The following is a 44,912-nucleotide window of genomic DNA, read 5'->3' as shown; positions in this document are numbered from 1 at the left end:
CTTCTCTTCTCCGGGCGGCACGGAACCTCCCCACCCCCCCCCCCCCCCCCCCTCCCCCCCCCCCCCCCACCCCCCCCCCCTCCCCCCCCACCCCCCCCCCCCCCCCCCCCCCCCCCCCACCGGCGTCCTTTCCGGGGTGCCCGGCACGGCCCCCGTCAGCAGGTAGCTCTCCAGGTACCCGTTGACGCAGGCGTTCGCCCCGCCCCCGATGCCGTGCGTACCGGCGTCCCGCTCGGTCACCAGGGCCGAACCCGACAGCCTGCGCTGCAGCTCGAGCGCCCCCTCGTACGGTGTGGCCGCGTCCCGCTCGGCGGCCAGGATCAGCACCGGCGGCAGCACCCCGGGACCCGTCCGCACGTCCAGCGGCTTCTGCCGCGGCTCCTTCCAGTACGCGCAGGGCAGGTTGGCCCACACGTTGTCCCAGGTCTCGAACGGGGCGATCTTCGCGAGCCGGGTGTTGTCCCGGTCCCAGACGGCGAAGTCCTCCGGCCACGGCGCGTCGTTGCACTCCACCGCCGTATAGACCGCCGCCGCGTTGCCATCGCCGGCCGGGCCTCCGGCCTGCTCGACCAGCGGCTTCGGATCGCCCTTCAGATACCGGGAGAGCGCGCCGGCCCGCAGCGGCCAGAAACCGTCGTGGTACCCGGTCTGGAGCATCGCCCCGTGCAGCTGTCCCGGGCCGACCCGCCCGCCGGCCGGCCGCGCCGCGAGTTCGGCGCGGACCTTCTCGTAACTCTGCTGGACCTCTTGGGCCGTGGTGCCGAGGCCGTACACCTTGTGGTGCCTGGCGACCCAGGTGCGGAAGTCGGTCCAGCGGCGCTCGAACGCGCGGGACTGGTCGAGGTTGTTGAGGTACCAGATCTGCCGCGGCGCGGGGTGGACGGGCGCGTCGAAGACCATCCGGCGCACCCGGTGCGGGAAGAGCGTCGCGTACAGCGCGCCGAAGTAGGTGCCGTACGAGGCGCCCATGTACGTCAGTCTCGGCTCGCCGAGCGCCGCGCGCAGCACCTCCAGGTCGCGGGCGTTGTTGAGCGAGTGGTAGTGCCGCAGCGCCTTGCCCGTGCGGGTCGCGCAGCCCTGGGCGTACGTCTTCGCGCGGGCGATGCGCTCCTGCTTGAAGACCTCGTCGGGCTGGGTCGGGGCGGGGGTCGGGCCGCTGGCGCGGTCGGCGGGGTCCTGGCAGGAGACCGGGGCGGAACGGCCCACGCCGCGCGGGGCGTAGCCGACCAGGTCGTACGCGGCGGCGATCCGCTTCCAGGCCGGGAGCTCGGCGACCAGGGGGAAGTACGTCGAGGAGGCGCCGGGACCGCCGGGGTTGTACACGAGGGCGCCCTGACGGCCGGAGGCCGGTCCGGAGGCCTTGATCCGGCTGACGGTGAGCGGGATCCGGGTGCCGTCGGGGTCCGCGTAGTCGAGGGGGACCAGGACGGTGCCGCACTGGACGGTCGGCGGCAGCTTCTCGGCCGCGGGGCAGCCGCCGAAGCGGATGCCTTCGGCGGCTGCGCGGCGTGCTGCGAGGAGGGTGCCGGCCGTCTCGGCGGGCGGGGCGTCGAGACCGGGCGCGGCGGTCATCGAGGACAGCAGCAGCGACCCGACGGCGCCGGTCAGTGCGAGGGCTTTCACGGAACGATGCTTGTCAGAGCGGCCCACTTTGTACAGGATCTTCGGGGCGTGTCGGGGGTGATGGCCCGGTCAGCCGCTGGAACTGGAGCTTCCGCAGCTCGAACCGCTGCTGCTGGAACAGGAGCTGCCGCCGCCGCTCGAACTGGAGCCGGAGCAGCTCGATCCGCCACTGGAGCCGCCGGAGCAGGCGCTCGCGGAACAGCCTCCGCCTCCGCCGCCGTTGCCGCTGTCCGGCCACCCGCCGCCGCTGCCGCCGCTGCCTCCGCTACCGCCGCCGCAGCCGCCGGAGTTGCCGGGGGTGCCGGCGCACCAGTGCAGGGTCGTGAGCAGGGCCGCGTCCGAGGCGGAGGTGCTGGAGGAGGTGTGCGCTGGGGCCGGCCTGGGCATGCGGGCCGCCGCGATGAGCTGCGTCCGCAGCTCGGTTCCCGGGACGGCGCGCAGTCCGCGCAGCGCGACCTGGTGCCCGGCGTCCTGGTCGTAGACGTGGTCACGCTGGTACTCGGCGGAGGCGCGATGGCCGGCGCGGGTGGTGCGGTTGGCGTTGTACGCGCCGCAGGCGAGGGAGACGAAGACGCCTGCGAAGAGGACGGGGATCACCTTGAAGAGGAACGGCACCTCGAACGGGGCGCGTTCGACGCCCACCGTCACGGCGAGGGAGACGACGAACAGCGCGAGCGATCCGAAGCCCAGGGCGAGGCACCCCCGCTTGCCGTCGCGGCGGACCTCGGGGGCGACCATCAGGCCGCGCGCCGCGAGACCGTCGCCGATCTCCTGGACGGCGGGGCTCCGCATCACCGCGAGGCGCAGGAGGTGCAGGGCGCCGTTGGGGGCGGCGGCGAGCTCCTGGAGCACGGCCCGTTCGACGTGGTCGCGCGCGGTGGCGCCGGGCCGCGCGACGACGATGCCGGGGCCGCCGACACCGATCCGGCCGTCGGCGTGCAGGGCGGCGAGCGCCGCGTCGACGACCCGGGGCGGGCCCCCGATGAGGAACGCGGCCTCGGAAAGGTCGTGGACGGAGCCCCCGCGGTCCGCGCGGGCGGCGCGGAGACGGACGATCAGCAGGGCGGAGCCGGTGATCACGGCGGCCCAGACGAGCAGGGCGAACAGGTTCATGGTGGCGTCACCTCCTTACGAGTGCGGCGCGGGCGGCACGGATGAGTCGGGTCGCAGGACCGGGCGGGCGGGTACCGGCGCGCTCCTGCCACCAGCGGGTGAGGCGGCGGCGGGCGTCGGGGTCCTCGGGGCGTCCGGCGACGAGCAGGTGCTCGACGAAGTCGAGGGCGTCGCGGCGGTATCCGCCGGACATGGGGCGGGTCCTGGCGTATGCGCGGAAGGCGGGGCGGTAGCCGTCGCCGAGGATCTCGGGGAGCTCGGGCGCGATCTTGGCGATCACGTCGGACCGCTTCCCGACGAGGGCGCGGCTCTGCACCCCGAGCCGCCGCGAGTCGAACCCCTCGGGCACGGGCGTCCCCGCGACGAGCGCGGACAACAACGCAACCTGCGCCACAGCAACCCGCTCCCGCGCGCCCGCGCTACCGGGGGTGCGGGGCGCCGAGACGGTCGTACCGTCGGGGGAGTGCGTACGCCCGCCGGGCGGCTCTACGACAGGGACGGTCCGCGCCCCGGGGACGGACGCGTCGCCCGCCTCAGCCCCGCGGTCCGCTGCGCGGGGTCTTCCCCCGAAACCGGGGGCGGGCCCCCGGACCCCCTCCGGCGCGTGCGTGTCGGCATCGGGGGCAGGCCCCCGGGGGTCCTGCGCCTCGGCCGTCCGCGGTGGCTGCGGCATCGGGCCGCCCGAGACGCGGGCGCCCGCGCCGATGAGCAGCGGCTGGTCGGCGGCCCGTGCGCCGCCCCCGGCGGCTCCCGCCCCGACCGGCCCCGCCCCCGTCAGCCGACCCCTGATCGTCGCCAGCTCCGAGGCCAGTTCCTCCGCCGGGGGGAAGTTGTCGTCTCGTTCCAGCAGGACTCCCGGGGGCGAGATCCGGGAGGCGAGGTCCGACAGGATGTCCAGGACCGGTTCCGGGACCGGGTGGGCGTGGGTGTCGTGCCAGATGCCGTCGCGGGTGAGGCCGCCCGCCACGTGGACGTACGCGATCGCCTCGAGCGGGAGTTCAGCGAGGGCCTTCGACGGGGTCTCGCCCCGGTTGACGTGGTTCGTGTGGAGGTTGGCGACGTCGATCAGGAGCCGTACCCCCGTACGCTCCACCAGCTCCGCCAGGAACTGGCCCTCCGTCAGCTCCTCGCCCGGCCAGGAGATCAGCGCCGCGATGTTCTCCAGCGCCAGCGGCACGGGCAGCGCGTCCTGGGCGATCCGGACGTTCTCGCAGAGCACGTCCAGCGCGTCCCACGTGCGCGGCACGGGCAGCAGGTGGCCCGCCTCCAGGACCGGCGTCGCCGTCAGCGCGCCCCCGGCCCGGACGAACGCGATGTGCTCCGTCACCAGCGGCGCCCCGAGCGCCGTCGCCGTCGCCGCCAGGTTCGCGAGCCGCCCGGCGTCCGGGCGGTCCGCGCCGCCGAGGCCCAGCGAGACCCCGTGCGGCACGACCGTGACCCCGCGCGAGCGCAGCCGCGTCAGCGAGTCGGGCAGGTGGCCCGCGCACACGTTCTCCGCTACGACCTCCACCCAGTCGACGCCGGGCAGCGCCTCGACCGCGTCCGCGATCTCCGGCCGCCACCCGATGCCGATCCCGAGCTTCACCCCGAGTTCCGTCATGTCCCCCTCCTTCGGTCCCTCACCTGATGGCCCGGCCGGACGCGTTCGAATCCAGTCGGGGGGACGTTCAGAGGTTGATTTGAGGTTCCGGCCCACGTCGTTACGAGTGCGGCGTCACGATCCCCGCCTCCGGCGCCGGGCGCGACGTGAACGACTGGTCCGTCCCCGACGGCAGGACCGGCGAGGGCACCGCCGGTGACGGCACAACCGGCGGCCCGGTCGGCGGCGCCGTCTTCCGCCCCGCCGCCTCGTTCGCCAGCGCGTCGTAGTCGACCATCCCCGTCGCCTCCAGCATCGTGATGTGGTCGAGCACCGTCTGGTTCGCGTCGCTCGCCAGCTGCCGTATCAGCGCGTTGCGCGTCGTGTGCCGGACCTCCGCGATCAGCGCGAACACCTTGCCGTGCGCGTTGCGCAGCAGGTTCGCGAACTTCCGCTCGTACTCCTCCCCGCGCGCCGCCGTCAGCTCCCGCAGCCACCCCTGCTGCTGCTCGGTCGGCTGGTTCGGCAGCTCCACGCCCAGCTTCGCCGCCACGGTCCGGGCCCGCCGGTCCAGGTCCGTGTGGCCGACCACGAGATGGTCGCCGCACTCCACGATCGCCCGGCTGGGGGCGCGTTCGATGGCCTGCTGGCCGGCCGGGAGCTCCCAAAGACCGGCCAGCCGCACCTTGACCAGCAGGTCCCGGTCCGTGGCCGAGAGCGGACCCCACTGCGTGGCCACGCTCGACGCGTTCAGGTTCGCCTGACCCGTTCCGGAGCGGTCGGCGTAGGACCAGACGGGGAAGGCGAGCGCGCCGACCGTGGCGACGAGGGCCGCGATGATGAGTGCCGTGCCATTGACGCGTAGCGACAAGGTGGTGTCTCCCGTACGTTCGAAATACCGGTCACCGCAGACTGAACCGCCAACGCGGCCGGTGTTCAACCCACTTGGCGGTATCGGGAGATACGTACGGCAGGACGGACGTGTTCAGTCGCCGAGCGCACCGAGTACGGGGAATTCGGACACGACCGTGCACGAACCAGGCGCGATCTCCGTGAACCCGGCGTCCCGCACCACCGGCAGCCCGCTCGTCGTCAGCTCCGCCCAGCGCGCCGGATCGGCCGTCCGTACGGCCAGCGGGAAGCCGGCCTCACGCCACGCCTTGCGGTCCGCCTCCCGCATCTCCCACCACAACAGCTGCGCCCCGTGCCCGGCCTGGGCCATCGTCTTGCCCGCGGACATGTCCAGGTCCGGGTTGAGCCAGAGCAGCGCAGCCCCGGGCCGCGGAGCGCCGGGGGCCACCGGGTCCTCGAGGTCCGTGCCGGAGACCTGGAGCTTCGCCAGCTCTTTGGGCCAGCCGTCCAGCGGGACCGGCGGGAACACCCGTACCTCGGCGGCCTCACCCGTCACCGTGATCCCCGGGAGCGCCTCCGCGCGCCGCCACTCCGCACCGCGCGCCCGGCGCACGACCTTGCGGATCCGGGTGTCCTGCCAGTCGGTCATGGCCCGCGCCCATTCGCCGTCACCGGTCGAGCGTTCGTCGGCGAGGATCTCCAGGACGGCGCGGGCGGCCGTCTCCAGCGCGTCGGTACGCGCCGGGGGCTCGGCCCGCTCGATCCGCACGACGAGGGGGAGGACGAACTGGGGCTTGGTGTCACGGGTGTCGGTCTCGTTGCTGCTCACCCGGCAAGTCTGCCACCCGTCGCACAGGTGTTTCTTGTGGGAATGAACGCTTCCGGGACAGGATGCACCTCATGAACATCGTCCGGCCGAGCGAGCTCACCCCGCAGAAGGCCTCGTCCAACTGAACCTGGAACGGGTGGGGCGCCGTTACGGCCTGCGCGGACCGTGGGTGCTGCGCGAGGCGGACCTCGGCCTGCCCGCCGGCGCCCTCGTCCGCATCACGGGCACCAACGGCACTGGCAAGTCGACGCTGCTGCGGATCGTCGCGGGCATCGACGCGCCGACGGAGGGCCGGATCACCGGCCGGCCCCGGCGCACGGCGTACGTACCGGAGCGCTTCCCGGCCGCCCTGCCCTTCACCGCGACCGGCTATCTGACCCACCTCGGACGCGTCCAGGGGCTGGGCCGGGCCGAAGCGGCCACGAGGGCGGGGGAGTGGCTGGAGCGGTTCGGCGCGGGCGCCTTCGCGGACACCCCACTCCCCGAACTCTCCAAGGGCAGCAGCCAGAAGGTCGCCGTCGCCCAGGCCCTGCTGGCCGGTCCGGCCCTCCTGGTCCTCGACGAGGCGTGGACCGGCCTGGACACGGGCGCGCGGCACGAGCTGGACCGCGCAGTCCGCGAGCGGGTCGCGGCGGGCGGCACGGTCGTCTTCGTCGACCACGACCCTGGCCGGCTCGCGGGGGAGGCCGACGCCGTGTACGCGGTGGAGGCGGGGCGGGTACGGCCCGGGAGTCCCCGGCTCGACGGGGGCGTGCGGCCCCGCGTGCGGATCGTGGTCTCCTGCGGCAGCCCGCTCCCCGAGGGGCTGCCGGGCGCACCCTCGTACGAGCCCGGATCCGACGGCACGACGGTGTACGCGGTCGACGCGGCGCACTCCGACGGACTGCTCCGGGCGCTGCTCGAAGCCTCCTGGCACATCCACGAACTGAGCACCGCGGGCATCAGGGCGGGACAGGCAGGACGGGCAGGACGGGTATGACCGCACTGCTGCGCTATCAGACCGACCTGCTGCTGCGTTCCCAGCGCTGGCTCGCACCGCTGCTGCTGTACGCGGTGTTCCTCGGCGTCGGCGTGCGCGCCGGGGAGCCCGTGCTCGGCGCCCTCGGCTACACGGCCGCCGCGCTGCTTCCCGTCACCGCGTGGGTCGTACGGATCTGCCTCGGCCAGGAACCGCCCGCCGCGCGCGGTGTGGTGGCCGCCGCGGCCGGACGGGAACGGGCGCACCTGGCGGCGGTCCTGGCCGCCGTGGCCTGCGCGGCGCTCCTCGGCGCCGTCGCCGTCCTGGGGGTCACGGCGATGAGCGACCTCCGCCGGGTCGACCCCGTCGAGGCCGGGACCGCGGGGCTCCTCGCCGCCGCGGTCTGCGTCCTGACGGGCGCCGCCGTGGGCGCCCTCACCACCCGGCCGCTCGTCCGGTCCCGTGGCTGGTCGCTCGCGGCGCTCGTCCTCGGCTCGCTCCTCGCGCTGGTGACGACCGGCTCACCGGCGCGGTACGCGGTGACGGCCCTGGTCACCGGCTCCCGCACCGCGGCCGTCGCGATGCCCTGGCCCGCCCTCGCGGGAGCCCTGGCGCTCGCCGCCGCCGCGGTGGCCGTGAGCACCAGGGCCACGGCGCGGCTGGAGTGAGTACGCGGACTGCTAGGCGGGTCGCTCCGCCATCAGCTCCGAGACCTTCACGAACCGGTAGCCCCTGGCGCGCAGTTCGGGGACGATCTTCCGGATCGCCTGCTCGGTGACGGGCGCGGCGCTGCGGGTGCAGTGCATGACCACGAGCGAGCCGGGCTTCACGCCGTCGAGGACCTGCTGCGCCACCGCGTCGCCGTCCTTGGCGAAGGCGTCGCCGCTGACCACGTCCCACTGCACCGCCGTCACCTTCGCGGATGCGAGCGCGCGCAGCGCCTCGTCGTCGTAGCAGCCGCCGGGGAACCGGAAGTACGGCACGACATTGCGCGCCCCGGCCTTCTTGAACGCCTCGAAGGCCCGGCGTACGTCGGCCGCCATGTTCTGCTTCGCCACCGTCGGCAGGCCGTAGCAGGGCGCGGCGAAGGCGTAGTGGCTGTACGAGTGGTTGGCGATCTCGAAGCGGGGGTCGGTGCCGATGGACCGTGCCTGGTCCGGGTACTCCTCGGCCCAGCGGCCGGTCATGAAGACCGTCGAGTCGACCTTGAGCCGCCGCAGGGTCTCGATCAGCGCCGGGTTGTCGAAGCGCTCACCGCTCGCGGCCCGCGGCCCCTGGTCGGCCGTCATGTCGGCGTCGAAGGTGAGCGCGACGACCTTGTCCCCGCCCTTGCGGGCCCGTTCGAACACCGGTGTGAGCCCACCGGGTCCCGGCGCCATGGTCGGCGCCTTGCGGACGACGGCGGGACCGGGCGCGGCACCGGCGCTGGAGCTGGAGCTGGGAGTTGCGCTCGGGCTCGCGCTGGAGGTGGTGGGGCGAGGTGGGGGCGGGTCGGCCGTGCCCCCGCCACAGCCGACGAGTACGGCACCCAGCAGAGCAAGCGCCGACAACTTTCGTACAGAAATGGTCACGCACGGAAACTAGCCGATCAGGAGGCGAGTAGCCGTCTCCGGCACTCGGCGACGTCGAAGTCGCCCGGCGGGTACTGCGGGTCGAGCGCGGACAGGTGCTCCAGGAGCAGTCGGCTGATGGCCCAGTTGCGGTACCACTTGCGGTCGGCCGGGACCAGGTACCAGGGCGCCCCCTCCGTCGAGCAGCGCTCCAGGGCGATCTCGTACGCCCGCTGGTACGCCGGCCACAGCGCGCGCTCCTCGATGTCGCCCGGGTTGAACTTCCAGTGCTTCTCGGGGTTGTCCAGGCGCTCCAGGAGGCGCTCGCGCTGTTCCTCGTACGAGAGGTGCAGGAAGACCTTGACGATCGTGACGCCGTCGTCGACGAGGGACTCCTCCCAGCGGTTGATCTGGCCGTAGCGGCGGCCGACGTCGCGCCGGGGGACCAGTTCGCGGACACGGGCGATGAGGACGTCCTCGTAGTGCGAGCGGTCGAAGATGCCGATCTCGCCCGGCACCGGCAAGGCCCTGTTGATCCGCCAGAGGAAGGGGTGCCTGCGCTCCTCCGCCGTGGGCTCCTTGAAGGCCCGGATCCGGCACCCGGCCGGGTTGAAGTAGCCGATCACATGCTTGACCGTGCCGCCCTTGCCGCTGGTGTCCATGCCCTGGAGGACGAGCAGCAGCCGGCGACGGTCGCCGGCCGTGCTCGCCGCGTACAGCCGCTCCTGGAGGTCGGCGAGGTGCGGGGCGAGCTGCGCGGTGGCCTCGATCCCCGCGGACTTGTCGGCCGGGCCCGCGGGGATCTCCGAGGCGGAGTGGGAGGAGAGGTCGACCGGCGCCCCGACGGGCAGGCGCAGCAGGTCACGCAGGACCGGCTCCTTCGCCGCCGCGTCGGCCTTCGACCGGTCGCCCTTCGCCCCGTCCTTCCGCTTCTTGTCCTTCTTCGCCACCTCACGCCCCTTCCCGTCCGCCCGGCACCTTCCCCGATCCTGCGCCGGAAGAGACGGCCTCGCGACCGGGGCGTCACCGGGCCCGCGTCACCCGGTCCGCGTCACCGGGCCTACGTCAGCACCACGGCCCCGTCACCGCGAACGTCGTGCCGGGCGTGTAGCAGTTGACGTACATGGTCCGGCCGTCCGGGGAGAACGTGACGCCCGCGAACTCGCCCCACTCCGGGGCGTCCGGCGTCCCGATGTTCTGGGCGTTGCGCGCCACCGCGTGCACCTCGCCCTTCCGGGTCAGGCCGTACACATGCTGCGCGCCGTCGCCGTCCTCGCAGACCATCAGGCCGCCGCTCGGGGCGAGGCAGATGTTGTCCGGGGATTCGCCGGGCAGTTGGATGTCCGTGCTCGGGCCGAAGACGACGACGAGCGTGAGGCGGCGCGCCTGCGGGTCGAACTTCCACACCTGGCCGAAGTGGGTCGCGCCGGAGCCGTCCGAGGTGCGGGCGAAGGACGAGACGAAGTAGACGCACTTCCCGCCCCAGTAGCAGCCCTCCAGCTTCTGCGCGTGCGTGATGCCCTTCGGCCCGAAGTCCTGGAGCCTGATGGGGGTCTGGGCCGCCAGCGGGTCCGGTACGGGCACCCACTCGATGCCGTCGAACGTCGCCCCGGTCTCCTGGATCACGGAGAGGTCGGGCACGCCCGGCACCCGCATGGCCTCCAGGGCCCCGCCCGCGCGCAGCGAACCGTGGCCGCCGAGCGGCTTCTCCGGGAGGAAGCGGTAGAAGAGGCCGAAGGGCTTCAGGAAGGCGTCCTCCGTCTCGTACACGATGCCGTTGTGCGGGTCGACGGCGATCGCCTCGTGCTGGAAGCGGCCCATGGCAGTGAGCGGTACGGCTCCGGTGCGGTGCGGGTCGGCGCCGTCGACCTCGAAGATGAAGCCGTGGTCCTTGGTGTAGCCGTTGGTGCCGGCCTTGTCCTCGGTCTCCTCGCAGGTGAGCCAGGTGCCCCAAGGGGTCGGTCCGCCCGCGCAGTTGACGGCGGTGCCGGCGATCGCGACGCGCTCGTCGAGGACGTTGCCGCGGTCGTCGAGCGTGAGCGCCGTACAACCGCCCTTGGCGGCCGGGTCGTACGTCAGGCCGCCGACGGTCGGGACGCCGATCTTGCCGGTGACCCGGTTCTCGTGGTTGCGGACGAGGTGGACGCGGCCCCGGCGGCCGGCGAAGGCGCCCATGCCGTCGTGGTTGCTCGGGACGGGGCCTTCGCCGGAGCGGAGGGGGTCGCCCTGACGGGAGAGGACCTTGTAGTGGAAGCCCTCGGGGAGGTCGAGGAGCCCGGCGGGGTCGGGGATCAGCGGGCCGTAGCCGGCGTGACCCCGAGCTGCTGCCGTACCGGCGAACAGCTCACCGAGCGCGCCCGAGAAGGCGATGCCGGCGACGGACGCGCCGGTGCGGGACAGGATCTGACGTCGTGTTGCGGACATGAGGCAACCCACTTCCTGCTGGCGGACAGGCGTAGATGTGACGTGTGACCCGCACGTGTGTACCACGCACTGTGGTGACACGTGAAGCCATGCGGGTCGACACGGCCTCATGGGACGCGAGGGATCAGGCGATCAGACGAGTTCGGCGGTGAGCGTGATCGTCGTTCCCGCCAGGGCCTGGCTCACCGGGCAGTTCTTCTTGGCGTCCTCGGCCAGCTCCAGGAACTTGTCCTTGTCCACGCCAGGCACCTCGCCGCGGACGGTGAGGTGGCTGCCCGTGATGCCCTGGCCCGGCACGAAGGTGACGTCGGCCTTGGTCTCCAGGCGGGTCGGCGCGTTCCCGGCCTTGGCCAGGATGTTGGAGAACGCCATGTTGAAGCAGGAGGAGTGCGCGGCGGCGATCAGCTCCTCGGGGCTGGTCCTGCCGTTCGCCGCCTCGTCGGTGCGGGCAGGCCAGGAGACGTCGTACGAACCGAGGCCGGACGAGTCGAGCGAGACGGTGCCCTTGCCCTTGAGGAGGTCGCCCTCCCAGACGGCGTGGGCGGAACGGGTTGCGGCCATGGTGAATCCCTTTCGATCGGGTATGGCCCCCAACCTACTGCTGGACCAGCCCCTTCGCGTCCCGTGCCAGCGCCGTGAGCCGGGAGATCGCCCGGAAGTACTTCTTGCGGTACCCGCCCTTCAGCATCTCTTCACTGAACAGCCGGTCGAAGGGGAGCCCGGAGGCAAGCACCGGGACCTCCCGGTCGTACAGCCGGTCGGCGAGCACGACGAGCCGCAGCGCCGTCGACTGGTCCGGGACCGCCTGCACGTCCGTGAGGCAGACCGCCGTCAGATCGTCGGTGAGCGCGCCGTACCGGCTCGGGTGGACCCTGGCCAGGTGGTCGAGCAGGTGTGGGAAGTCGTCGAGCGAGGCGCCGGGAGTCGCGTACGCCGCCTTCGTCACCTGTTCGTCGGAGTACGGGGCGGGCGCCTCGGGCAGCCCGCGGTGACGGTAGTCCTCGCCGTCGATCCGCAGCGGACGGAAGTGGGCCGAGAGGCCCTGGATCTCGCGCAGGAAGTCGGCGGCGGCGAACCGGCCCTCGCCCAGCTTGCCCGGGAGCGTGTTGGAGGTGGCGGCGAGCGCCACGCCCGACTCCACGAGCCGGCTGAGCAGGGAGGAGACGAGGACGGTGTCGCCCGGGTCGTCCAGCTCGAACTCGTCGATGCAGAGGAGCCGGTGCCCGCTCAGGGTCCGTACGGTCTGCTGGAAGCCCAGCGCACCCACGAGGTTGGTCAGCTCCACGAACGTGCCGAAGGCCTTCAGTCCCGGCTCGGCGGGAGTGGCGTGCCAGAGGGAGGCGAGCAGGTGGGTCTTGCCGACGCCGTAGCCGCCGTCGAGGTAGACCCCGCGCGGGCCGGTGGGGGCGGGCTGCTTCTTCGCGAACAAGCGGCCGAGGACCGGGCGCCTGCCCGCGCCGGTGGCGTGGGCACCGCCGAGCCCTTCGGCGAAGGAGCTCAGAACCTTGACCGCGTCGGTCTGGCTGGGCTGGTTCGGGTCCGGGATGTACGTGTCGAAGCGCACCGAGTCGAACCGCGGCGGCGGGACCATCTCCGCCACAAGACGGTCGGCGGGGGCATGGGGCTCCCGGGCGCAGAGGGAGACCGGAGCGGCTTCTGTGGAAGCCGTTTCGGTTATGGCGCGGGGGGCGTGGGAGGTACGGGTCGACACAGTTCCCCACTGTAAGCGCCATGTCAGACTGCGAGGATGCGACGCCTGTTCCCTGTGACGGACATGACAGCGGCCGAATCGGACAGGGAGTGGTCCCTCGACGAGCTGGCCGACGCCTACGCGTACCCCGAGCTGAAGCCCGACGAGACCTGGCTGCGCGCCAACATGGTCTCCTCCCTCGACGGCGCCGGGCAGCACGAAGGCCGCTCCCAGCCGCTCTCCTCGGATAGCGACATGCGGATCTTCGGCACCCTGCGCGGCCTCGCCGACGTGATCGTCGTCGGGGCCCAGACCGTACGCCAGGAGGGGTACCGCCCGGCACGCGCGCGTGAGGCCTTCGCGGCCCGCCGCGCGGCCGCCGGACAGGGGCCCGCGCCGGTGATCGCCGTGGTGAGCGCCTCCCTCGACCTCGACTTCGCCCTGCCGCTCTTCACCGGGCCCCTGGTCCCGACCCTGGTCCTGACCGGCGCCGCGGCGCCCGCCGACCGGGTGGCCGAGGCCCGGAAGGCGGGGGCCGAGGTGGTGATCGCGGGGGACGGGGCCGGGGTCGAGCCGGCCCGCGCGGTGGCGGAGCTCGCGGAGCGGGGCCTCCGGCGCCAGCTGACCGAGGGCGGTCCTCGGCTGCTCGGCCATTTCGTGGCGGCCGGAGTGCTCGACGAGATGTGTCTGACGGTCTCGCCGACGATGACGGCGGGCACCGCGCAGCGCATCGCCGGGGGGCCGTCCGTGGCCGTGCCGCAGCGGTTCGCCGTGGTGTCGGTGCTGGAGGAGGCCGGGTTCCTTTTCACCCGCTACCGTCGGATCTGACACGCGGCGGAATTTCTCGTTCCGGTTAGCTTCCGCTGGGCACACTTACCCCCGTAGACCCCGTGCGGGCACGGGGAAGGATGGTTTCCGCAGAAGGGCTCCTGAGGTGTTCACAAGCGTTCTGATGATCGAGAGGCCCCTTTCGTCCGTCGACGTGGAGTTCGTCACCACCCTGCACGGCGACGAGAGGGTGTCCTTCATCGTGCTGATGCAGCCCCGTGGTGACCAGGCCGATGTACTGCTGCGCGCCATCGACGACGTCGCCATGGGCGAGCTGAAGGAAGCGGCCCATGAGGGTGAGGAACCGGAGGGCAAGGCGGCCCGTGTCCCCGCCGAGCAGGCCCTGGAGCACTCCCTCCAGGCCCTGCGGGACGCCGGCTGCGAGGCGGTCGGACAGGTGGTCGAGGACCACCCCCTGAACAAGATGAAGGCCGTCGTGGACGAGTCCGACGCCGACGAGGTGATCGTCCTGACGGCCCCGCACTACGTGGAGGAGTTCTTCCACCGGGACTGGGCGTCGCGGGCGCGTCACAAGGTCGGCGTACCGGTGCTCAAGCTGTTCGCGCACAGCGAGGCGGAGAGCGCGTAGGAGCGGCTGCCTGCCGCGTCCGGCGCCGCGCGCGGCGCCGGACGCCGGCTGCACGCGGTGGGCCACGGGGACGGGCGGGGCACGGGACCGCCCTGCGGCAGGCTGCCCGCGCGCGGCGGCCGGGCGCGGGTGGCTCGACGCCGGCGGCTGGATGCGGGCCGGGCGCGCGGGCGGCCAGACGTGGGCTGCCGGGCGCCGGCCGGACGCGGTGGCCGGACGCGGTGGCCACGAGTTCCGGGGCCGGGGCGGGGGCGGGTCCAGGGGCGAGGGCCACGTGCCGCCCGCGGGTCGGGCTGCCCGGGGCTGTCAGGGGGAGCCACTAGGCTGGGGACCTCCTGTACGTCGTCCCCCGGGGAGAACACTCATGGCACCCGCCATCCCTGCCGCCATGGAACGGCCGCACTTCATCGGCATCGGCGGTGCCGGAATGTCGGGCATCGCGAAGATCCTCGCCCAGCGCGGAGCGAAGGTCGCCGGCAGCGACGCGAAGGAGTCCGCGACCGCCGAGGCGCTGCGCGCGCTCGGGGTCACGGTGCACATCGGCCACGCCGCCGCCCACCTCGCCGACGACGCCACAGCCGTCGTCGTCTCCAGCGCCATCCGCGCCGACAACCCCGAGCTGGCCCGCGCCGCCGAGCTCGGCATCCCGGTCGTCCACCGCTCCGACGCGCTCGCCTCCCTCATGGACGGCCTGCGCGCGATCGCCGTGGCCGGTACGCACGGCAAGACCACGACGACGTCCATGCTGGCCGTCGCGCTCACCGAGCTCGGCCTTGACCCCTCGTACGCCATCGGCGGCGACCTCGCGGGCCCGGGCACCAACGCCCGCCACGGCGCGGGCGAGGTCTTCGTCGCCGAGGCGGATGAAAGCGACCGCAGCTTCCAGAAGTACGACCCCGAGGTCGCCATCGTCCTCAACGTCGAGCTCGACCACCACGCGAACTACGCGTCGATGGATGAGATCTACGAGTCCTTCGAGGCCTTCACCGCCAAGATCCGCCCCGGCGGCACCCTGGTCGTCGGCGAGCACGCGGGCGCGCGCGAGCTGGCGCGCCGGGTCGCGGGCCGGCAGGACCTCCGGATCGTCACCGTCGGCGAGTCGGCGGACTCCGACGCCCGGATCCTCTCGATCATCCCGAAGGGCATGACCAGCGAGGTCGTCGTCGTCCTCGACGGCGTCGAGCACACCTTCACCGTCTCGGTCCCCGGCCGTCACTACGCCCACAACGCGGCCGCGGCCCTCGCCGCCGGCTCCCGCGTGGGCATCGGTCCGGCGGAGCTCGCCCAGGCCCTCACCGCGTACACCGGTGTCGGCCGGCGCCTCCAGCTCAAGGGCGAGGCGGCGGGCGTCCAGGTCATCGACTCGTACGCGCACCACCCCACCGAGATGACCGCCGACCTGGAGGCCATGCGCGGCGCCGCCGGGGCCGCCCGCCTCCTGGTCGTCTTCCAGCCCCACCTCTTCTCCCGCACCCAGGAGCTCGGCAAGGAGATGGGCGACGCGCTGGCCCTCGCCGACGCCTCTGTGGTCCTGGACATCTACCCGGCCCGTGAGGACCCGATCCCCGGCATCACCAGCGAGCTGATCATCACGGCGGCTCGCGCGGCGGGCGCGGACGTGACGGCGGTGCACGACAAGGACGCTGTCCCGGACGTCGTCGCGGGAATGGCGAAGCCCGGTGATCTCGTTCTGACCATGGGCGCGGGCGACGTCACGGACCTCGGTCCGAGGATCCTGGCCCGCCTGTCGAGCTGAGGAGCGTGTGATGACGGCGTACGAGGTCGAGAAGCCGGACGAGCAGTGGCGTGCGGAGCTGACCCCGGAGGAGTACCAGGTCCTGCGCCAGGCGGGTACCGAGCCCGCGTTCCGCGGTGAGTACACGGACACGAAGACGAAGGGTGTCTACTCCTGCCGGGCGTGCGGCGCCGAGCTCTTCACGTCCACGGAGAAGTTCGAGTCGCACTGCGGCTGGCCGTCCTTCTACGACCCGAAGGACAGCGCGGCGGTCGAGCTGATCGAGGACCGCTCGTACGGCATGGTCCGCACCGAGGTCCGCTGCGCGCGCTGCGGCTCGCACCTGGGCCATGTCTTCGAGGGCGAGGGCTATCCGACCCCGACGGACCAGCGGTACTGCATCAACAGCATCTCGCTGCGGCTGACGCCTACGGACTCCTCAGGCGCCTGACGAGGGAAGGGCGGGGGCCGCGGCCCCCACCCTTCGGCTCAGTGGCGCTTCGCCTCCTCGGGGGCGGCTTTCCGTGACGGCTCGTCGGGGCGCGCCCTGCGCCGGGCGAGGTCGCCGACGGCCAGGGTCAGGACGCCCGCGAGGAGACCCCAGAAGGTCGAGCCGATGCCGAAGAGCGTGAACCCGGAGGCCGTGGCGAGCAGGGTGACCACGGCCGGTTCGCGGAGGCGGTCGTCCGTGAGGGCCGAGGTGAGGGAGGAGCCGATCGTGGCGAGCAGGCCGATGCCCGCGATGCCCAGGACGAGCGCGGGCGGCATCGCGGTCAGCAGCCAGCCGACCGTTCCGCCGAAGAGCCCGACCAGAAGGTAGAAGATCCCCGCCCAGACGCCCGCCACATACCGCTTCCTGGGATCGGGGTGCGCGGCCTCGCCGCTGCAGATCGCCGCGGTGATCGCGGCCAGGTTCAGGCCGAAGCAGCCGAACGGCGCCAGGACGGTGTTGACCGTGCCCGTCCAGGTCAGCAGCGGCGAGACCGGCGTGGAGTAACCGGCGTTGCGCAGCACGGCGACCCCCGGCAGATTCTGCGAGGCCATCGTCACGGCGAAGAGCGGCAGACCGACGCCGACGAGGACCTGCCAGTCGAACTCGGGGCGCACGAAGGACGGTTGGGCGAGGGTGAGCTCGAAGCCGTCCAGCTTCCAGGAGCCCTGCCACGCCGTCGCCGCGACACCGACGGCGAGCGCGGCGACGACGGCGTACCGGGGGAACCAGCGCCGACCGACGAGATACGCAAGGAACATGGGAACGGCGATGACGCCGTTCCGCTCCATCTGCGTGAACAGCTCGGTGCCGAACTGGAGCAGGACCCCGGCGAGCAGCGCGGAGGCGAGCGGCACCGGAATCCGGTTCATGATCCGCTCGAACCAGCCGGTCACGCCGCTGATCACGATGAGTACGGCGGACAGCAGGAAGGCCCCGACCGCCTGCGCCATCGTCACGCCCTGCAGCCCGGTGGCGAGCAGCGCGGCGCCGGGGGTCGACCAGGCCGTCACGACCGGTGCCCGGTAGCGCAGGGACAGGCCGATGCAGGTGATGCCCATGCCGATGCCGAGGGCGAAGACCCACGAGGTGAGCTCGGCGGAGGTGGCACCGGCCGCCTTGGCCGCCGTGAAGACGACGGCCACGGAGCTGGTGATGCCGATGAGGGCGGCGAGGAACCCGGCGGAGACGGCGGTGGCCGGCGCGGCGGACTGGACGTGTCGTATGAAAGCCATGGCCAGGGCATCCTGGCACACCGCGTCCGAGGGGCCCGACAGGTTTTCCACAGGCCTTGTGGCGGGGGCCGGATGGGCGCAGCACCGAGGAGAACTTCCGGGGCCGACTGCTCGCCCAGGTCCCCGGGAACGGGCGTCTGCGTCTGCAACTGAAGGCGGAGGGCCGCTGGCAGCTCCAGGTGCTTCCGCTGGCCGCGGCGACGCGCCTGACGGAGGAGGAGCTGGAGTGCCGCGGCCCGGACGTCCTGCTGCACACCGGCGGAACGGCCGATCTCGCCCTCCACTACCGCGGCGACGACAACCTCATCGTCAACCTCTACGAACTGGCGGACCACGACGACCCGACGGAACTGCCCACGGACGACAACGTCGTCAACGAGATCGGCAAGCGGCGCGAGACCGTGCCGCTGCCCGAGGGGCCGCTCATCGTGCACCTGGAGATGGCCGACGGCCCGTGGCGGGCGCGCCTGAAGCACCTGCAGCCGCCCAGCCGGCCGTCGCACGTCGGCGGCCCGGCGAACGTCGTCGAGATAGGCAAGGCGCAGGGATGGCTACGGCGCGGTAGACGCTGACGGTGCCCTGGAAGAGGTACCGATTGGATTCCGATGCGGCATCCGGGGCGCAACACCCCCCGGCCCAATTACCACGCATCGAAGGCGGAATCAATCTATCCGCTTACGCGGCGTGGCTGGTTATGATCCCTCCGCACATCCCGTCGAAGCCGGATCGGGCGTTCCCCCGCCGTCCACACCCGAGGACCGCGCGCCCCGTTCGGCTGATGGCCCGTCCCCTGCCACTCCGCTCCCCGAGGGCTGATGTCTCCCATAGAACCCCATGGCGCACCTGGCGCACCCGCGCAGTCGACGGCCCGTCGACGACGTACCGTGCGCCTGCGTACGCTGCTCATCTGGCTGGCGGTCGTCCCCACCCTGGCCATGAGCACCCAAGTCGTCGTGACCGTCGGTCAACTCGTCGAGCGGTCCCAGCACCTGCGCGCCGACGTGGCGTCCGGTGAGCGGTACGGCACACCGCTGTACACGCTCATGGCCCAGCTGCAGGCGGAGCGGAGGATGACCGCCGCCCGGTGGGGTGGCGCGTCCGTGTCCGAGAAGGACCTGCGGGATCTGCGCGCGGGCACGGACCGGGCCGCGGCCGAGTTCCGCGCGCTCGTGCCCGCCGGCCCCGAGGCGGCCGAACATGCGGACGATCACCTCCGGGAGGTGGCGAGCAGCCTCGGCGACCTGGCCGCGTACCGCGAGCGCGCCGATGCCCGCAGCAGTAGCACCCATGGCGCGATCACCTATTACACCCAGGTGATCGACCAGATCGTCCACGTCTTCCAAGAGGCGTTCAGTCACGGCGAGGACGGCGAGCTGGCCCAGGAGAGCCGGCCGTTGGTCGCCATGTTCTCCGCCTCCGAGATGGTGGCCCGCGAGGACACGATCCTCGCCCTCGCCGAGTCCTCCAGGGAGCTCAGCCCCACCGCGTTCGCCGAGTTCGCCAACGCCGTCGGAGCCCACCGGTATCTGTACGCGACGTGGGTCGTGCCGCACCTCCCGGCCGAGGAGCTGGCGTCCTACGAGCGGCTGACGGGCTCGGAGGCCTGGCGTACCAAGACCGCGATCGAGGACGCCGTCGTCTCCGAGCACAAGGACCTCGCCTCCGGGGGCGTGAGACTGCCCCGCGAGATCCGCGACTGGCGGGCCGCGCACAAGGTGTTCGCCGCGGACCTCACCGCGCTGGGCACCGAGCGGTCGCGGGCCGTGGTCGCCCGCGCGGAGGCCAAGGCCGCCGAGCTCGAGACCGAGGTCGCCTGGCTCGTCGCGGGAAGCGGCGGTGGCCTGCTGCTCGTCGTGCTCCTCGTCGTCCTCACCACCCGCTCGGTGCTGCGCCGCCTGGACGGTCTGCACGAACGCACGGTGACCGTCGCCGAACGGACACTGCCGGACGTCGTCGACCGACTGCAGCGCGGGCAGAGCGTGGAAGCGGACGCGCTGCCGACAGTCGCCGGAGGCCAGGACGAAGTGGGGCGTATCAGCGACGCGTTCGCCCGTGTCGTCGCCGTGTCCGTCGACGGACACCGGCAGCTCGCGGCCGAGCGCCAGGGCTTCGGCATGTTCGCCGCAGGCATCGCCACCCGCACCGGAAACCTCGTCAGCCGCCAGCTGAGCCTGACCGAAGACCTCCAGGACGCCTTCGGCCACAACGAGGCACTCCTCGCCCAGCTGATGAAATCCGACCAGTTGACGGTGGGCATGCGGCGGCAGATCGAGAACCTGCTCATCCTCGCGGACGGCGAGATCCCCGACCCGCACACCGAGCCCATGCGCATCGCCGACCTGCTGCGCGAGGCGGCGGCTGAGGTCGAGGAGTTCCGGCGCATCGAGCGCCAGGCCCTGGACGAGATCAGCGTGGAGCCGCGCGCGATCAGCCAGATCAGCCACCTCCTGGCCGAACTGCTCGACAACGCCACCCGCTTCTCCCCGCCGAGGTCGAAGGTCGTCATCCGCGCCGAAGCCGTGGCGGACGGGCTGTCCGTCGAGATCGAGGACCGCGGGCCGCGGGTGTCCGCCGAGCGCTACGAGGAGATGAACGCCCGCCTGCACTCGGCCCCGCCGTACTCCGTGCTGGCCGAGAACGCCCACCGGCTCGGGCTCTTCGTGGTCGGCCACCTCGCCGACCAGCTGGGGGCCACGGTCACGCTGCGGCGCTCGGTCTTCGGAGGCACGTCGGCGGTGGTGATCCTGCCCGAGGACCTGCTGGTACGGACGGATCCGGCACCGGCGCCCGTACGGGAGGCCATGCGGGAGCACGTTCCGGAGCCGTCACGTGAGCCCGTACCGCCGCTCTCCTTGTTCGAGGAGCGCAAGCCGGAGCTGGTACTGCACACGGGCACGGGCTCCGGACTGCCGACCCGTCGGGCACCCGACCGGGCACCCGAACGGCCCGCCGCCACTCCGGACGCCACCCCGCGCGGCACCGCGCGCCCGGCCCTCCCCGAGCGCGTCCCGCAGACCCACATCGCCGAGCAACTCCGCGCGCCCCGCGCACCCGAAGAGACCGTCGTACAGGAACAGGCGACCCCCGAAGAGGTCGCCGACGCCTGGGCGGACTACGAACACGGGACCCAGACAGTCGAAGAAGAGCTCCGACGGGATCAGCCATGACGACGACACCCAACGACATGATCTACAGCGTCCTGGACAACAACCTGAGCAGGATCGCCGGCATCCAGGGCGCCGTGCTCCTCTCCAATGACGGCATCATGCTCAGCGCCTACCTGCTCGAACGGGACCGCGCCGAGCGCATAGCCGCCGCCTCCTCCGGAGTCGCGGCCACGATGAAGGCGATCTCCCGGGAGGTCGGCGGCGGCCGGGTCATCCGCCAACTGGTGGAGATGGACGAGAGCTACCTCTGCATCGTCGGCTGCGGCGAGGGCAGCACGCTCATCGTGGTGACCTCCCGCAAGGCGCGCCTCGGCGAGCTGGGCGGCGAGGCCGTACGGACCGCGCAGGCCCTCGGCGAGTGGCTGGGCACGCCCGAGCGCGCCCAGGCGCCGGGCGCGTAATGCCGGACGAGCCGGGCGAGCCGAGCGTGCCGACCGAGCCGAGCGTGCCGACCGAGCCGGCTGTGCCGACCGAGCCGGAGAAGCCGCAGCGCGGAAGCCGCCGCCGTACGCGGCTGTACGCCCTGACCGACGGACGTACAGCCGCGGCCCACACCGTCCTCACGATGGACACCACCATCACGGCGGCGGTGCCCGAGGACGCCCAAGCCGGTCTGCCCACCGAGTGGCAGGCCGTCCTCGCCCTGTGCGCGCCCCCGAACGGGCGGGCGGTCGCCGAGATCGCCGCCCGGACGGGGATCCGCCTCACCCCGATGACGCTTCTGCTCGGCGAACTCGCGGACCGTGGGCTGATCCACCACCGGCCGCCCCTGGAGGCGGCCGAGACCACCAACGTCCACCTGCTCATGAGAATCAGGGACAACCTTGCCCGGATATGACACCCCTGCCGACGAAGCGGCCCCCGTCAAGATCCTCATCGCCGGGGGATTCGGCGTCGGCAAGACGACCCTGGTCGAGACGGTCTCGGAGATCGAGCCGCTGCGTACGGAGGAACGGCTGACGGCCGCGGGTGTCGGCGTCGACGACCTCGACGGCATCGAGTCCAAGACGGTCACCACGGTGGCGATGGACTTCGGCCGGATCACCCTCACCGACGCCGGAGTCATCCTGTACCTGTTCGGAACACCGGGCCAGGAGCGCTTCTGGTTCATGTGGGACGACCTGCTGAACGGGGCGCTCGGGGCGATCGTCCTGGTCGACACGCGCCGCCTGGACCGCAGCTTCCCGGCCGTCGACTTCTTCGAGAGCCGCGGGCTCCCGTTCGTGGTCGGCGCGAACTGCTTCCACGGCGAACAGCCCTACACCGCTGCGGAGATCAGAACGGCCCTGCATCTGCGCGACCCGAACACCCCCATCCTGATGCTCGACGCCCGCTCCCGCGACGACGTCCGGGGCGCCCTGCTCGCGCTGCTCGACACGCTGATCGCCCGGGCGGACGGCACCCGGGCGACCGTCTGATCCGCGGAGTTATCCGACCGGGAGGGAGGCGACGAAGTCGGTCCAGGTGACGGGGGCGAGGGCGAGCTGGGGGCCCTGGGGGTTCTTGGAGTCCCGGACGTGGACGGTGGTGGGGCAGGCGGCGACTTCGACGCAGTCGTCGCCACTGCCACTGCTGTAGCTCGACTTATGCCAGGACAGGGCGACTTCGACGCAGTCGCCGCTGCCGCTGCTGCTGTAACTGCTCTTGAACCAGGCCAGTTCTGTGGTGCTCATGTAGCTCCTCGCATCTGCCGCAACAGGCTCAGGGAGTCTTCCAGGGTAAGAGCCTGTGAGCGCATCCTGGCATACCGCATCTGGAGGATGCTGACCACTTTGGGGTCGGAGATGAACTGGCCGCTCTCCTGCCCCTCGCAGTAGCCGAACCACCGGTTGTCCGGCGTCTCCAGGAGCTGCACGGGCCCGCCAAGCCCCGCGTGATGGCCGAGCGACTTCGGCATGATCTGAATCTCGATGTTCCGGCGCTCGGCGAGTTCGATGAGGTGGTCGAGCTGTTCCCGCATCACCTCCACGCCGCCCGTGGGCCGTTCGAGGACATGCTGCTCGATGATGAAACTGTACGCCGTGTTCGGCCGCTCCGTCAGTAACCTCTTCCGCTCCAGCCGGGCCACGAGTTGGGCCTCGATCTGCTCGTCCCCGAGCGGTGGCCGCTGCTCGGCGAACAGCTGGTGCGCGTACGCCTTCGTCTGCAACAGCCCCGGCACCAGCCGATTCTCGTACGTGTAGAGGCTCAGCGCCTCCGCCTCCAGCTTCGCCCACTGCCGGAACCAACTCGCCAGACCCGGCTTCCTCGCCAGATGCTTCGCCGCCCCCCGGATCACCTCGAACGCGTCCAGGATCTCCTCCGACCGGTCCACGTAGTCCGCCGGTGGGAACCGCCGCCCCTGTTCGATCGAGGCGACCGTCGGTACCGAGTACCCCACTCTCGGAGCGAACTCCTCCTGCGTGAGCCGCGCCCGCTTGCGGAAGGCCTTGACCACCTCCCCGAAGGCCTTCAAGCTGTCCGACGCCTCGGGCTCGCCGCCGATCGGGTACCCATCCGTCATCCCGCACACCTCCCGTGCCCACTCCCCAACGGGGCCATGCTCACGGGTCGTTACCGGTACTGTCCACCCTCCGAACCCGTACGCTCACTCAGCGTACGAGTGGCTGACCTGGCAACCTGCCCCTGACGTCGCCACATTGATCACATGACCTCCCCCCAGACCCACCAAGAACCCGTCACCGTACGTGTGTTCACCCAGCGCTTCAGCTCCACCCCACGCGGCGCCCGCCTCGCCCGCCTCCTGGCCGTGCACCAGTTCCAGTACTGGGACGACGTCCCGCAGGACACCGCCGCCCTCCTCGTCGCCGAGCTCGCCGCGAACGCCGTCACCCACGGCCGCATCCCCGGCCGCGACTTCGAGCTGACGCTCGCGTACACCCCCGGCCGCCTCCTCCGCGTCGACGTCACCGACACCCGCACGGAACGCCGCCCGCCCCACCCCGACGCCCTCCGTGCCCCAGACCCGTTCGCCGACACGGGCCGTGGCCTCCTCCTCGTCGAGGCCCTCGCCTCCCGCTGGGAGGTCCGGGACCGTCTCCCGATCGGCAAGACGGTCTGCGCCGAACTCGACCTTTCTCCTTTTCCGTAACAACATCTCCCCTTTGATCTCCCGTCACTTAAGTGGCAGAAGTCACATTTGCCGCTGTCCGGTGCGCCCGAAAAGAGGGTGAATGAGGTAGCTAAAGCACGTGGACCGGCCAACTCGGCCCTCTCTAACGTCGCCACGCGATCACGTGGTGATCGCGTGGGGATATGAGGGGGAGGGTGGGGATGTATCGACGGGGCCGCACACGCGTGCGCGCGAGAGTCGTACGAACAGGGCCTGCTTGGGGCGTGGTGGGTGCGCTGGTCGCCGGAGTCTTTGCCTCGGCGGGCGTGAACACCTCAGCCGCCATGGCGGCCGCCCAGGCGGCGGAGTCCTCCTCGCCGGCCGGAGCGGTGGCGCGGGACGAAACCGGCGGGCTCTCCGAGGACGAAGCTCTCGACGAGGCCCGCCGTACCGGCAAGAAGGTCGAAGTGCTCTCGCTGCGAGGTGAGAGCCGCGATGTGTTCGCGACCCCCACCGGTTCGCTGGAGGCTCGGGAGCATCTGCGGCCGGTCCGGGCCCGTGTGGACGGGAAGTGGCGGGATGTCGACACGACCCTGGCGCCGACGGGCGCAGGGATGGTGGCGCCGAAGGTCGCGTCGGTGGACCTCGAGTTCTCGGCGGGTGGCGAGGGGCGTCCGCTGGTGCGGCTGGAGCGAGTCGGCCGGACGCTTGAGCTGTCCTGGCCCGGCCGGGTGCCGGTTCCGGAGCTGAGGGGCGATACCGCCACATATGTGAACCTGCTGCCGGATGTCGATCTCCGGCTGGCCGCCCAGCCGGAGGGGTTCACCCAGCTGCTGGTGGTCAAGTCGGCCGTCGCGGCGAAGAACCCACGGCTGGCGAAGCTGCGGATGGGCCTGGCCGCGAAGGGGATGAAGGTCGAGGAGACCGCGCAGGGCGGTCTGCGGGCCATCGACGCGGGCGCGGGCGGCACGGTCTTCGAGGCGGCCACGCCGATGATGTGGGACTCCAGTGACGGCCCTGCCGCACGGGCTTCCGCATCCGCCAAGGCCGGCGGCGAGCGCACGATGGCGTCCACCGAGCCCGGGGCGGCCGAGTCGGGGCGGCTGGCGCCGCTGGGCGTGGAGCTGCCGGACGGGGGCGAGGAGCTGGTCCTGACGCCCGACGCGGAGGTGCTGGCCGGTCCCGACACCGTGTACCCGGTCTACATCGATCCGCAGTGGTACTCACCGAAGGCGACGGCCTGGACGATGGCGTCGAAGTACTGGGCCTCGTCCCCGCAGTGGAAGTTCAACGGGGAGCCGGACGCCGGTATGGGCTACTGCGGCTGGGCCTACTGCAAGCCGTACGACACCAAGCGGCTCTTCTACCAGCTGCCCACCTCGGCGTACGCGGGCAAGACGGTGCTGTCCGCGGAGTTCGTGGTCCGCAACACGTGGTCGGCGTCCTGCTCCGCGCGCAGTGTCCAACTGTGGAAGACGAAGGGGATCTCGACGTCCACGACCTGGAACACGCAGGACAACGACGCCTTCTGGATCGACCACCTCGCCAGCTCCTCGTTCGCCTACGGCTACGAGGGCTGTGCGGCCAAGGACGCCGAGTTCGACGTGAAGTCCGCGATCCAGCAGGCCGCGAACAGCAGCGCGTCGACGATCACCTTCGGTCTGCGGGCGGCCGACGAGGGCGACGAGTACGCCTGGAAGCGGTTCTCCGACGACGCGTTCATCAGGGTGAACTACAACCGGCCGCCCTCCCAGATCAAGACCTCGCAGCTGACCCAGGATCCGGGTGGCTCCTGCGGGAGCCCCAGCAACCCCAAGCGGGTGCGCTCCGTGCCGAAGCTCTCGGCGAACGGGATCACGGACCCCGACAAGGACAGCATCGCCGTACAGTTCAACGCGGCCTGGGACTCGGGCGACGGCAAGGGCTTCGTGACACGCTGGACCTCGGCGCGTACGACGTCGAAGGCCTCGGGTTCGTCCTTCACCCTCGCCATGCCGTCGACCATCCCGCAGAACAAGACCATCGGCTGGTCCGCCCGTTCCTGGGACGGGGCGCAGTGGTCACCCTGGTCCTCGGCCGGATCGGCCACCACGTGCTCCATGATCTACGACGCCTCCGTCCCGAGCGGCCCCGCGATCACGTCGCCCCACTATCCGCAGTCGGACCCGGAGGACCCGAACGACCCCTGGGTCGACGGAGTGGGCCGCTACGGCCAGTTCACCCTGGACTCGACCTCCACGGACGTCACGAAGTACTGGTACGGGATCAACGGCGACCCTTCCAGCAAGCTGAGCGTGACGACGACCGGCGGCGCCGCGCAGACGGTGAAGATGATGCCGACCAAGCCAGGCGTCAACTTCGTCACGGCACAGGCCTTCGACGCGGCCGGCAACGGCAGCGAGATCCGAACCTTCCAGTTCCGGGTACGGGCGGGACAGCCCGACCGCCTGTCCTGGCCCTTGGACGAACCGGCCGGCGCCACGAAGGCCACCGGTCAGGGCGGCGCCTGGCCTGCCAAGCTGTACGGCGGTGCCAAGCCCGGCGGTGAAGGCACTATGGGGACGGGCCTGGAGCTGGACGGTGCGGACGACTACGCCGCGAGCGACGCCCCCGTACTGAACACCGCCAAGAGCTTCTCGGTGTCGGTGTGGGCGAAGGTGACCTCGGTGCGGCCGGAGTTCGGTTCGGTCGCCGTCTCCCAGATGGGCCTGACCCGTTCCGCCTTCGAGCTCTACTTCTCGTCGTCCCGGCACGGCTGGGTGTTCGTCCGGCACGAGACGGACACGCGGTACCCCGCTGTCGCCCAGGCGGTTCAGCCCGCCTGCGCCACCGGCGACACGCAGTGCGTCGCATCGAGGATGAACGCCTGGACGCACGTGGCCGCTGTCTTCGAGAATGCCCCCAAGCTCATCAAGCTCTATGTCAACGGCCAGTTGGCCGGGTCGGCACCCTTCGACGGGCCATGGGACGCGCGCGGCCGCACGATGCTGGGCGCAACCGATGTGGCCGGTTCCCTCAACAGCTTCTTCGCGGGCAGCCTCGACGACGCGCAGCTCTTCGACTACTCGCTGAGCGACAGCCAGGTCGGCAGGCTCGCGGCCAAGCAGCCCGTGGACACGGGCCGCCCCGCCAAGCTGGTCTGGCCGCTGGACGAGACGCCCGAGGCCACCGAGGTCACCGGGTTCGCACAGCCGGTCGACGCCGACCTCCGGGGCGGTGTCACGGCCGGAGCGCCCGGGCTCGCGGGGACGGCGTTGAAGCTGGACGGTTCCGACGACCACGCCACCACGGCTCGGCCGGTACTCGACACGTTCCAGAGCTTCGCGGTCTCCGCCTGGGTCAGACTGCCGAAGGACAAGGAGAACCGGACCATGGTCGCCGTTGCCCAGAGCGGCAATGCGGGACGTGGTTTCGAGCTCTACCACTCCTCTGCCTGGGGCGGGTGGGTCTTCAGCCGCAGTGGAAGCGACAGCCCCACCGCGCCCCCGATCCGGGCCACGCAGTCGGGCTGTGCTGACACCGCGAGCTGCCTGGGATCCTGGACGCATCTGGTCGGTGTGAACGACTACGACACCTCCGAGATGCGTCTGTACATCAACGGAGCCCTGGCCGACACCGTGCCGTTCACCACCCCCTGGGCCGCGTCGGGCGCGGTCACCCTGGGTGCCCTGCCGACGCCGACCGGATCCACCCTCAACCACCTAAGGGGCGACCTCGACGCCGTGCGGATGTACGACCGCGCGATCTCCGACGACGAGGTCCGCCAGCTGTTCAAGCAGAACCCGTCGGTGACCGGCCGCTGGAAGTTCGACCAGTCGGGTGGGACTCCCGCGCAGACCCCGAACGCCGTGACCACGGCCAATCCCCTCGCGTTGGGCGGCGGCGCGACGACCGGTGAGGGCTGGGTGGACGGCGGTCTGCACCTGGACGGTGTCGACGACTACGCGGTCTCGGCGGTCACCCCGGTGGACACCGGGGCGAGCTTCTCCGTCACCGGCTGGGTACAGGCGGCTGCCACACCGACGGAGGCGACGACGCTGATCAGCGTGTCCGGCACCAGCCACAACGCCTTCGCGATCCGCTACGTACCCGACGTCACGCCGGGCCGCCCGGGCAACTGGCAGATCACCACGTCCTCCGCCGACGGCTCCTCCGCCGTGCAGACCACCGTCGACAACGGGCAGTTCCACCAGCCCACCGAGTGGAACCACATCGCGCTCGTCTACGACGGATTCGCCCGGCGACTGTCCCTGTACGTCAACGGTGAGCTGGAACAGACCACCTGTGCGGACGACGACGCCGACGGCACCCCGGACGTCCCCGGCTGCACCGGCAACCTCTCCTGGGCGGAGAACACCGTCACCTACAAGGCCGTCGAGCCCCTCTGGGTCGGCCGCCCGAAGTCCGCGACCGACCGCCACTGGTCCGGAGCCGTCTCCGACCTGTGGACCTTCCAGGGCAGCCTGACCGAAGCCCAGGTCAGGCACCTCGCGGTCGGCCAGCCAGGCCTGCCCGACACGGTTCCCGTGGGCTGACCCATCTTCGAACGTTCAAACGAAGGACGAGATGAACGGGATGAACGGCATACCAAGAAGGCGATCCAGAGGCTGGTGGCAGCGGGTCGCGCTGACCACGGCTCTGGTCACGATGGGCTCGCTGCTCACGGGCAGCGGCGGAGTGGCCGTGGCCGTCGACGACGGCCGGGGCCGCCCGGAGCTCCCGGCTTCGGAGCGGGCCCTGCCCGGCACGGCGGCCAAGGTGAAGCCCCGCACGCTGCCGAAGGAACCACGGACCCCGCGCCAGGCGCCTCGCGCGACCTGGCCGAAGGCCGGCTCGGCGGTGGTGAAGCTGCCGGAATGGACGGCGGTCGCCACCCGTGAGGCAGCGACTCCCGCTCCGGTGAAGGCCAAGGGCCTGCCATTGACGCTGGCGGGCACGGGCGGCGGAGACGTGACAGCCCGTGTCCTGGGTCGCGCGGAGGCACTCAAGGCCGGAGTCAACGGCTTGGTACTGACGCTGCGACGGGACAACGCGGCCGGTAAGTCCGCGGAACGGTTGCAGGCTCAGATCGACTACTCCGGTTTCGCGGGCGCCTTCGGCGGTGGCTACGCCTCTCGCCTGACCCTGGTCGAACTGCCGACGTGTGCGCTGACGACTCCGAAGCTTGCCAAGTGCCGTACATGGAAGCCCGTAGAAACTGTCAACAACACGGAGACAGCCACCCTCTCCGTCGCGTCGCTGCGTCTGGGTTCGGGGCAGTCGACCGTACTCGCCGCCGTGTCGGAGGCCACGGCCGGCAGCGGCGACTACAAGGCCACCACACTGTCCCCGTCCGCGACGTGGCAGACGAATCTGAACACGGGTGACTTCAGCTGGTCCTACGGCATGGCCGTGCCCGAGGTGCCCGGCGGACTGAAGCCGAGCATCGGACTCGGATACTCCTCCGCCGCCATGGACGGCCGTACCGGCGAGACCAACAACCAGTCCTCCTGGATCGGCGGCGGCTTCGACCTGTGGCCCGGCTACATCGAGCGTCGCTACAAGCCATGCGCGGACGACGGCGTGCAGAACGCCGACGGGTTCAAGCCGGGAGACTCGTGCTGGGCCTATGACAACGCCTTCATCAGCTTCAACGGAAAGGGCGGCGAACTCGTACCCGTCGGCAACGACGAGTTCAAGCTCCGCACCGACGACGGCACCCGTATCAAGAGGCTGAGCTCGGCCGACCGCGCCAACGGTGACGACAACAACGAGTACTGGGAGCTCACCGACCCCGCCGGTGTGCGCTACTACTTCGGCTATCACCGTCTGGACGGCTGGGCAGCGGGCAACAGGACCACGAACTCCACCTGGACCGTGCCGGTCTTCGGCGACGACGCGGGCGAGCCGTGCCACGCCGCCGACTTCGCGAGCTCCTGGTGCCAGCAGGCCTGGCGCTGGAACCTCGACTACGTCGTCGACCCGCGCGGCAACGCCGTCGCGTACTACTACACACCTGAGAAGAACTCGTACGGCCGCAACCTGAAGGCCGCCGACGACACCCGCTACACCCGCGGAGGCCACCTCGACGACATCGAGTACGGCCTCAACGCGTCGTCGGTGTACACGACGAAGGCGCTCGCGAAGGTCTCCTTCACCAACGCCGAGCGGTGTCTGCCCAGTGCCCAGACCACCTGCCCGAGCATCTCCACCGACTCGGCCTACTGGTACGACACGCCGTGGGACCTCAACTGCGACGAGGGAACCGACTGCGACCGGGGCCGCTCCTCGCCCTCCTTCTGGACACGCAAGCGCCTCACCGACGTCACCACACAGATCCTGAGCGGTGACACGTACCAGAAGGTCGACTCCTGGAAGCTGACCCACCGTTGGGGCATGGCGGACGTCAACTACCAGCTGCTTCTGGACTCCATCCAGCACACGGGCCACACCGCGACCCCCGCGATCACGCTGCCGAAGACCACCTTCGGCTACACGCAGCTGGAGAACCGCCTCGACAAGACCGGCGACGGCTACGCGCCCTTCATCAAGGAGCGTCTGTCCACCATCGCCGACGAGTACGGCGGCCAGACGGACGTCAACTACTCCGCCCCCGTCTGCGACTGGCTGACGCTGCCGACTCCGCAGACCAACACCACACGGTGCTTCCCTCAGTACCTGGGAGGCAGCTACACCGACGACCCCGAGCTTCAGTGGTTCAACAAGTACGTGGTGGACTCCGTCACGACCACCGACCGCACGGGCGGTTCGCCGGACCAGGTGACGACCTACGACTACATGGGGCCGGCCGCCTGGCACTACGACGATGACGACGGCCTGACGAAGGAGAAGTTCAAGACCTGGGGCCAGTGGCGCGGCTACGGACACGTGCGGGTGAAGACCGGCGGCCAGGGCGGCGACGCGGCCATGAAGTCGCAGTCCGACTCGTACTTCCTGCGCGGTATGGACGGAGACCGGGAGTCCCCGACGGGCGGCACCAAGAGTGTCACCGTGGCCCTCGGCGAGGGCGAGGGCGCGTCGATCAGCGACCATGACGCGTTCGCCGGCACGCCCTACAAGACGGTCACGTACTCCGGCAACGGCGGGAAGATCCTCGCCAAGACCGTGAATCGACCCTGGTACCACGAGACCGCGAAGAAGGTCCGCGACTGGGGCACGGTCACGGCCAACTTCCAGGGCATCGGACACACCAGGTCCTGGACGTCGCTGGATGACGGGGCGGGCGGGTCCTGGCGGACCACGTCCGTCTCCACCACGTACGACACGGTGGCGGGCCGGGTGGCCAAGGTCGACGACGCCGGCGACGACTCCATCGCCTCGGACGACCGATGCACCGTCACCACGTACGCCACCAACGCCGGCACGAACATCCTCACGCTGCCCGCCCAGGTGGAGACCGTCTCGAAGGCCTGCGGTGTGCCCGTCGATCGGTCCAAGGACGTCATCTCGGACGTGCGCTCGGCCTACGACGGCGGTCCCTACGGCGCCGCGCCCACCAAGGGTGACGTCACGGCGACGGCCCTGCTGAAGAAGCACGACGGCACCACGGCCACGTACCTGGAGTCCGGAGCGACCTTCGACGGCTACGGTCGGGTCCTCACCTCCACCGACCTGACCGCGAACGTCACCGTGACCGGTACCTCCGCCCCCGTGCGCACCGCGCGCGCGGACGGGCGCACCACCACGACCAGCCGTACGCCGACTACGGGATTCGCCACCAGGACGACGACGACCACGCCGCCGGCGAAGGCCGGGGACGTCTCCACCGCCCTCGTCAGCCACGTCACGTACGATCCGGCGCGCGGACTGCCGCTGACCCAGACCGACGCCAACGCGAAGGTCACGACCCTCACCTACGACGCGCTCGGCCGCTCCGCGAAGGTATGGCTGGCGGACCGCAACACCACCCAGACGCCCAGTTACGAGTTCCACTACCTGGTGGAGGAGAACCAGCCCGTCGCCGTCGCCACGAAGGCGCTGGGCCCGGGCGGCAGCCAGATCACCGGATACAGCATCTACGACGGGTACCTGCGGCCGCGTCAGACACAGGAGCCGGGCCCGGACAGCGGGCGCCTCCTCTCCGACGTCTTCTACGACGAACGCGGCCTGACCACCAAGACCTTCGACACCTACTACACCACCGGCGCACCCTCCCGGACGGTGTTCAAGCCCGCGGACGCCCTCGCGGTCGAGACCCAGACCCGTACGACCTACGACGGCATGGGCCGTCCGATCGAGACGAAGAACATCGCGGGCAACGGCGACGGTGGCGCGGTGCTCGGCACGACGCGCACCATCTACGGTGGCGACCACACGACGGTCATCCCGCCCGAGGGCGGCACGGCGACCACCACCGTCACCGACGCCCGGGGGCAGACGACCCAGCTGCGTCAGCATCACGCCCGGTCGGAGACCTCCGCCTACGACACGACGCGCTACGAGCTCACTCCCCGGGGCGAACTGGCGAAGCTGACCGATCCGGCAGGGAACAGCTGGAGCTACACGTACGACCTGCTCGGCCGGCTCGCAACCACCTCCGACCCGGACAAGGGGCCCACCACAAGCCACTACGACGACCGCGGCCAGCTGACCGTCCTCTCCGACGAGCGGCCTGTCGACCTGTACTACCTCTACGACGGGCTCGGCCGTCAGACCGAACTGCGAGAGAACAGCCCCACCGGCACCCTGCGCGCCAAGTGGGTCTACGACACGATCAGCGGCGCGAAGGGCCACCCGGCCGAGTCCACCCGCTACGTCGACGGCAATGCCTACACCACCAAGGTCGTCGCGTACGACCGGCTGTACCGAGCGACCCGCTCGAGCGTGACGATCCCCACCAGTGAGGGGGCGGCGCTCGACGGCACGTACGTGTCGACGACCAGCTACAACGTGGACGGGACCGTGGGTGGTGCCGGATTCCCTGCCGCAGGGTCACAGCCGGCCGTCACAGTGGCGTTCACCTATGAGAGCCAGACGCTTCGGCCGATCGCGCTCAGCGGCAGCCAGGGCATAGCCGCCACCACCAGCTACAGCCTCATCGGCAAGCCGCTGCAGCACGAGTTCTCCAACAACGGCGGCAAGAAGGTCTGGGCGACCAACACCTACGAATGGGGTACGCAACGGCCGGCCACCTCCCGGGTCGACCGCCAGGACGTGCCGGGTGTCGACAAGCACGACACGTACCGTTACGATCAGGCTGGCAACATCCTCTCGGTCTCGGACGTCTCCCGGTCCGGCACCGACACCCAGTGCTTCACCTACGACAACCTGCGCCGCATGACCACGGCCTGGACGCAGCCCACCAGCACGTGCGCCGGTGAGCCCAGCGGCCAGACCGTCGGCGGCCCCGAGCCGTACTGGCACTCGTACACCTACGACAAGGTGGGCAACCGGCTCACCGAGACTGTGCACGACCTCACGGGCGACGCGACGAAGAACACCCTTCGCACCTACGCCTACCCCACGCCGGGCTCGCCGCGTCCGCACGGCGTGACCTCCGTGAGCCAGACCGGGCCGGGTGGGACCGCCCAGGACACCTACGGCTACGACGTGGCCGGCAACACCGACCGGCGGACGGTCGCGGGCACCACGCAGACGCTGGAGTGGGACGCCGAAGGCCATCTCGCCAAGGTGACCAAACCGGTCGAGGGCCAGCCCGACGACGTCACCGAGTACGTGTACGACACCGATGGCAACCGGCTCATCGCCCGCACGGCGAAGGAGACCACGCTCTACCTCGGCGCCACCCTGGTCACCGTGGCCAAGGGCAGCACGACCGCGAAGGCCACACGCACTCTCGACCTCGGTGGCGGGCATCGGGCAGTCATCGACGACCAGGGCTCGGTGTCGTTCACGATCGCGGATCACCAGGGGTCGGGAGAACTGGCGATCAAGGCGGCGGACCAGCAGCTGACGCAGCGTCGCACGCTCCCCTTCGGCGGCATTCGCGGCCCCCGGCCGAGCAACTGGCCGGGTGTGCAGGGCTTCGTCGGAGGCGTGGACGACTCCGAGTCGACCGGGCTCCAGCACCTGGGCGCCCGGGAATACGACCCGGCGACGGGCCGGTTCATCTCCGTCGACCCGATCCTCGCTCCGAGCGACCCCCAGTCCCTCAACGCCTACGCCTACGCCAACAACAGCCCGCTCACCTTCAGCGACCCGGACGGCCTGATGTGCCTCCACGGCGCACCCGGCGGCGGAGCCGACGGCATCTGCGCGGGCGTCCCGGGAGACACCGACGGCGTCGTGGGGCCCGGCTCCAACAACTGCCCGAGCACGCACCCGTGCAACAAGGCCGCAGAGGAGATGGCCCAGGAGGCCATAAGCAACGGCACGTATGGCCAGAAGCCGATCATCATCGCGCCCAGCGGGGACTCGATCAGCATCCAGGGCGTCCACATCCCGACCCAATCGGAACTCGCCCGGGTATTCCCCAACTACTCCGAGCGCGTGTCCTACGCGGCCAATCTGCAGAGTTGGGCTCGGGCGAAGCACTGCACCGGAGTGGAGACCGCAGGCTCGGACTTCTGCGCCGCGATCGGCAAGCTCGGGTGGTTCGGCAACCAGAAGAGCCCCGGCATTCTCGAACTCCTCGGCGTCGACGACTACGTCGGCTGCTACCAAGGCTCCGGTGGTGCGTGCAAGGCGGCGGCGATCGACCTGGCCGTCTCCGCCGGCACCGGATTGCTCGGCAAGGGCGCGAAGATCGTCTTCAAGGCGGCCAAGGCGTCCATGAAGAAGGCGGACTACGTACCGATCGAATGCCTTGTCGGTGGTGGTCGCCGGCACAGCTTCACTCCGGGAACCCGTGTCCTCATGGCCGACGGGTCCACGCGACCCATCGAGGACGTCAAGATCGGCGACGAGATCGTGGTCACCGACCCGGCGACAGGCGAGACGACGACACGCACCGTCGTCGCCACCATCGTCACCGAGGACGACAAGAACTTCGTCGACCTCACGGTCTCCCGAAAGGGCGCCTCCGACGCCGACTCACTGACGTCCACGACGACGCACCCCTTCTGGTCACCCTCCGCGGGGACTTGGGTGGATGCCGGCTCTCTCAAGCCGGGCATGTCACTGCGCAGCAGTGGCGGAGAAACCGTCGAGGTCACGAAGGCAAGCCTGTTCCATAAACGCCAGCGCACTCATGATCTCACCGTCGGCGAGATCCATACGTACTATGTGATGGCCGGTGCCACACCGCTCCTCGTTCACAACAACAGTGGGTACGTTCCGGCCCCCAGTACCCTCCCCGGGTTTCCGAACGCCAAGAAGGTGAAGCCCATGAGTCCTCGAACCGGCGGCGGTGGGCTGAGGGCTCGCTGGGTGGATGGAAAGAACATCCTGGAGTGGGATTACCAGCATGGGACCGTCGAAATGTACAACAAGCGTGGCCAGCATCTGGGTGAGTTCGATGCCAGTACGGGTCAGCAGACCAAGCCTGCCGCGCCGGGAAGGGTGTGCAATACGTGACCTGGGTAGTTGAGGGATTTGATCGCGTCTCGAATATGCTCGCTGAGCGAATAGAGCTGGCGGGTGTACTCGAAGAGACTGAGATCATCTCGGCGCTGGGGAATCCTGAGGACGCCCGGTATGCCGCTTGGCCGGCTACGCCCGAACTGATGAGGGTCCTGGAACTCAGGCTGGGGCGGAGGCTCGATCGTCGGGATCGTGAATACTTCGTGGAATATCAGGTCGAGCTATAGGTGGACGGTCTGAACTGACGTCCGGGGCGGGCGTCGAAGCGCAGCGCTTCGACGCCCGCCCTGTCGCGCGTTCGGCGCCCTTCGTCAGCTCGCCGGTTCCAGCAGGTCCCAGCGGTTGCCGTACAGGTCCTCGAAGACCGCCACCGTGCCGTACGGCTCGTGGCGCGGCTGCTCCAGGAAGCGGACGCCGGCCGTGGTCATGCGGGTGTGGTCGCGGGCGAAGTCGTCGGTGTGGAGGAAGAAGCCGACCCGGCCGCCGGTCTGGGCGCCCACCGCGGCACCTTCCTCCGCGTTCTTCGCGCGGGCCAGGAGGAGGCCCGTGCCGTCATGACCTCCCGTGGGGCGGACGACGATCCAGCGGGTGCCGTCGCCGCGGTCGGTGTCCTCGACGAGGTCGAAGCCGAGGGCGCCGGTGTAGAAGGCGAGGGCCTCGTCGTAGTCACGGACGACGAGGGTGACGAGAGCGATGAAGGACATGACCGTGAGGTTATACGTATGACGAGACGGCCGCCACGCGGTGCGACAATGCACCGCATGGACGCCCAGCTGCTCGCCGAGCTCACCGACCGCGCCCTGCGCCTCGCCGTCCCCGGCCGACGGCGGATCCTGGGGCTCGCCGGTGCGCCCGGGGCGGGGAAGTCCACGCTCGCGGCCCGCCTCGTCACCCGGCTCGACGGGCTCGCCGCCCTCGTGCCGATGGACGGCTTCCACCTGGCCCAGGCGGAGCTGGAGCGGCTCGGCCGTGCGGAGCGGAAGGGGGCGCCGGACACCTTCGACGCCGTCGGCTACACCGCCCTGCTCGCCCGCCTCCGCGCCCCCGAGCCCGGCACCACGGTCTACGCCCCCGCCTTCGACCGCGCCCTGGAGGAGCCCGTCGCCGGTGCGATACCGATCCCCCCGGACGTTCCGCTCGTCGTCACCGAGGGCAACTACCTCCTCCACGACGAGGCCCCCTGGGCCGCCGTCCTGCCGCTCCTCGACGAGGCGTGGTTCGTGGAGCTCGACGACCACCGCCGCGTACCGCGCCTCGTCGACCGCCATGTCCGCTTCGGCAAGGACCGCGCCCACGCCGAGCGCTGGGTCCGCGACTCCGACGAGTCCAACGCCCGCCTCGTCGCCCGCGGGCGTCACCGCGCCCACCTCGTCGTCCGCATGACCTAACCGGCCGGAGCGAGGAGCCGCCGCGCGGAACTGCGGTCACTCTCCGGCGGCGTCGAGCAGGATCTGCGCCAGTTCGCGGGGCTGGGAGAACATCGGCCAGTGGCCGGTGTCCATCTCGACCAGCCGCCAGTGCTCGCTCTTGAGCAGCTCCGCGACGTCGTCGCTCGGCTCGGCCCCATCGAGCAGGCATTTGACGTACGTCGCCGGGAGCTCTCCCAGCGGCCGCTCCAGGACGGCCGGCTCGGTGAGTGCCGCGCCCGGGTGCAGAGTGGCGCCGCCGACGAACCGGGCGATCTGCTCGTCGGTGAGCCCCTGCCCCTCGCATTCGGGCGCCGTCAGCGGCGCCCAGAACCCGTCGTCGGCGAGCGCCGCCTCGAAGGCCGCCTGCCCCTGCCACCAGGCGGAGGCGAAGGACTCGCCGTGCGTCGGCACGTTGGAGTCGACGAAGACGAGCCTGGTCAGCCGGTCACCGATCCGCTCGGCGGCCTGCCCGACAGGGATGCCCGCGTAACTGTGCCCGACCAGGACGACGTCCCGCAGCCCGAGCCGCTCGACCTCCCCCACGATGTCCTGCACATGCGTCTGCTGCCCGGCGGGCGCGCCCCGCCGCTCAGCGAGCCCGGACAGCGTCAGCGCGTGCGCGCCGTGCCCGGCCGCCCGCAGCTCTGGGACGACGTCGTCCCACGCCCACGATCCGAGCCACGCGCCTGCAACGAGTACGAAGTTCACCATGACCGCACCCTAGCCGGGTGCCGGGGGCTCGCCTGGCGGTGTGTCAGGCTGCGACGGGGGCGACGTTGGCGTTCCGGTGGAAGACGTTCTCCGGGTCGTACTTGGACTTGATCCGGGCCAGCCGCTCGTACTTCTCCGGCCCGTAGGACGCCCGGACGCGGTCCTCCTCGATCTCGGTCATGAAGTTGACGTAGCCACCGGGGCCGACTGCGTGCGGCAGCAGCTCAGTCCACAGCGCCCTGACCCAGGCGGTGTCGGCCACCAGCTCCTCCGGGTCGAAGGTGAGGGCGGTGAGGGCCATCATGTAGCCGGGTTCGCGCGGGCTTCCGTAGGCAGTGGCGTCCTCGTCGACCTCGGTGAAGGCGCCGTCCAGCCGGAAGGTCGGGCAGAAGGTCAGCGGCGAGGTCTTGCGCCGCAGGTACTCGTTCAGCAGCGCGATCACGTCGTCGCTCAACTCCGCGATGGGGATCCCCTTCTCGTAGTCGAGGATCCCGTACGGCGAGGAGTCGTCGAGCATGCTCTGCAGCTGGGTGTAGGGCAGCGGGGTCCGCATCTCGAAGAGCCTCGGCGGCCCATCGTCCAGCAGGGCGGCTGCGGCGGCATGCTCCTCCGCGCTACCGAAGCCTCCGATGATCAGTGCATGGCCGAGCTTGCCGCGGTGCTCGACCGGTACGAAGGGCTCTGGCGGGGCGTTCAGCCCGATGCCGACCAGCGCACTGTGCCTCGGTGGCAGCGCCGGCACCACCTCGCGGATCAGCTCCATCGCCTCGCGGCCCACCGACATGTCCCAGAAGAAGAGACCGACGTGCACCTCGGGCCCGACCGCGTGCAGCCCGAAGTCGAAGGCCGTGACCACCCCGAAGTTCCCACCGCCGCCGCGCAGCGCCCAGAACAGGTCCGGGTTCTCCTCCGCCGACGCGTGCACCAGGGGGCCGTTGGCCAGCACCACCTCGGCGCCCAGCAGATTGTCGACGGTCAGTCCGTGCTGGCGGGTGAGCCAGCCCATGCCACCGCCCAGGGTCAGGCCGCCGACGCCCGTGTGGCTGATGGTGCCGGCCGGCACGGCGAGGCCGTGCGCCTGGGTGGCGGCGTCGAGCTGGGCGAGGGTGGCTCCGCCGCCGCAGCGGGCGGTGCGGGCCTCGGGGTCGACCGTGACGGCGTGCATCGCGGTCAGGTCGACGACCAGCCCGTCGGGGCAGACGGCGGCGCCCGCCGGGTTGTGCCCCCCACCGCGCACCGACACCTCGAGGTGCTCGTCACGGGCGAAGGACAGTGCGGCGGCGACATCCGCGGGTTCGGCGCAGCGGACCAGCAGGGCGGGGCGGTGGTCGATGGCTCCGTTGGCCACGGAGCGGGCGGCGTCGTACTCAGGATGCTCCGGCCCGAGCACGTCTCCCCTGATCCGCTCCCTGAGCGAGCCGACGGCATGATCGGTGAGCCGGGTCATAAGGGCCTCCGCGGAGCAGACGAGGCTTACTCCTGCCACGCTAGCCGCCCTCCCATAGGATGACAATTCATGCAAACCTGGCAAATGCCGTGCACACGTCATCCTGACTAGCCGTCGGACGAACGGGCCGGCGCGGCGTCCGCCCCGTCCCATCGGATCTCTAGCCGGCGTGCTCCGTCGCCGCCCGTGCCAGGGCCCGCACGATCGGGTGTGGGCGCGAGCCGTCGCCCGCGAGTTCCGGCTGGAAGAGCGTCGCCAGGAAGAAGGGGTGACCGGGCAGTTCGGCGATGCGGATCTGACCCTCCTCGTCCTCGCCCGTGAAGCGAAGGCCGTTGGCCCGCAGGGTGTCCAAGTGGCGGCTGTCCGGGCCGTAGTTGCAGTGGTACCGCTCCGTCGTCCGCTCGGCGCCGAGCACCGACTCCGCGAGCGACCCCGGCGTCACCCGTACCGTCCCCTCGTGCCCGACCAGCGAGCAGGCGAGCGGCGCGATCAGCAGGTCGTCACCGGCCGCCGCCGGGTCGTTCTCGGCGTGCGCGGCGGCGGTCAGACCGCAGACGTTCCGGGCGAACTCCAGGAGCGCGTGCTGGAGGCCGGCGCAGGTGCCGAGGAACGGGATGCCGTCCTCGCGGGCCGTGCGGATCGCCGCGAGCGCGCCCGCCTCGCTCTCGTACGGACTCCCCGGCAGCACCCACACCGCGTCGAAGCCCTTCACCGCGCCCGGCGCCTCCGCGTCGCCGGTCGGGATCCAGTACGCGTCGAGGGCGAGGCCGTCCCGCTCGGCCAGCGCGTCGAGCAGGGCGGGAATGCGGACATGGGACTTCACGTGCGGGGAGCGGTCGCCGACGAGGGCGATACGGGCTGTGTTCGTCATGCCGACCATGCTGGTCGTACGGTCGCGTTCACGTCCAACGATGATTCCTGCACTCCCGATCGCGAACGCTTATGAAGAGGCGCCAGAACCCCATGGACCCGCACCACCTCCGTACCTTCGTCACCGTCGCCCGGCTCGCCTCCTTCTCCGAAGCCGCCCGCGAACTGGGTTACACCCAGTCAGCCGTCTCCCAGCACATCGCCGCCCTGGAGCACGACCTCGGCCTGCCGCTCCTCGGGCGGCGGCCCGTCGCCCCAACCCCCGCCGGTGCGCGGCTCCTTGAGCATGCCGGGTCGCTGCTGCTCCGCCTCGACGCCGCCCGCGCCGACCTGGCGCGGTTCGCCGCCGCGCCGCGCGGGACGCTGACCCTCGCGGCCTCCCCGCTCGCCCTGCACCCCCGTACGCTCGCCGCCCTGCCCGCCGTCGGCGTCACCCTGCGCACCCTGCCCCGGGACGAGGTGCCCGCCGCCGTCGCGACCGGCGAGGCCGACCTCGGCCTGGTCGACGGACTCGCCGCCCCCAGCGACCCGTTGCGGCTGCCCGACGTCGCCCCGATCACCGCCGTACGCGTCGCCGAGGAGCCGTTCGCCGTGGTGCTGCCCGCCGGGCATCCGCTCTCCGGCCGCCCCGGACTCCGGCTCGCCGACCTCGTCGACGCCCGCTGGCTCGACGCCCCCGACGCCGGGATCCCGCTCGACCGGCTGCGCTCCGCGCACGGCGGCCCCGCCGGCCTCGGCTTCCGGACCGCCCTGCGTCACGCGGGCACCGACAGTCGCGTCCTCGGCGCCCTGGCCGCTGCCGGGCACGGCCTGACGCTGCTCCCCGTCTCCCTCGCCGCCGGAATCGCGGGAGCCGTCGCCGTACCGCTGAGCTCCCCGCGCCTCGTCCATCGCGTCGAACTCCTCCACGCTGAACCTGGCGGCCCGGCCGCGGAGTTGGTCCGACGACTCGCCGCGTGACCGGGGGCAGGGCCTAGGCTGGTCCTACGGCGAGAGGGAAGGCGGGCGGACGTGGGGTTGTTCCGGCGAGGGCCACAGCGTGACGGTGACGACGCGCCCAGGGATCCCGAGTTCTCGTACTTCTCCGTCCGCGAGGCCGCCCTCTTCCGCAGCCGCGTCCGCGAGGCGTTCGCCGAACTCGGCCTCGAAGTCACCGTCTACGCCGACCTGGTGCGCGACGCCGACGGCCGCGCGTTCGGCCTCGGCAACCTCGCCGCCGTCTGCCACAACGACCGGCGCGGACCGCGTGTCTGGCCCGCGCTGATCCGTCGCCACGTCGGGCTCGTGCTGCGGACCATGGACGGCCCCTCGGCGCTCGACACCCTCCGGCCCGAACAGATCCGCGCCCAGCTCTACCCCCGCGTGGTCAGCGGCGACGGCATCGACCCCGGGACCTTCGGCTACGCCCGCAGCGTCGCACCCGGACTGTACGAGATCCTCGCCCTCGACCTCCCCGAGAGCGTCATGATGCTGACCGACGACGCGCTCGAACCGCTCGGCGACCTCGCGGATCTGCGCGACCGGGCGCTCGCCAATCTCCGCGGACTGCCCGTCGAGGGCCACGAGACGGTACGGGACGCCGACGGCATGTGCTTCGAGGTCATCCTCGGCGACTCCTTCTACACCGCGAGCCGCGTCCTCGACCTCGACGCCGTCGTACGGCGCGTGACCGGGCAGCCGCTCGGCGAGCACGGGGCCCTGGTGGCCCTGCCGTTCCGGCACCAGCTCGCCTTCCACCCGATCCGCGACACCACCATCGTCCCCGCGCTCGGCGCGATGGCCTCGTTCGCCGCGTCCGGCTACGAGGACACGCCCGGCGCCATCAGCCCGTACGTCTTCTGGTGGCGCGGCGGCACGCTCACCCAGCTCAGCGACCACGACGGGGACGGCGGAGAGCTGCGGATCGTCGTCGGCGAGGACTTCCACGAGCTGCTCGAACGCCTCATCGCGCAGGGCCCGGGGCGCGGCCCGGACCCGCGCTAACGGGTCGCGGACCCTGCCCGTGGACGGCAGGATGACCCCATGTCGAGTACGCCTGTGTCCCGTACGCCCGAGTCCGGCGCGTCCGAATCCCGTACGCCCGCACCCGCTCCCTTCACCGCCGACGACTACCGGGCCCGGATGGCCCGCGCCGCCGAGTCCGCGGCCGACGCCGGGCTCGCCGGGGTCCTCGTCGCGCCCGGTCCCGACCTGGTCTATCTGACCGGCTATCAGCCGACCGCGATCACCGAACGCCTCACCGTCCTCGTCCTCGCCGCCGGCCAGGACCCGGTCCTCGTCGTGCCGACCCTGGAGGCTCCGGACGCCGAGAAGGCCCCGGGCGCCGCCGCGCTCACCCTCCGGGACTGGACCGACGGCAAGGACCCCTACGCCGTCACCGCGCCGCTCCTCGACGCCGAAGGCCGCTTCGGCGTCAGCGACAACGCCTGGGCGATGCACCTGCTCGGCCTCCAGAAGGAGCTGCCCACCACCTCGTACGTCTCCCTCACCGAGGCGCTGCCGATGCTGCGGGCCGTCAAGGACGCCCACGAGCTGGAGCGGATCGCGGCGGCCGGCGCCGCCGCCGACCAGGCGTACGGCGAGATCCTCAAGGTCGCCTTCGCCGGCCGCAGGGAGACCGAGGTGGCTGCCGATCTCGCCGCGCTGCTCCTGCAATTCGGCCACTCGCAGGTCGACTTCACCGTCGTCGGCTCGGGCCCCAACGGCGCCAACCCGCACCACGAGGCGGGGGATCGGGTCATCCAGCGCGGGGACATGGTCGTGCTCGACTTCGGCGGCCTCAAGCACGGTTACGGCTCCGACACCACCCGTACCGTCCACGTCGGCGAGCCGACCGCCGAGGAGCAGCGCGTCCACGACATCGTCCGCGAGGCCCAGCAGGCCGGCTTCGAGGCCGTCCGGCCGGGCGCGGCCTGCCAGGACGTGGACCGGGCGGCCCGCAAGGTGATCAAGGACGCGGGCTACGGCGAGTACTTCATCCACCGCACCGGCCACGGCATCGGGGTCACGACCCACGAGCCGCCGTACATGATCGAGGGCGAGGAGCAGCCGGTCGTGCCCGGCATGTGCTTCTCCATCGAGCCGGGCATCTATCTGCCGGGGCGCTTCGGGGTCCGTATCGAGGACATCGTGACGGCGACGGAGGATGGTTCGGGCCGCCGCGTCAACAACACCCCGCGTGAGATGGCGATCGTGAACTGAACAGTGGGGGGGTGCCCCTATGTGGTTCGTCAAGGACGACGTCAAGTACTTCTTCGAGCTTGATGAGATGGTCAGCACATGCCCCCGGAACAGCGTCACCGGGCCGGGATCGGCTGAGTGAGGTTCACCGGGTTGCCGTCGGGGTCCTGGATGTGGGCGACGCGCTGTCCCCACGGCATGTCGTTGGGGCCGCCGCGCACCGAGCCGCCCAGCGCCTCCACCCGGCCGAGCGTCTCGTCGACGTCGTCGACACCGATGCTGAGCAGGATCCGCGGCGCCGCCCCCGTCCCCGGGTTCGCCTTGGCCACCAGCCCGAGGTCGGTGTCGCCGATGCGCAAGCCGAGGTAGAAGGCCGGGCCTTCCGCCGGTACCCGGAAGATCTCCTCGGCGCCGAACAATTTCGTATAGAAGCCGAGCAGAACGTCCTGGTCGGCAGTCAAGATCACTGGCTGGATGGTGGACATGGCACTCCTGTCGAGAACGGTCCTGTCGCTGGGTAGACCGTTCGAGGACGGTGAACTCATCGGCAAAACCACCCCGCCGGACGATCTACACCCAGACTGCCGCCCACGACCAGCACGAGCACCCCGAAACGAGGTCACGCCACCCCGATCCTCTGGCAACCAACACACGCGGATCCCCCGCTTCGATGTGGCGCGGGGGATCCGCTGGTCCAGCCCTTCAGAACAACGTTCTAACAGCTCGCATGGGCGCCATTGGCGTCGACCCGGATGTAGCCCGCCGGAAATTCTGCTGGGTGGCTCCGTTGTCCATGTACGGCGCAGCGACCGGGTAGCCGAGGCAGCTGCGCTCCCAGCCCATCGTTGACCACTTGTCGTGGATCGTGCCGTGCACCTCGTGCGCGCCAGTACCCGCCGTCCAGTAGATCGAGCCGTTCTGGAAGTGGTTGTAGCGGCCGATGCCGTCAGGGGTACCGAGTTCGCCGGTCGTCGGGTATCCCAGGACGCCGGCCTCCGATCCGATCTGCGACCAGCGGGCGCGGATGGCACCGTAGACCTCGTGCGGCCCTATGCCCGGTAGCCAGTAGATCGAGCCGTGTTGGAAATGGCTGAGCCGTCCGGCTCCATCCGGCGCGGTCAACTCGGCGGTCACTGGTGAGCCGATCACCGAGTGGTGCGCGCCGAGTGACAACCAGCGTTCGCGGATCGCGCCTCGGACCTCGTGAGTGTACGGGGAGACGGGGAGCTCATTGACGACCCGCACTGGGACGCCGACAACCTGCTCCCAGGTGTATCCCAGCGCAAAGAACTCCTCCTCACTGGTGATCGGCAGCCGTGCGCCCTCCTTGATCAGGAACACCGTCTTCGGGTCGACGCCCGACTCGGCCGTGGCATCCGGCGCCCGGATGACGCTTCGATCGGGGATGCTCACCGGGGTCGCCTTGACGACGCGCACCGGAACCATCGCGACCTGCTCCCAGCGGTAGCCCAGCCCGAGGAACTCCTGCTCGCTGGCGATGCCGATCCGGGCTCCACCGGCGATCGTGTACACCGATCGCGGGTCGATGCCGGACTCGGCGGTCGCGGCCGGGGCGCGCACGAGCATGCCGTCGGCCAGCCGGGTCGGCAGGTCCTTGACCACGCGGGCCGGAACCAGCCTGACCTGCTCCCATCGGAAGCCGAGCGCGAGGAACTCCTGCTCGCTGCCGATCGGCAGCCTGGAACCCCGGGCCATCGTAAACACGGTCTTGGGGTCGATACCCGAGGCCGGTGTGGCGTCCGGCGCCCGGAGGACGACGCCGTCGCCGATCTGGGTGCCGATGAGGTTGAACGCCCGGACCGGGATGGCCCGGACCTTCGACGCCCAGTCGGCGCCGTACCCGGCGTCGATGACCTCCTGCGGGTTGGCGAAGTTGATTCGCGCCCCGCCGACCATCATGGCCACCGGCGTCGACCCGTTGCTGCCCTGCACCAGCGTGCCGTCCCTGGGCCGGTCAGCCGGGATGAGGTTGAACGACCGGGCTGGGATGGCCCGGACCTTCGACGCCCAGTCGGCGCCGTACCCGGCGTCGATGACCTCCTGCGGGTTGGCGAAGTTGATTCGCGCCCCGCCGACCAT

38 protein-coding genes are annotated in these 44,912 nt (G+C 71.2%); 19 read left to right on the top strand and 19 right to left on the bottom strand.

Annotation, left to right across the window (positions count from 1 at the left end; all coding sequences use genetic code 11):
* From ACZ4VI_RS31700 to ACZ4VI_RS31680, 5 genes are all read right to left on the bottom strand, one after another.
* On the bottom strand, positions 1-1,623 hold a 1,623-nt coding region (locus ACZ4VI_RS31700; RefSeq protein ID WP_468004865.1), incomplete at its 3' end, for an alpha/beta hydrolase.
* Between the two features lie 69 nt (positions 1,624-1,692).
* Positions 1,693-2,736 carry a TIGR04222 domain-containing membrane protein gene (locus tag ACZ4VI_RS31695; RefSeq protein WP_468004863.1) on the bottom strand — a complete coding sequence of 348 codons (1,044 nt, stop codon included), beginning with the start codon at positions 2,734-2,736 and terminating at the stop codon, positions 1,693-1,695.
* A gap of 7 nt (positions 2,737-2,743) precedes the next feature.
* Positions 2,744-4,336: an MbnB/TglH/ChrH family RiPP precursor modification enzyme gene (locus tag ACZ4VI_RS31690; protein WP_468004862.1), complete on the bottom strand. Its 1,593-nt coding sequence runs from the start codon at positions 4,334-4,336 to the stop codon at positions 2,744-2,746.
* Between the two features lie 100 nt (positions 4,337-4,436).
* A complete protein-coding gene (locus ACZ4VI_RS31685) occupies positions 4,437-5,186 on the bottom strand; it encodes a DUF4142 domain-containing protein (RefSeq protein ID WP_468004860.1) in 750 nt (249 codons plus the stop codon).
* Between the two features lie 114 nt (positions 5,187-5,300).
* Complete coding sequence (locus tag ACZ4VI_RS31680) at positions 5,301-5,996, bottom strand: peptidyl-tRNA hydrolase (protein ID WP_468004858.1); 696 nt, start codon at positions 5,994-5,996, stop codon at positions 5,301-5,303.
* 121 nt (positions 5,997-6,117) lie between these two features.
* Here ACZ4VI_RS31680 and ACZ4VI_RS31675 point away from each other — a divergent pair, with 121 nt between their 5' ends.
* Together ACZ4VI_RS31675 and ACZ4VI_RS31670 are read left to right on the top strand one after the other, a co-directional pair.
* Positions 6,118-6,975: an ATP-binding cassette domain-containing protein gene (locus ACZ4VI_RS31675; RefSeq protein WP_468004937.1), complete on the top strand. Its 858-nt coding sequence runs from the start codon at positions 6,118-6,120 to the stop codon at positions 6,973-6,975.
* On the top strand, positions 6,972-7,622 hold the full coding sequence (locus ACZ4VI_RS31670; protein ID WP_468004856.1) for an ABC transporter: 651 nt from the start codon (positions 6,972-6,974) through the stop codon (positions 7,620-7,622). The genes ACZ4VI_RS31675 and ACZ4VI_RS31670 overlap by 4 nt, the downstream gene beginning before the upstream one ends.
* Before the next feature lie 12 nt (positions 7,623-7,634).
* On the opposite strand, the gene ACZ4VI_RS31665 is transcribed toward ACZ4VI_RS31670, so the two are convergent.
* The 5 genes from ACZ4VI_RS31665 to zapE all read right to left on the bottom strand — a co-directional run bounded on the left by ACZ4VI_RS31665 (position 7,635) and on the right by zapE (position 12,606).
* Positions 7,635-8,504: a polysaccharide deacetylase family protein gene (locus ACZ4VI_RS31665; RefSeq protein WP_468004935.1), complete on the bottom strand. Its 870-nt coding sequence runs from the start codon at positions 8,502-8,504 to the stop codon at positions 7,635-7,637.
* Between the two features lie 38 nt (positions 8,505-8,542).
* Complete coding sequence (locus tag ACZ4VI_RS31660; protein WP_468004854.1) at positions 8,543-9,454, bottom strand: PPK2 family polyphosphate kinase; 912 nt, start codon at positions 9,452-9,454, stop codon at positions 8,543-8,545.
* 115 nt (positions 9,455-9,569) lie between these two features.
* Entirely contained in the window at positions 9,570-10,928 is a 1,359-nt protein-coding gene (locus tag ACZ4VI_RS31655; RefSeq protein WP_468004852.1) for an alkaline phosphatase PhoX, read from the bottom strand.
* Between the two features lie 132 nt (positions 10,929-11,060).
* Positions 11,061-11,489: an OsmC family protein gene (locus ACZ4VI_RS31650; protein ID WP_468004851.1), complete on the bottom strand. Its 429-nt coding sequence runs from the start codon at positions 11,487-11,489 to the stop codon at positions 11,061-11,063.
* 34 nt (positions 11,490-11,523) lie between these two features.
* Complete coding sequence (gene zapE / locus ACZ4VI_RS31645; protein WP_468004933.1) at positions 11,524-12,606, bottom strand: cell division protein ZapE; 1,083 nt, start codon at positions 12,604-12,606, stop codon at positions 11,524-11,526.
* Between the two features lie 69 nt (positions 12,607-12,675).
* Between zapE and ACZ4VI_RS31640 the strand changes: the two genes are divergently transcribed.
* The 4 genes from ACZ4VI_RS31640 to msrB all read left to right on the top strand — a co-directional run bounded on the left by ACZ4VI_RS31640 (position 12,676) and on the right by msrB (position 16,221).
* Positions 12,676-13,446, top strand: coding sequence for a pyrimidine reductase family protein (locus ACZ4VI_RS31640; protein ID WP_468004849.1), 771 nt, complete (start codon positions 12,676-12,678; stop codon positions 13,444-13,446).
* A gap of 106 nt (positions 13,447-13,552) precedes the next feature.
* Positions 13,553-14,035, top strand: coding sequence for an indole-3-glycerol phosphate synthase (locus tag ACZ4VI_RS31635; RefSeq protein WP_468004847.1), 483 nt, complete (start codon positions 13,553-13,555; stop codon positions 14,033-14,035).
* A 364-nt stretch (positions 14,036-14,399) separates the two neighbouring features.
* Complete coding sequence (gene murC, locus ACZ4VI_RS31630; protein ID WP_468004846.1) at positions 14,400-15,791, top strand: UDP-N-acetylmuramate--L-alanine ligase; 1,392 nt, start codon at positions 14,400-14,402, stop codon at positions 15,789-15,791.
* Between the two features lie 10 nt (positions 15,792-15,801).
* Complete coding sequence (gene msrB / locus ACZ4VI_RS31625) at positions 15,802-16,221, top strand: peptide-methionine (R)-S-oxide reductase MsrB (protein WP_468004844.1); 420 nt, start codon at positions 15,802-15,804, stop codon at positions 16,219-16,221.
* A gap of 38 nt (positions 16,222-16,259) precedes the next feature.
* On the opposite strand, the gene ACZ4VI_RS31620 is transcribed toward msrB, so the two are convergent.
* Entirely contained in the window at positions 16,260-17,495 is a 1,236-nt protein-coding gene (locus tag ACZ4VI_RS31620; protein WP_468004842.1) for a benzoate/H(+) symporter BenE family transporter, read from the bottom strand.
* Between the two features lie 56 nt (positions 17,496-17,551).
* On the opposite strand from ACZ4VI_RS31620, the gene ACZ4VI_RS31615 reads away from it, so the two are divergent.
* The 5 genes from ACZ4VI_RS31615 to ACZ4VI_RS31595 all read left to right on the top strand — a co-directional run bounded on the left by ACZ4VI_RS31615 (position 17,552) and on the right by ACZ4VI_RS31595 (position 22,080).
* Positions 17,552-18,067, top strand: a complete 516-nt coding sequence (locus tag ACZ4VI_RS31615) for a hypothetical protein (protein WP_468004841.1) — start codon at positions 17,552-17,554, stop codon at positions 18,065-18,067.
* Between the two features lie 312 nt (positions 18,068-18,379).
* Positions 18,380-20,662, top strand: coding sequence for a sensor histidine kinase (locus ACZ4VI_RS31610; protein WP_468004840.1), 2,283 nt, complete (start codon positions 18,380-18,382; stop codon positions 20,660-20,662).
* Positions 20,659-21,063, top strand: a complete 405-nt coding sequence (locus tag ACZ4VI_RS31605; RefSeq protein WP_468004838.1) for a roadblock/LC7 domain-containing protein — start codon at positions 20,659-20,661, stop codon at positions 21,061-21,063. Before ACZ4VI_RS31610 ends, ACZ4VI_RS31605 begins: the two co-directional genes overlap by 4 nt.
* Positions 21,063-21,500: a DUF742 domain-containing protein gene (locus ACZ4VI_RS31600; protein WP_468004837.1), complete on the top strand. Its 438-nt coding sequence runs from the start codon at positions 21,063-21,065 to the stop codon at positions 21,498-21,500. The genes ACZ4VI_RS31605 and ACZ4VI_RS31600 overlap by 1 nt, the downstream gene beginning before the upstream one ends.
* On the top strand, positions 21,487-22,080 hold the full coding sequence (locus ACZ4VI_RS31595; RefSeq protein ID WP_468004835.1) for a GTP-binding protein: 594 nt from the start codon (positions 21,487-21,489) through the stop codon (positions 22,078-22,080). Before ACZ4VI_RS31600 ends, ACZ4VI_RS31595 begins: the two co-directional genes overlap by 14 nt.
* A gap of 9 nt (positions 22,081-22,089) precedes the next feature.
* Here ACZ4VI_RS31595 and ACZ4VI_RS31590 read toward each other — a convergent pair whose 3' ends face one another.
* Together ACZ4VI_RS31590 and ACZ4VI_RS31585 are read right to left on the bottom strand one after the other, a co-directional pair.
* Positions 22,090-22,335, bottom strand: a complete 246-nt coding sequence (locus ACZ4VI_RS31590; RefSeq protein WP_468004833.1) for a DUF397 domain-containing protein — start codon at positions 22,333-22,335, stop codon at positions 22,090-22,092.
* Positions 22,332-23,165 (bottom strand): helix-turn-helix domain-containing protein, encoded by an 834-nt coding sequence (locus tag ACZ4VI_RS31585; RefSeq protein ID WP_468004831.1) that lies wholly within the window; start codon positions 23,163-23,165, stop codon positions 22,332-22,334. Before ACZ4VI_RS31585 ends, ACZ4VI_RS31590 begins: the two co-directional genes overlap by 4 nt.
* Before the next feature lie 144 nt (positions 23,166-23,309).
* On the opposite strand from ACZ4VI_RS31585, the gene ACZ4VI_RS31580 reads away from it, so the two are divergent.
* The 4 genes from ACZ4VI_RS31580 to ACZ4VI_RS31565 all read left to right on the top strand — a co-directional run bounded on the left by ACZ4VI_RS31580 (position 23,310) and on the right by ACZ4VI_RS31565 (position 35,422).
* Positions 23,310-23,753 carry an ATP-binding protein gene (locus ACZ4VI_RS31580; RefSeq protein ID WP_468004829.1) on the top strand — a complete coding sequence of 148 codons (444 nt, stop codon included), beginning with the start codon at positions 23,310-23,312 and terminating at the stop codon, positions 23,751-23,753.
* Between the two features lie 287 nt (positions 23,754-24,040).
* Complete coding sequence (locus ACZ4VI_RS31575; protein WP_468004828.1) at positions 24,041-28,249, top strand: LamG-like jellyroll fold domain-containing protein; 4,209 nt, start codon at positions 24,041-24,043, stop codon at positions 28,247-28,249.
* Between the two features lie 40 nt (positions 28,250-28,289).
* A complete protein-coding gene (locus ACZ4VI_RS31570; RefSeq protein WP_468004932.1) occupies positions 28,290-35,189 on the top strand; it encodes a colicin E3/pyocin S6 family cytotoxin in 6,900 nt (2,299 codons plus the stop codon).
* Positions 35,186-35,422 carry a hypothetical protein gene (locus ACZ4VI_RS31565; protein ID WP_468004826.1) on the top strand — a complete coding sequence of 79 codons (237 nt, stop codon included), beginning with the start codon at positions 35,186-35,188 and terminating at the stop codon, positions 35,420-35,422. The genes ACZ4VI_RS31570 and ACZ4VI_RS31565 overlap by 4 nt, the downstream gene beginning before the upstream one ends.
* 84 nt (positions 35,423-35,506) lie before the next feature.
* Here ACZ4VI_RS31565 and ACZ4VI_RS31560 read toward each other — a convergent pair whose 3' ends face one another.
* A complete protein-coding gene (locus ACZ4VI_RS31560; RefSeq protein ID WP_468004825.1) occupies positions 35,507-35,899 on the bottom strand; it encodes a VOC family protein in 393 nt (130 codons plus the stop codon).
* Positions 35,900-35,947: 48 nt separating this feature from the next.
* Here ACZ4VI_RS31560 and ACZ4VI_RS31555 point away from each other — a divergent pair, with 48 nt between their 5' ends.
* Positions 35,948-36,583, top strand: a complete 636-nt coding sequence (locus ACZ4VI_RS31555) for a nucleoside/nucleotide kinase family protein (protein ID WP_468004823.1) — start codon at positions 35,948-35,950, stop codon at positions 36,581-36,583.
* Positions 36,584-36,619: 36 nt separating this feature from the next.
* Here ACZ4VI_RS31555 and ACZ4VI_RS31550 read toward each other — a convergent pair whose 3' ends face one another.
* The 3 genes from ACZ4VI_RS31550 to ACZ4VI_RS31540 all read right to left on the bottom strand — a co-directional run bounded on the left by ACZ4VI_RS31550 (position 36,620) and on the right by ACZ4VI_RS31540 (position 39,633).
* Complete coding sequence (locus ACZ4VI_RS31550) at positions 36,620-37,315, bottom strand: alpha/beta fold hydrolase (protein WP_468004822.1); 696 nt, start codon at positions 37,313-37,315, stop codon at positions 36,620-36,622.
* Between the two features lie 43 nt (positions 37,316-37,358).
* Positions 37,359-38,801, bottom strand: a complete 1,443-nt coding sequence (locus ACZ4VI_RS31545) for an FAD-binding oxidoreductase (RefSeq protein WP_468004821.1) — start codon at positions 38,799-38,801, stop codon at positions 37,359-37,361.
* Between the two features lie 121 nt (positions 38,802-38,922).
* Positions 38,923-39,633 carry a CTP synthase C-terminal region-related (seleno)protein gene (locus ACZ4VI_RS31540; RefSeq protein ID WP_468004820.1) on the bottom strand — a complete coding sequence of 237 codons (711 nt, stop codon included), beginning with the start codon at positions 39,631-39,633 and terminating at the stop codon, positions 38,923-38,925.
* 92 nt (positions 39,634-39,725) lie between these two features.
* On the opposite strand from ACZ4VI_RS31540, the gene ACZ4VI_RS31535 reads away from it, so the two are divergent.
* Genes ACZ4VI_RS31535 through ACZ4VI_RS31525 form a run of 3 tightly spaced genes read left to right on the top strand, consistent with a single transcriptional unit; the run spans position 39,726 to position 42,833 of the window.
* Positions 39,726-40,592 carry a LysR family transcriptional regulator gene (locus ACZ4VI_RS31535; RefSeq protein ID WP_468004819.1) on the top strand — a complete coding sequence of 289 codons (867 nt, stop codon included), beginning with the start codon at positions 39,726-39,728 and terminating at the stop codon, positions 40,590-40,592.
* Positions 40,593-40,643: 51 nt separating this feature from the next.
* A complete protein-coding gene (locus ACZ4VI_RS31530) occupies positions 40,644-41,615 on the top strand; it encodes a DUF1444 domain-containing protein (protein ID WP_468004818.1) in 972 nt (323 codons plus the stop codon).
* Positions 41,616-41,654: 39 nt separating this feature from the next.
* Complete coding sequence (locus tag ACZ4VI_RS31525) at positions 41,655-42,833, top strand: aminopeptidase P family protein (RefSeq protein WP_468004815.1); 1,179 nt, start codon at positions 41,655-41,657, stop codon at positions 42,831-42,833.
* Positions 42,834-42,928: 95 nt separating this feature from the next.
* Here the strand turns inward: ACZ4VI_RS31525 and ACZ4VI_RS31520 are convergent, their stop codons facing one another.
* Positions 42,929-43,297, bottom strand: coding sequence for a VOC family protein (locus ACZ4VI_RS31520; RefSeq protein WP_468004813.1), 369 nt, complete (start codon positions 43,295-43,297; stop codon positions 42,929-42,931).
* A gap of 217 nt (positions 43,298-43,514) precedes the next feature.
* A partial coding sequence (locus tag ACZ4VI_RS31515; RefSeq protein WP_468004811.1) for an LGFP repeat-containing protein occupies positions 43,515-44,912 on the bottom strand: 1,398 nt, incomplete at its 5' end.

Source organism: Streptomyces sp. NPDC029169, from assembly GCF_055563935.1.
The sequence above is the reverse complement of the archived record's forward strand: the minus strand, read 5'-3'. Positions and strand labels throughout refer to the sequence as shown.

Excerpts from the sequence above, each read along its gene's own strand:
- ACZ4VI_RS31520 (WP_468004813.1), bottom strand. The coding sequence starts at position 43,297 with ATGTCCACCATCCAGCCAGTGATCTTGACTGCCGACCAGGACGTTCTG.
- ACZ4VI_RS31670 (WP_468004856.1), top strand. The coding sequence starts at position 6,972 with ATGACCGCACTGCTGCGCTATCAGACCGACCTGCTGCTGCGTTCCCAG.
- ACZ4VI_RS31600 (WP_468004837.1), top strand. The coding sequence starts at position 21,063 with ATGCCGGACGAGCCGGGCGAGCCGAGCGTGCCGACCGAGCCGAGCGTG.
- ACZ4VI_RS31580 (WP_468004829.1), top strand. The coding sequence starts at position 23,310 with ATGACCTCCCCCCAGACCCACCAAGAACCCGTCACCGTACGTGTGTTC.
- ACZ4VI_RS31640 (WP_468004849.1), top strand. The coding sequence starts at position 12,676 with ATGCGACGCCTGTTCCCTGTGACGGACATGACAGCGGCCGAATCGGAC.
- ACZ4VI_RS31655 (WP_468004852.1), bottom strand. The coding sequence starts at position 10,928 with ATGTCCGCAACACGACGTCAGATCCTGTCCCGCACCGGCGCGTCCGTC.
- ACZ4VI_RS31525 (WP_468004815.1), top strand. The coding sequence starts at position 41,655 with ATGTCGAGTACGCCTGTGTCCCGTACGCCCGAGTCCGGCGCGTCCGAA.
- ACZ4VI_RS31650 (WP_468004851.1), bottom strand. The coding sequence starts at position 11,489 with ATGGCCGCAACCCGTTCCGCCCACGCCGTCTGGGAGGGCGACCTCCTC.
- ACZ4VI_RS31570 (WP_468004932.1), top strand. The coding sequence starts at position 28,290 with ATGAACGGCATACCAAGAAGGCGATCCAGAGGCTGGTGGCAGCGGGTC.
- ACZ4VI_RS31555 (WP_468004823.1), top strand. The coding sequence starts at position 35,948 with ATGCACCGCATGGACGCCCAGCTGCTCGCCGAGCTCACCGACCGCGCC.
- ACZ4VI_RS31585 (WP_468004831.1), bottom strand. The coding sequence starts at position 23,165 with ATGACGGATGGGTACCCGATCGGCGGCGAGCCCGAGGCGTCGGACAGC.
- ACZ4VI_RS31620 (WP_468004842.1), bottom strand. The coding sequence starts at position 17,495 with ATGGCTTTCATACGACACGTCCAGTCCGCCGCGCCGGCCACCGCCGTC.
- msrB (WP_468004844.1), top strand. The coding sequence starts at position 15,802 with ATGACGGCGTACGAGGTCGAGAAGCCGGACGAGCAGTGGCGTGCGGAG.
- ACZ4VI_RS31540 (WP_468004820.1), bottom strand. The coding sequence starts at position 39,633 with ATGACGAACACAGCCCGTATCGCCCTCGTCGGCGACCGCTCCCCGCAC.
- murC (WP_468004846.1), top strand. The coding sequence starts at position 14,400 with ATGGCACCCGCCATCCCTGCCGCCATGGAACGGCCGCACTTCATCGGC.
- ACZ4VI_RS31550 (WP_468004822.1), bottom strand. The coding sequence starts at position 37,315 with ATGGTGAACTTCGTACTCGTTGCAGGCGCGTGGCTCGGATCGTGGGCG.
- ACZ4VI_RS31695 (WP_468004863.1), bottom strand. The coding sequence starts at position 2,736 with ATGAACCTGTTCGCCCTGCTCGTCTGGGCCGCCGTGATCACCGGCTCC.
- ACZ4VI_RS31590 (WP_468004833.1), bottom strand. The coding sequence starts at position 22,335 with ATGAGCACCACAGAACTGGCCTGGTTCAAGAGCAGTTACAGCAGCAGC.
- ACZ4VI_RS31535 (WP_468004819.1), top strand. The coding sequence starts at position 39,726 with ATGGACCCGCACCACCTCCGTACCTTCGTCACCGTCGCCCGGCTCGCC.
- ACZ4VI_RS31605 (WP_468004838.1), top strand. The coding sequence starts at position 20,659 with ATGACGACGACACCCAACGACATGATCTACAGCGTCCTGGACAACAAC.
- ACZ4VI_RS31560 (WP_468004825.1), bottom strand. The coding sequence starts at position 35,899 with ATGTCCTTCATCGCTCTCGTCACCCTCGTCGTCCGTGACTACGACGAG.
- ACZ4VI_RS31690 (WP_468004862.1), bottom strand. The coding sequence starts at position 4,336 with ATGACGGAACTCGGGGTGAAGCTCGGGATCGGCATCGGGTGGCGGCCG.